Consider the following 57,671-nt stretch of genomic DNA (forward strand, 5'->3'; position numbering starts at 1 on the left):
TGAAAACCAATAGCATAAATTGTCTAGCACTAATTTTCCCTTTTTCTAGCACATTTACCCTCCTTTTTCTTTCGTTACGTTACCTGTTCACAAATAGCTTTCTAATAGATTCCTTAACGGATGAGCGAATGGTTCATATATCCATTTCACTGCCTCCGTTGGATTAGGAAGCGAAACGTCAAAGAGGTAAAGAAGCGTAAGCGATAAAGCAATAACCGAAAAAACAAGGTGAATCATGGTATCTTTCATGGAGGTTGTATCTTTTTTTACCTGGGACCTATCCCATTTAAAAATCAAACCAGCTAATATAACGGCAAATATTGCTTTAACCATCTTACTCCTCCTTTTGATTCATCGGATTTTGTATATCGTTAAAAAAGGATTGGTTGGTTGTCCCCGTTCCTTTAATTTGTACATCCAATTTTATGTTCACTTCCAATTGATTGGAAAAAACGTCATCCCAATTGTTTTCAACTGTTTTCCAGTAGGTAAAATGATTTTTTTTAAATTCTTCGCCAAAGCCAAAGATATCGGTCCCCATTTCCTGTATTCCCTTGACACTTTCTTCCATTAGTTTGCCAAGATCCTTTTCCACCTTTTTTTGCAACCTGGTGATTTCCGTGGAGTCGGTGAGGTCTAAGACACAGGATACATCAGCTATATTGGTTTGTTTCGTTATGGTCACGTCGATGGTTGGGGTATTTCCTTTTACTTTCGCTTTTTTCTCTGTGTTGGAATTCAATACTTCTAGACTCAAGTTCCCCTTTTCTCCACAAGGAATCGTAATGACGGTACTTTTAACCTTATTAGCGATATTGTTTAGCATTCTTGTTTGATTTTCATTTAGCCAACCCACGAATTTATCATCTTGAAAAGCACCTTCATGATAGGCCCCAATCATGGTGAACGGTACGATATTTTCTACGTTAGGGAGTTTCGAACCAGCTTCTGGATCACCTATAATTTGAAGTCCTGTAATACTAGCCTCTTTCCCTTTGGATGTAACAGCAGAAATTAACTCATCAATTTCTACAGAAGCAACCCCTGACCAAACTTCCTCGGATGTTTGAATCATTCCCCATAGTTTATTGGCTGGTATTTTTTCAAGTGGGGTCAAAATTTCCAGGACGTTTTTCGCACTGTCATCCTTCACTACTGCAAAAAGGAAATCGGTTCGCATCTCATGATCTCTCGAAAGTAAATCTAATATCCCTGCAATCCCGTCCCTTGCAAATTCCTCCCCTAATATAATGATGCGTAAATGACTAAAATACATTCTTCGAGGAACCGTAGTCGTTAATCTTCGAAGCGCCTCCATTAATGTATCTCCAGTTTCTGTATACGAATTAACAGGAGACCTTGTTGTTAATGTATCCCCAGCAAGTTCACTTGGATTTAATATTTGAACGGTTACTTTATATTTATCTTCTTCTTTATCAATTCCTAGTGCTGTGACAATGGATAGATCAGCTAATTCCTCCGAATCCCAACAACCAGACAGAAGGCTTGTCATAAATAGGATGAGGCTAATCATCATCATTCGCTTCAAGGTCACTCACCATCACTTTCTATTTGGCGAAGGTTTATCCGTGTTTTCCCGAACTATGTTCTTTTGGTTCATTAATCGTGGTCTTGTGCTAATTCTCCATAATGGCATACGGATTAAGGCATCTTTTTGATCTTGGATAATCATGGGTCCCATCGGAGATAAGTATGGAATGCCAAAAGAGCGCAAACTCGCTAAATGTAACACCATGAAAATCACTCCAATAATGATGCCAAGTAATCCAAACGATGCTGCTAATGTCATAAAAGGATATCGCAATATTCGAATGGAACTGGACAAATCTGGACTGGGTATAAGGAAACTACTAATCGCTGTTAAGGATACTACGATAACCATCGCGGCCGATACAAAACCTGCTTGTACCGCTGCTTGTCCCACAACTAATGCTCCAACAATGGAAATAGCAGAACCAATTGCTCTGGGCATTCGTGTACCAGCTTCACGTAAAATATCAAACACAAACTCCATGATTAAGGCCTCAACGAATGCAGGAAATGGGACCCCTTCCCGTTGTGCCGCTAGACTAATTAATAGTTGGGTAGGAATCATTTCTTGATGAAACGTAGTTAAAGCGATATACATAGACGGTGTTAACAGTGCTAAGAAAAATCCTAAATAGCGCAAAAGTCGTAACATGGTACCAATATCTACTCTTTGATAGTAATCCTCACTCGATTGAAAAAAGTCAATGATTAAGGTGGGAACCAGTAATACAAACGGAGTCCCATCTACAATAATCGCTACTTTTCCCTCTAGTAACCCTGCACAAATCGTATCTGGCCTTTCTGTATTGTAGACCGTTGGAAATGGAGAGTAAGGGCTATCCTGAATATATTCTTCAATATAGCCACTTTCAAGGATGGCATCTGTATCGATAGCATTTATCCGCTTTTTTACTTCTTTCACGATTTTTTCATTCACAATGCCGTTTATATAGCAAATCGAAACATCTGTGTGTGTTTTTTTACCAATTACTTTGTTCTCAATCCATAAATTCGGATCTTTAATTCTCCTACGAATAAGGGAAGTATTGATTCTTAATGTTTCGGTAAATCCCTCTCTAGGTCCGCGAATAACCGTTGTAGAGGAAGATTCTTCTACAGCTCTCGATTCATATCCCTTGGAACCAATGGCAAAAGCCGTTTCATATCCATCCAATAAAATAACCGAATCTCCAGCAAGGATAAAACTAAACAATCCCTTGTAATCCTTACATTCCTCCACTTCACTATTCGCTAATGTTTGCTCTTTCATGACCTTAAACAGATCTTTCTCTTGAGGCTTCGTTTTAGGCTTGATCAATGATTTCTTCTTTTTCTGTAACCCATCCTGAGGATTCGATGATTCCTTTTCAGAGCTTCCCGCACTATCTTCATCTGGTAAATCAACTAGGCGTAAATCAATCATCAATGTTTCCGTAATAAAATTTTGAACAAACATTTTACTAGCCATACCGTCCACATACAGTAAAGCAGCCTTTACTGGTTGGGTCGAACCGATTTTAAATTCCCTTACAACAAGATCCGAGCTATCCCCAAGCAACGCTTTCACATGATCAAGCGTTTGTTTGATATCTTTGTGTAAAGGAGTAGCCAAATCGGAAGGTATATTCTCTACTTCCATTGGTTCTTTCTTCTTTTTTAGCCATTTCCTCATATACCCCAAGCTCCTAATTAAGAATTTGTAAGTTTTTTCCGCGGTGATTAAACATAGTATTCGCTAATAAAAGAAAAATATGAAGGGAGCAAATAAAGAATGGAAGGTTCACTTTATAAGCCTTCTTCCTTGTATTAGACCTCCTTTACCAATTATTTACAATAAATAGATATGGAATTAATACTCCTATGTTTTAATGGGTAGTGGTGAAATGTAAGTATAATGGTGGGAAAACGGTTTAGGATTCAAAAAATTCTTATCAATGGGAGTGGATGTAATGGGGAAAGGAAATAAAAAGAAAACAGTAAGCTCTTTTCTAGCAACGTCCATGGCTGCTCATGCGCTTGTTCCAGTTCTTCCCGTCGCAGCTAGTGCAGAGGCGGTAGCGACGGATTTAATGATTTCGGAATACATAGAGGGCAGTGGTTTTAATAAGGCATTGGAGCTTTATAATGTGACGGCTCATGATATAGACTTAAGCGAGTATACATTGGAACTATATTCGAATGGGGCCACGGAAGCTAGTCAATCCGTCCAATTAGAAGGGAATCTTGCAAGTGGTGATACCTATATTTTGTATCATGGTCAGGCGGATGAATCCATCCAAACGAAGGGGAATCAAGCATCTAGCCGTGTTATTAATTTTAACGGGGATGATGCGATCGTACTTAAAAAAGCAGGGAAAGTGATTGATTCCATTGGTGAGGTTGGAAAACGTGATACGTTTGGAAAAGATACAACACTAGTACGAAACCCATCCGTTACGACAGGGGATACCACTCTGGATGATGCGTTTGAAACAAATGAATGGACATCCCATGCAAAAGATACGTTTGATCATCTTGGTACACATGTTATGGATGGTTCAGCTGGTGAGGTAGATCCAGAGAATCCTCCAGAAGAGGGGGATCCTGTACAAGCTGTAACCGCCTCTCACGCGAGTGGAACGATTCCAGTTGGGACAGAGGTAGAACTTACGACATCCACAAGTGATGCGCAGATTTACTATACAACCAATGGAGAAGATCCAAGGGAAGCAGGACAACTTTATGAAGAACCAATTGTTGTCGATAGAGATATGACCGTTAAGGCCTATGTGGCAAAAGATGGTTTGGAGGATAGTGCTGTCAACGAATTTGACTATATCGTTTATGATGTAGAAGAAGGCCTAGAAATCCATGATTTACAAGGAGAAACACATGATTCGCCATTTGATAATAAGACGGTAGAGGATATCCAAGGCGTTGTGACTTATAAATATGAATTAGGTGGAAACTACTATTTCCATTTCCAAACCCCAGATGAATTAAAAGATAATAACCCCAAAACATCAGAAGGTATGGTTGTTTTTACGGGAAATCAGGAAGTATCGGTGAATGTGGGGGATTTGGTGAGTGTTACTGGTGAAGTGGATGAATACCATATTGACGGCTATTATGACACGAAACAAGAAACCGATTTGCCTGTTACACAAATCAATGCAAGGGATGACCGTGGTGGAATGGTAACGGTTGTGGAGAAAGATGTACGCCTTCCAGAGCCTGTTGAAATTACGAGTGAAAATCTCCCAAGGGAAGTCATTGACAATGATGGTTTTACAGTATTTGACCCTGAAGAAGATGCGATTGATTTCTGGGAAAGCTTAGAAGGAATGCGGGTAGAGGTTGGAAATGTAAAAGCCATTGCACCACAGGAACATGGTGATCTCTTCACCGTTCTTGAGGAAAGGGAAACAGATACACTCCATGGTGGGGTACTTCTTACAGCGGATGACCCAAATCCTGATCGCATTTCATTTAAATTGTATGATAATGAGGAAGCGAGGGATTTCGAAGTAGCAACAGGGGATACATTTGAAGGTCCGATGGTTGGTGTCGTGAATTATGGCTTCCAAAATTATAAAATTTATGCTGATTATGAAGAATTGAAGGATGCACATGTTGTTGGTGATGCGGAGCCAGAGCAAACCACACTGGAATGGCATGAAAATAAATTAACGATTGCTTCCTATAATTTGGAGAATTTTTCTAATAACAAGTCGGAAACAAGCGATGATAAAGCAGCTAAATTAGCCAGAGCCTTTGTAAAGGATATGAAGAGTCCAGATGTTATTGGTGTCACGGAAGTACAGGACAATAATGGACAAGATGCAGGGGATTCTGCTGCTGATGAAAGTTATGAGCGTTTAATCCAAGCGATTGTTGATGCAGGTGGCCCAAGATATGAATATGCCAATATTGATCCGGAAGTCAACCAAGATGGTGGCGCACCAAATGCGAATATCCGCGTCGGATTCTTATACAACCCAGAACGAGTATCTTTAACAGATGGACTCCCGGCTGGAGATGCAACAACGGCGGTAGGCTATGAAGATGGGCAATTAACCCACAACCCAGGGCGAATTGATCCGACCAATGAAGCATTTGAGGATAGCCGTAAACCACTAGCAGCTCAATTTGAATTCCAAGGGGAAGAAGTGGTTGTCATTGTAAACCATTGGAAGTCTAAATCTGGAGATACTCCATTATTCGGTTCCACCCAACCACCAGTATATGGTAGTGAAGAACAACGGAAGGCCATAGCGGATACGGTATATGGTTTTGTAGAAGAAATCAAAGCAGATAATCCCGATGCAAACATTGTGTCTGTCGGTGACTTTAATGATTTCCAATTCTCTGATGCACTGAAAATCCATGAAGGTGACCATATGACCAATATGATAAACCATGTGGAAGAAAAGGATCGGTATACGTATCTCTATCAAGGAAATTCACAAGTACTCGATCATATTTTAGTTTCTAACAATCTAGTGGATGCAACAGAAATAGATATTCTTCATATTAATGCCGATTTCACAGACATGGCAGGCCGTGCAAGTGATCATGATCCAGTGATGGTGCAAGTAGATTTGAAAGATACTGGTGATGCCGACGTATTAGATGATGCCGTTTTAAAAGCACAAGAAGCTATCCACTATTTTGACAGGGCCTCTTATTTCTGGTCAGCAGATGAAGAAAGACAAACCAAGCTAGATGAAGCAAGGTCAGCAGTAGAAGCCGTACGTGCGATAGATCCAGCATATGATACCAGTGCATGGGAGCAAATCCTGGATGATGCCCAACAAGTCATCGAGGAAACAATAGCATTGGAACAACAAGCGGAAAAAGTGAACGAAGCATTGAGAAATCTATCCTATGATGATCCTTTTGGCGAATATATTTTGACGGACGAGGCTCTAGAAGCAGCAAAAGCAGAATATAACGATGTCAAAGGATTGTATGATGAAGCAGTAGAAGCTGGCGCTACAATGTACATGTTTGATCTGGAGGGTCTCAATGCGTTGGAGTATCAAAAGAGAAAAATAGATACCTACCCTCATACCGTGGAAAACGTAACAGCAGCAGTACAAGCAGTAGAAAATGCTTCTTTCCATGATTTAGGAATCGAGGAAGATACAGATGAAGCGAAATTAGCAGCAGTGCAAGAAGTAGCGGACTTGGCAATCGATGAAGAACTGGAAGATCGAATGACTCGTAACACCGTCGAAACCGTAGTTACGTATAATGAAGATACGAATCAGTACGATATTGTAGTAAAAAGTAGAGACTGGGGATTATCACGTACAGTAAGTGTGGCCGCAACATTCGCTGGTGAACAGGAAGAAATTATTCCGGAAAACGTATACCAATACAACAACTTAAAGCGCGGAAAACTTGTCATCAACGAGCCAAGCGTATCCGTGACATTGAACGGTAAAACGGATATTAAAAATGGTGTTGATTTCAGAGGAAATTACGGAGTATTCGATGGGGAAGGGTTCGAGCGTGCAACAGTAAGCCTTAACCCGAAGTCAGGTGAAGCTATCATTGATTTTAACGGAACAATCGTAGAAAAAGTGATCATTCGTGATAAATTCGGGGGAAGTGTCAAGGAAATTAGAGGGGCAGAAAATATTAAAAGCCTTGAATTTACAAATGGGGTAGACGAAAATGCGATTCAAATCACAGATTCTAATGGAAAGCTGATAGAGGGAGAGGTTTCAGCATAAGTTGTGGTGTTAATAATTTGGATCAGACTGCAAACCTATATTTGCAAATTACTAGATTGTTTTGAGTCAAGAGGCTGGAATAGAGCGAAAGTGTATTTTCTCCGCTTAGCAGTTGGTGTGAAACACTTTGGCTATATCCCAGTCCTCTTTTTCCTTCTTAACAGTAAACCTAGTATCTAGGACAGACGTTTCGGTTTTCGTTGTTTTTATTCATCTTTCATTCTTTCTATAAATGAAACGGGTAGATACGTTTTTCCTGGTATGAGAAGGGCAGGAGCTAGTTCGAAATAGCGAAGGGCGTTGTTGTAACGATATGCCCTTTCACCACGTGTGATGGTGTAGGAATGGGATCCTTTAGATAGGGTGGCTCCTTTTTCTGTTGCATTCACCTTATAACCAAGCGCTTCAGCAAGGATCCGAAGCGGTACCATCTTTGTGCCGTCCACTTCATAGAAATCGTTGGCTATAATGTCTTCTACAACAGGATTTGGTGGGTTTTCCTGATGGGGTTCCTGTTCATCCAATACGACTATCTTATATGGTGATGTTTGTGCAGGAATGCTTCTTGTCGTGCGGGTATAAAATACGAGTAAATTCTCATCCGTCAAATCTGCCATTTCTACCTTTTTTCCTGATAAGCTAGATAGTTCAGTTTCCTTGCTTACCTTTAATTGTAATAACAAATTAGCATCGACTAAGTTTTGATTAAATGTTCCTACTACCGCAGTCCCCCTTGCTTCTGTTTCAACAACGACTACCTCTGGACTGTACTGAGGAGGATAGATAAATATGCGTGGTTTATCTGCGTACGTGTGGGCTGTTACCTTGTCTCCTTTTTCCAGCTCTACCTTTTTTCCTGTATTATCCAATACTAGCGTATCCGGTGTAACAACTAATACAAATTCATTATTCCCTTCTTTTATCGTATAGTAGTTAGCATGTTCACGTACATCGACACTTTCCACTGTTCCTGTATTTTTTATAAAGACGGGCTGTACTTCCTCCTGTTTCATGGGTTGTTCGGTTGTTGGCCGTGCTGTTGTTACGGCGGGGATGCTGCCTACGAATACTGCTGTCACAGCAATTGGTATAATCTTGGCCCATTTCATAAAATCACCCCCTTTTTTGAATTTTTCAGTATATTAGTCGATGGTAAAAAGAAAAGGTTACAGTGGGGGGGGATGGATCCTTTGGGGTTATTTTCCAACCCAGTTCCTTTTTTCGATCAAACGTTTGTTTTATACGGGATTTTTTTGGATGGATAAGGGGGAAGATGGGGATTTTGGGGCAAAAGCATGTTGTTGGCGTGAAATAGGTAACGAACAGGTGTCTCAAGAATTGTCATGATTTGTCCCATCACGTTGTGTAAACAGCTTTAGAAATGGAAATACTATAAGAAAATCGATGGTTGGATTGGAGGTTTTTTATTGGGTATCGCACAAATTGGTATTCCTGGTTTGATTCTTATCATTCTTCTAGCATTAATTATTTTTGGACCGAAAAGGCTACCGGAAATAGGAAAGGCGGCAGGACAAACATTAAAGGAATTTAAGAGTACAACCAATGATTTAATAAGTGATGACGACGATAAAAATGATAAGAATACGAATAACACCAACCAATGATAGGGCTACTATTTTAGGTGATAAAATATGTGATAGGAGAAGAAGTTTTGTAGAGGGTATCTGCAAGGCTTCTTTTTTGTGTTTGTACGGAAATCTACAACTTCCATTTTATAGGAGGTGACGACCTTCAGATGGAAGATTTCCTTTATGCGTGAGATGGCGCTATTGGTACCAATGCTACGAATCTTTCATGTTGCCATTAGCTAGAACCTGCTCCTCTGACCTCGACTTTTTTCGACTGTATAATGAAAAAATTCTTGATTTTTGGAATAGTATATTTTATACTTTGAACAACTATTATATAACAGGGGGATTAAACGATGGGGAATGAATTATTTAATAGATTAGATGAAATTTATCCAGAACTAGTGGAATTTAGACGAGATTTACATATGTACCCGGAACTGTCCCATACCGAGGTGAATACACCTAGAAAGGTTGCGGACTATTTATCTGCTTTAGGAATCGAAGTACGAACAGGTGTCGGCGGGCGTGGAGTTGTCGGTACATTAAAAGGGGACAAGCCTGGTAAGACCGTGGCATTAAGGGCAGACTTTGATGCGCTGCCAATCCAGGAAGAAAATGATGTTGCCTATAAATCACAAATCCCCGGCGTCATGCATGCTTGTGGCCATGATTTACATACAGCCGCCTTGCTCGGTGTTGCAAAAGTGCTTAGTGAAAATAAAGATAAGGTTGCGGGCACGGTAGTCTTTATTCACCAATTTGCGGAGGAGGTTATTCCTGGCGGTGCAAAAGCCATGATTGAAGACGGATGCCTGGACGGGGTTGATGTCGTATACGGTGCCCACGTTAGCTCGACGGATCCACTCGGTGTCATCGGACTGAAAGAGGGGGATGTGATGGCATGTGGCGATACCTTTGAGATCGACATTTCTGGAAAGGGTGGACATGCAGCATCTCCACATTTAACGGTTGATCCACTTGTTGCTGGTGCTCAGGTGCTGTTAAATTTACAACAAATTGTTAGCAGGCAAGTGGATCCAGTAAAACCAGCTGTTGTCACGGTGGCAACCTTCGAAGGCGGTGATAGCTTTAACGTCATCCCTGATACCGCTCGAATTAAAGGGACGGTCCGTACCTTTGATGAAGATGTCCGTGACAGGATTGAAGCCTCCATTGAAAAAATCGCTATTTCGACATGTGAAGCCGTTGGAGCGACTGCTGAATTTAACTATGTTCGGGGGTATCCAGCTGTTACCAATGATCCTGCAGAAACAAAGCGAGTGGAGAGAATTGCCAAGGAATTATTTGATGAAGACTTCGTGAAGCACATTCCCGCACAAATGGGGATGGAGGATTTTGCTTATTATTTGAAAGAAGTACCAGGAACATTTGTCTGGGTTGGTGGAGCCCTTGAACAGAAAGAGGATGTATTCCCACATCACCACCCAAGGTTTAATGTCGATGAACGGGCAATGATCCCTATCGGAAGACTATTTATTGCATCTGTATTGGACTATTTATCCGAGGATAAAGGGGGAGATGGAAATGCCTGAACAAGTCATGAACGTAGCTAACGGTAGTATCGTTTGGATGATTGCTCTATTCATCATTGCGGTGGTTATTTTCCAAGCACTCGTCTTTATAAAACTTGCCAAAAAGGCAGCACCTGGGGCCGGGCTCAATTCGAAAGAGGTGTCAAGGGCAGTCCGAACTGGTTTTATCAGTTCACTTGGGCCCTCATTCGGTATTGCGATTGTTATTATATCGTTAATCGCACTGCTCGGTTCACCTGTTACATTGATGCGAATCGGAATTGTCGGTTCAGCAGCAACAGAAACCGCCGCTGCTCAAATTGGTGCGAACGCTTTTGGGGTTGAATTAGGTGGTGCTGGCTATAATACGAAGGCTTTTGCTACCGTCGTTTGGACGATGTGTTTAGGTGGAATGGGTTGGCTACTTTTTGCCCTGTTTTTTACCAAATCACTAGGAAAAGCAGAAAAGTCCATCCGCAAAAAAAATCCCAAAGCAATGGCAAGTGTTTCTTTAGCTGCCATGCTCGGTGCATTTGGTTATTTAGCAACGGAACAGATGATCAATGGAATCAGCTATGCTATTGCAACTATCGTCTCCCTAACCATCATGGTAACGATGATGAGTATGGCTGAGAAGAAAAACATCAACTGGTTAAGAGAGTGGTCACTCGGTATTTCGATGGTTTGTGGAATGATAGGTGGCTCCATTATTGTCACTCTTATGTAATGATTTATTTAAATCACCTGTATAAAAGGAGGAATAACCATGAGTTTAAATCCAGAATATGTTCGCGAGGAAGCTACGAAAGTGGAAAGTGATTCGCTTCATACCATGAGTGCGTTTCATCAACAATCCCATTTCTGGGGACGTCTGACCTTATTATTCGTTATTTTTGCCTCATTATCATTGCCCATGTATTTATCATTTGTCTTAGGTGCCCATCCAGGCTGGGGGCCGATTGTAGCGGGACTAATCGGATATGCAGCTTTTATTGGAATTCTTTGGGTGGTTGAACCAATCACTTATTTTCCAGTGCTTGGGATTGCCGGAACGTATATCGCCTTTTTATCAGGAAATATTGCAAATCTATGTCTACCATGTTCATCAGCTGCTCAAAAGGCTGTCGGTGCGGAACCGGGTACAGAAAAAGCAGAAATCGCTGGTGTATTAGGAATTGCCCTTGCCTCCTTAACGAATACCGTTGTGATTCTCTTAACGGTTTTAGGTGGAACCTATGTCATTGGGTTCATTCCTGAATCGATTCAAGCATCATTTATCTTTGTTCTGCCAGCCATTTTCGGCGCTGTATTAGGACAGTTTGCCTTTAAGACACCGATGTACGGAGTAATGACACTTATTGTCGGTTTACTTGTTTTCTTCTCCCCCATTCCGTCGTTACTAAAAATCGCATCTTGTGTGGCGATATCAATCGCTATCATTTATAACTTGGAGAAAGCAAAAGACAAGAAAACCAATGCATCTTAATTGAATATTTAAATTTAAAAAATAAGCGATAGGAGATGGAATAACAATGGTGGTCAAAGAGTTAACCATTAATCAGGAACGATTACAACGACATATGGATGAGCTTTCTGAAATTGGTAAGTTTGGTGAAACAGGTGTATGTAGGTTAGCCTTATCCAAGGAATATAAGATGGGTATAGAGCTTGTGAAACAATGGATGGAAGAGGCCGGACTACAGACGAGGGTGGATCATTTTGGAAACTTAATTGGTAGACTGGAAGGGAAAAATCCCAATGCTCCGGTACTCATGATCGGTTCCCATATCGATTCCCAACCGACCGGGGGGAGATTTGACGGTCCGATTGGCGTATTAGGTGGGTTAGAGGCTGTCCAAACCATCAACGAGCAAAACATCATCCCAGACATGCCGATTGAAGTTATTTCCTTTTGTGATGAGGAAGGCTTCCGATTTAATAAAGGTTTATTCGGTTCTAGAGGGATTACAGGTCAGTTAGAAGAAGGCGAACTGGAAAAGAAAGATAGGGATGGTGTAACGAGACGGGAAGCGTTAATAGAGTTTGGTGCTAATCCAGATGAGCTCGCTTCCTCCGAGTACCCAAGAGGTTCCATTGATTCGTATATCGAAATGCATATTGAACAAGGACCTGTGCTGGAAGCCGCTGATGTCCCCGTCGGCATCGTCACAGGAATTTCCGGCCCACTTTGGCTAACCGTGGAGTTAACTGGTGCAGCAGGTCATGCTGGAACGGTTCCCATGAAGGTACGTCAAGATGCATTAGTAGGTGCAGCAAAAATAATCTCCGGTCTGAACCAAATCGTACAACAGGAGGAAGATGCTCCAACAGTTGGAACCATTGGCAACTTAACCGTCGAGCCAAATGCGAGAGCGATTATTCCCGAAAAAGTGACGTTTACCATTGATTTAAGGGATATCGATATAGACAGGCGGAATCGCTATGAAGCGCAATTAAGAAAATATATTGAAGAAACAGCCCATGAAAATGGTTTACAGTTCACGATTACAGAAGATACAACGATTATCCCTGAATCATGCAGTGAGGAAATATTACAAGTTATGCGAACGGAGAGTAAAGCGATGGGGCTTGATGTCATCCCAGAATTAACGAGTGGTGCTTTTCATGATGCACTGCCTATGGCACAAGTCAGTAACATTGCCATGATTTTCGTTCAATCAAAAGATGGAATAAGTCATGATCCCCGTGAATTTTCAACATCAGAAGATATTGCAGTCGGTACCGAGTTACTTTACCGTACGGTTGTAAAGATGGGGACGGGGGTGTAGGGGGACGCGAGGGTCGCGGGGGCAGGTTCCTCGTCCCGAAATATTCCCCTTCATAGATAATGCTCTGTGGTGTCGCAGTAATGAAGAAAGTGTACCTTTCCTTCTTTTATTGATTAATCCTACTCTTCATTAGAATCTACCAAAAACAAGTTGCTCCCTTTTTGAAGCGCATGTTGTTGAATAAAAGAATTCGCAAACGTATCTAGAACATATAAGCAAATCAAAAGAGCCAAAGGAGAACCTTTGGCTTAAAATAGTTGGAAATGGGACGAGGAACCTGACCCTATGTCCCACTATGTCCCCATTACTTTGCAATTCTTACGATAGGTTTAATTGCTCCGCCATTTTTTGAATCCTCAAAGGCTTTGTTAATATCTTCAAATTCATAGAATCTGACTAATTTATCAAATGGGAATTGGCCTGCTTTGTAGTAATCAACTAATTCTGGAATGAAGACATTTGGTACTGAGTCCCCTTCAATAACACCCATCATTGTTTTTCCTTCAGCCATTAAATCATTATGCACATCAATATTCATTTCTGGTGTAACACCAACGATTGCAGCAACACCAAGCGGGCGTAATGCTTGTAAACATTGACGAACAACGGAAGGAACCCCCGTTGTATCGACAGCGTATTTTGTACCGTCGTTTGTTACTTCTTTAATTTCCTTCACAACATCTACATTTGTTCCATTAAATGTATGTGTGGCACCAAGCTCTTTTGCTAGTTCTAGTCGTGCATCGTGTACATCAACAGCAATAATTGTTTTACATCCAACTATTTTGGCAGCCATAATCGCACTTAAACCAACGGCGCCTGCACCATAAATGGCAATAGTTGAACCAAATTCTGGCTTGATTCTATTTAAAACAGTACCTGCCCCTGTCTGAATACCACATCCTAAAGGACCTAATAAAGCTAAATCTACATCTTTATCCACTTTAACAACATTACGCTCGTGAGAAATGGCAAATGTACCAAATGAAGATTGGCCAAAGAATGTTGAAAGTGGTTGCCCATCTTTTGATAATCGATGTGTATGATCGTCATGGGTACCACCAAAGTTTAGATCATTGAAAGTATCGCAGACTGTTGGATGCCCCGTTAAACAATTATCGCATTGCCCACAATGTGCGAATGATAATACAACATGATCGCCTTTTTCAAAACGTGTAACTCCTTCACCAACTTTTTCTACAATACCCGAGCCTTCATGTCCAAGTACTGCAGGTAGAGGTGTAATTGCTTCATCACGTGCAACTGCATCCGTATGACATACACCCGTAGCAACAATTTTCACTAAAACTTCATTTGCTTTAGGTACTGCTAATTCTACTTCTTCAAAACTAAAATCTTGACCTTTTCCTTCTGTTACTGCTGCTTTAATTTTCATAATGGCCTCCTATAGATTAAACAAAAGGGACGCGGGGTCAGGTTCCTCGTCCCGTAATTATCCCTTCTGTGATAAAAAGTTATGTGGTGTCGCAGATCCTTTCTTTTCGGTAATGAAGAAAGTGTGCCTTCTCTTCATATATTGATTAATCCCTTTTTTCATTAGAATCTACCAAAGACAAGTTGCTCCCTTTTTGAAGCACGTATTGCTGAATAAAAGGAATTCGTAAACGTATCTAGAACAGGTGTGTAAACCAAAAGAACCAAAGAGATAAAATGAAGCAATGGAATCTTTGACTTAAAAAAGTTCGAAATGGGATAAGGAACCTGACCCTATGTCCCCTTAAAATCTCCTCTTATATAGTTTTACTTTTCCAATAGTTAATAGAAATTATGTACAATTATTCAATTAACCTGAATCTTTACATACAGGGGGACGCGGGGGCAGGTTTGAGGTGACCCCCAAAAGTTAAAGTTTTATATTAAGCAGATAATTGGCTGGTGTGATTGCGGTATTGAACTGGACTCATACCAGCTAATTTTTGCTTGATACGTTTATTATTATAGTAAACTATATGTTTCTCAATCTTGTTTTTTAATTCCTTAAAAGAACACAATGCTTCTCCATGATACATCTCTTGTTTGAGTAAACCGAAAAAGTTTTCCATCGGCGAATTATCTAAGCAGTTTCCTTTTCTAGACATACTTTGAAAAATCTTATTCACTTTCAGTGTTTCTACCCATTTTCTATGTTGATAGTGCCACCCTTGATCAGAATGAATAGTTGTTCTGTATTTTGATTCTTTAACGATTTCTAACGTTTCATTGAGAGGTTTCATCACTAGTTCTAAATTCGGGCGCCTGTTTATTCCAAATGAAATAATTTCGCCATTAAACATATCCATAATCGGATTTAAATATAATTTTCCGTCGGTACATTTAAATTCAGTAATATCTGTCGTTAGTTTTTGAAGTGGCACATTGGTGTAAAATCGACGATTGATGCGGTTTTTGGCAACCTTCCCAATGGTACCTTTATAGGAACGATATTTACGTGTTTTTGTCCAGAATTTCTTGCCTTTAAGTCCTAGTTTCTTCATGATACGTTGAACCTTCTTATGATTCACTTTATGTCCACGGTTTCTTAATTCAAGGTGAATACGACGGTAACCATAATTACCGTTATGTTCATTGAAAATGGATTGAATGAGCCTCTCTAAGTCCTGATCTGGATTTTCCTTCATCATTATTTTAATATGATAATGATATGAAGACTCAGGGATGCCAACTATTTGTAAGACATCTTTTAATTTGAATTCTTCTTTGAGTTCGAATGATAGTGCTGCTTGTGCTTTTCTAGATATCCCTCCGGATCTATCTGAAAAGCTCGCAACTTTTTTAAGTATTCTACCTCCAAACGAAGAAATTCGTATTCTCTTTCCAATTGTTCACGTGTCATTTCTTTTTCATTTATTTGCTTCTTTTTTGTTTGTTTATTTTCTCTATTCTTAGATGTATTAGTCATAGATGGCAGTCCTTTCGTTTCAAAAACATCAACACCCCCCTTAAGAAAGGCTTTCTTCCAGTCAGCTATAATAGTGGAATTTTTCATCCCGAAATGAAGGGCTGTTTCCGTCTCTGAATATCCTGTTCTCTCTATAAATCTTAATACATCTAGCTTAAATTGAACAGAGTAAGTATGTTTCTTCTTCACACTTTTTAAACCATCTTCACCAAATTCTTCATATACTCGTATCCATCTACCTACACTGGATTTTGATTTTATATTATGCTTCTTAGCTAAATCTCTAATTCCTAAATATCCATTTTGATAATCTTTAACTACTTTTATCTTTAAATCATCACTATATTTTTTGACCATAATAGAACACCCCAAAAATTAGTTTTTTCACTCTAACTTTTGGGGTGCACTACAGTTCCTCGTCCCGCAATTTTCCCCTTCATAGATAAAAGCTCTGTGGTAGCATAGAGGCTTAGTTTTCGGTAATGAAGAAAGTGTGCCTTTCCTTCTTTTATTGATTAATCCTTCCTTTCATTAGAATCTACCAAAAACAAGTTGCTCTATTTTTGAAGCGCATGCTGTTGAATAAAAGAATTCGCAAACGTATCTAGAACAAGTGAGCAAATCAAAAAAGCCAAAGGAGAACCTTTGGCTTTGGCTTAAAATAGTTGGAAATGGGACGAGGAACCTGACCCTATGTCCCACTTAGTTTAATTTCTGTGCTGTTCCTGTACGTGAAGATGTTTCAATTGCGTCGAGAAGTTGATNTTCTTTTATTGATTAATCCTACTCTTCATTAGAATCTACCAAAAACAAGTTGCTCCCTTTTTGAAGCGCATGTTGTTGAATAAAAGAATTCGCAAACGTATCTAGAACATATAAGCAAATCAAAAGAGCCAAAGGAGAACCTTTGGCTTAAAATAGTTGGAAATGGGACGAGGAACCTGACCCTATGTCCCACTATGTCCCCATTACTTTGCAATTCTTACGATAGGTTTAATTGCTCCGCCATTTTTTGAATCCTCAAAGGCTTTGTTAATATCTTCAAATTCATAGAATCTGACTAATTTATCAAATGGGAATTGGCCTGCTTTGTAGTAATCAACTAATTCTGGAATGAAGACATTTGGTACTGAGTCCCCTTCAATAACACCCATCATTGTTTTTCCTTCAGCCATTAAATCATTATGCACATCAATATTCATTTCTGGTGTAACACCAACGATTGCAGCAACACCAAGCGGGCGTAATGCTTGTAAACATTGACGAACAACGGAAGGAACCCCCGTTGTATCGACAGCGTATTTTGTACCGTCGTTTGTTACTTCTTTAATTTCCTTCACAACATCTACATTTGTTCCATTAAATGTATGTGTGGCACCAAGCTCTTTTGCTAGTTCTAGTCGTGCATCGTGTACATCAACAGCAATAATTGTTTTACATCCAACTATTTTGGCAGCCATAATCGCACTTAAACCAACGGCGCCTGCACCATAAATGGCAATAGTTGAACCAAATTCTGGCTTGATTCTATTTAAAACAGTACCTGCCCCTGTCTGAATACCACATCCTAAAGGACCTAATAAAGCTAAATCTACATCTTTATCCACTTTAACAACATTACGCTCGTGAGAAATGGCAAATGTACCAAATGAAGATTGGCCAAAGAATGTTGAAAGTGGTTGCCCATCTTTTGATAATCGATGTGTATGATCGTCATGGGTACCACCAAAGTTTAGATCATTGAAAGTATCGCAGACTGTTGGATGCCCCGTTAAACAATTATCGCATTGCCCACAATGTGCGAATGATAATACAACATGATCGCCTTTTTCAAAACGTGTAACTCCTTCACCAACTTTTTCTACAATACCCGAGCCTTCATGTCCAAGTACTGCAGGTAGAGGTGTAATTGCTTCATCACGTGCAACTGCATCCGTATGACATACACCCGTAGCAACAATTTTCACTAAAACTTCATTTGCTTTAGGTACTGCTAATTCTACTTCTTCAAAACTAAAATCTTGACCTTTTCCTTCTGTTACTGCTGCTTTAATTTTCATAATGGCCTCCTATAGATTAAACAAAAGGGACGCGGGGTCAGGTTCCTCGTCCCGTAATTATCCCTTCTGTGATAAAAAGTTATGTGGTGTCGCAGATCCTTTCTTTTCGGTAATGAAGAAAGTGTGCCTTCTCTTCATATATTGATTAATCCCTTTTTTCATTAGAATCTACCAAAGACAAGTTGCTCCCTTTTTGAAGCACGTATTGCTGAATAAAAGGAATTCGTAAACGTATCTAGAACAGGTGTGTAAACCAAAAGAACCAAAGAGATAAAATGAAGCAATGGAATCTTTGACTTAAAAAAGTTCGAAATGGGATAAGGAACCTGACCCTATGTCCCCTTAAAATCTCCTCTTATATAGTTTTACTTTTCCAATAGTTAATAGAAATTATGTACAATTATTCAATTAACCTGAATCTTTACATACAGGGGGACGCGGGGGCAGGTTTGAGGTGACCCCCAAAAGTTAAAGTTTTATATTAAGCAGATAATTGGCTGGTGTGATTGCGGTATTGAACTGGACTCATACCAGCTAATTTTTGCTTGATACGTTTATTATTATAGTAAACTATATGTTTCTCAATCTTGTTTTTTAATTCCTTAAAAGAACACAATGCTTCTCCATGATACATCTCTTGTTTGAGTAAACCGAAAAAGTTTTCCATCGGCGAATTATCTAAGCAGTTTCCTTTTCTAGACATACTTTGAAAAATCTTATTCACTTTCAGTGTTTCTACCCATTTTCTATGTTGATAGTGCCACCCTTGATCAGAATGAATAGTTGTTCTGTATTTTGATTCTTTAACGATTTCTAACGTTTCATTGAGAGGTTTCATCACTAGTTCTAAATTCGGGCGCCTGTTTATTCCAAATGAAATAATTTCGCCATTAAACATATCCATAATCGGATTTAAATATAATTTTCCGTCGGTACATTTAAATTCAGTAATATCTGTCGTTAGTTTTTGAAGTGGCACATTGGTGTAAAATCGACGATTGATGCGGTTTTTGGCAACCTTCCCAATGGTACCTTTATAGGAACGATATTTACGTGTTTTTGTCCAGAATTTCTTGCCTTTAAGTCCTAGTTTCTTCATGATACGTTGAACCTTCTTATGATTCACTTTATGTCCACGGTTTCTTAATTCAAGGTGAATACGACGGTAACCATAATTACCGTTATGTTCATTGAAAATGGATTGAATGAGCCTCTCTAAGTCCTGATCTGGATTTTCCTTCATCATTATTTTAATATGATAATGATATGAAGACTCAGGGATGCCAACTATTTGTAAGACATCTTTTAATTTGAATTCTTCTTTGAGTTCGAATGATAGTGCTGCTTGTGCTTTTCTAGATATCCCTCCGGATCTATCTGAAAAGCTCGCAACTTTTTTAAGTATTCTACCTCCAAACGAAGAAATTCGTATTCTCTTTCCAATTGTTCACGTGTCATTTCTTTTTCATTTATTTGCTTCTTTTTTGTTTGTTTATTTTCTCTATTCTTAGATGTATTAGTCATAGATGGCAGTCCTTTCGTTTCAAAAACATCAACACCCCCCTTAAGAAAGGCTTTCTTCCAGTCAGCTATAATAGTGGAATTTTTCATCCCGAAATGAAGGGCTGTTTCCGTCTCTGAATATCCTGTTCTCTCTATAAATCTTAATACATCTAGCTTAAATTGAACAGAGTAAGTATGTTTCTTCTTCACACTTTTTAAACCATCTTCACCAAATTCTTCATATACTCGTATCCATCTACCTACACTGGATTTTGATTTTATATTATGCTTCTTAGCTAAATCTCTAATTCCTAAATATCCATTTTGATAATCTTTAACTACTTTTATCTTTAAATCATCACTATATTTTTTGACCATAATAGAACACCCCAAAAATTAGTTTTTTCACTCTAACTTTTGGGGTGCACTACAGTTCCTCGTCCCGCAATTTTCCCCTTCATAGATAAAAGCTCTGTGGTAGCATAGAGGCTTAGTTTTCGGTAATGAAGAAAGTGTGCCTTTCCTTCTTTTATTGATTAATCCTTCCTTTCATTAGAATCTACCAAAAACAAGTTGCTCTATTTTTGAAGCGCATGCTGTTGAATAAAAGAATTCGCAAACGTATCTAGAACAAGTGAGCAAATCAAAAAAGCCAAAGGAGAACCTTTGGCTTTGGCTTAAAATAGTTGGAAATGGGACGAGGAACCTGACCCTATGTCCCACTTAGTTTAATTTCTGTGCTGTTCCTGTACGTGAAGATGTTTCAATTGCGTCGAGAAGTTGATGGCGAACGAGAGCATGGGCAAAATCAGGCGTATGGTTCGTACCTTCACGAATATCCTTTGCAAATTGCGCATATAGTCTTCTCGTATTATTTGATACACCTTGCTCATATAGTTCCCCTGAATTACTTGATCCATCAACTGGTCCATCTTGAGCTAAATCATAATAAACAGAGGGAATAGTCATTTCGCTGACCACGGTATCTTCCCCGCGGCCACCTTCCAGTTTTAAATCTGTTAACTGAACTTGTCCAATTGGAGCAGTTAAAATCAAGTCCCCCTTAGTACCGTTAATTTCCCAACGCATATTCTCTCCACGAGAGCTACCACCTCGGTAAAATACAGAGATAGCTGCACCACTATTCACTGTACCTATAATAGAAGCATGATTTGGAGAAGTAACAGGAATACTCTCATTTTCCTCCATTAACAGAACTTCTGATTGGTTGGATACTAGGTTAGCTGAAACACTTGAAAAATCACCGAGCATGTAAGATAAAGCATCTAAGGCATGAAAAATTGGAATAGATAGTAGTGTCGCTCCGTTTGCTGCATCAAATAAATAGGCATGGTTACGATCGGTAACATTTCCCCAAGCCATGCCTGATCCAACTAGAATGGATCCTTGCACCTCACCAATATAACCATCTGCAATTAAATCACGCACGTAACGAATAGCTGGTTGAAAACGTGCCTGTAAGCCTACAGCAGTGCGAACACCAGCTAGCTCAGCGCGTTTAGCAAGATCTTTTGCTTCTTCTAGACCGTTACCAAGTGGCCATTCAGAAAATACCATTTTACCCGCATCCAGAGCAGCAGAGATTAGTTCATGATGGTAAGGAACCCTTACTGTTACAACAACTAAATCCACGTCAGGATGATTTACTAAATCCTTATAATGATCAAAAGCTGGCACTCCAAATTCCTTTTCAGCTGCTTCTGCTGATTCACGACGGCTCGTACTTACTGCCCGTAGTTCATACTCTTCTGGTAATGCTTTAATAGCTGGAATATGTGCGTTGACTGCCCAACTATCAGGGTTTAATGGGCTTGCACCAATAATGCCAACACCAATTTTCTTTTTACTCAATTGTTTTTCAGTTGCCATGCAACCTCTCCTTTACTCTATTTATTATTCCATTTAATTCGCTTGCAAATGAAATGATTAAGAAGGAAGGGTTTAAAAATGGTACCCTCCATCTATTTCATGAGCTTCTCAATCATAAACGCTCTTCAGGTCTAATAATTTATCTTGTTGTTAGGTCGTTCGTAGATTGTCTCTTTCAAATTAAACATTCAACCGTTAAATAAATTCTAGCTTTTCCATCTTTTTGGCGATAAACAAATCCTTTTTGTTCAAGGGCTTATTCCATGTTTGTAACAATGGAAGGTTCGCACTTTAATTTCTCACATAACTCAACTTGTGTAACTCCATCCTTTGTCCATTGTTTGTATAATAAATTATCCTGTCCAATATGAAGGTTTACATCGTGTAACAAACGGTTGCATTCTCGGCGCGTTTGAGCTGATATTCTATCAAGAAGTTCTTGGATTTCTTCCTCAGCCAAAGCTTCACCTTCCTTAAGTATAAATAAGAATTAAGGTATAAATGTATCTGGATCCGGGCCAAATCGCTGTCCATTATTTAATGCATCGATTTTTTGCATATCTTCTTCTGAAAGCTCAAAATCAAAAATATTCGCATTTTCTTCTATACGCGAAGGGGTGACGGATTTAGGAATCGCAGATACTCCATGTTGCAAATCCCACCGGAGAATAATTTGAGCTGGTGTTTTTTTATAATTTTTACTAAGCTCTACTAGTAAAGGATTGTCCAAGTTCCCTAGCATTAATGGGCTCCAGGCTTGAAGGACAATATTGTTTTCTATGCAAAAAGCGTGCAACTCTTTTTGATTTAATAGAGGATGCCGTTCTACTTGGTTGACCATAGGTTTAATTTCACTGCCTTCAATCAACACTTTCAAATGAGGGATATTGAAATTAGCTACCCCAATTGCTCGAACGATTCCGTCTCTATAAAGCTTTTCCAATGCATTCCAAGTATCCAGTAGCTCTTCATCGCTTGCTTTGCCGGGCCAGTGAATCAAAAATAAATCTAAATAATCCAGTCCTAGTTTTTTCATGCTCTCGTCAAAAGAAGTAAGCGTGAAATCGGAGCTATGCGTCTTATTCCATACCTTTGTCGTCACAAAGAGTTCTTCACGAGCCACACCCGACTCCTTAATTGCCCGACCGATGTCTGCCTCATTTCCATACGCAGAAGCTGTATCAATGCCGCGATAACCTATTTTGATGGCGTACTTAATAGCATCTATGCTTTTATTGCTTATCGTTCTTTCCATTGTGCCTAAACCTAGCCAAGGCATTTTAACTCCATTATTTAATGTTACCGAGTCCTGTAAATTGTTTACCATGTAAATTTTCCTCCATAAAATTCAATGTAGTTTTAATAGTTTCTTAGAAAGTAATTTTTATCGTAAAAGATTAGCGCAATAGGGGTTCTTCTTAATTGCTATGTTTATTCTTTCACATCGATTAACACGGGATTTATAATAAACGGTTTAGAACCATAAATCAGCAAGCATCTTCATCGACCGCTTCCTGTCTTCCGGATCGTAGGTGTATGTCACAACAATCAGTTCATCGGCCCCAGTGCGTTCCGTAAATTCTTCCAATTTCTTTCGTACTGTTTCCGGAGAACCGACCGCTTTGATGCTGAACATGGATTCGATCATTGCCCTTTCTTGTTCCGTTCCTAATTCTTCCGGGTCTACAGGTGGCTGCAGTAATCGCTGTTTTCCTGTTTGAATATCCAATAAATATTGCTGTGTCGTGGTCCACAGTCTCTCTGCCTCCTCATCGGTTGGAGCAACAAGCACATTTATCCCAGCCATGACATAAGGTTCTTCTATTTGGGCCGTTGGGGCTGTCGTTTTGAATGCCGAACGATAGATGTCAATTTTCTCTCGATAATTGTCCGGTGTGAAATGGGTGGCAATGGAATAAGGCAATCCCAGCTGACCGGCGATTGAAGCGCCATTCATACTTGAACCCAAGACCCAGATTGGTACATTTGTGCCTGTCCCGACATTCGAGGTTACAGGTACACTATGCGCCACCCCCTCGTCACTGAACCATCCCATCAGATTAAAAATCGAATTGGCAAATGATTGCGGATCACTGCCGGAACGAGTTAGGAGCTGAGCTGCCTGCGCATCGGTGCCTGGAGCCCGTCCGAGGCCCAAATCAATCCGATCAGGAAACAATTGGGCAAGTGCGCCAAAACTCTCAGCTACCTGCAGTGGAGAATGGTTTGGCAGCATGATACCGCCAGAACCAACACGAATCCTTTCCGTCATCTTTGCAGCCAGTCCAATAAGGTTGGAAGTTGCCATGGATGCCAAACTTTTCGTGTTATGGTGCTCTGCATACCAGAGTCTCTTAAAACCAAGCTTATCTAGTAGTTGAGCAGCTTCTAAAGATTGTTCGATTGCTTCTCTTATCGTTTGCCCTTCTGATATACTGACGAGATCAAGCACGTTCAATGGTATATGTTTTGTCACTTTGTTCACCTCTATATTATTTTTCCGTATCGCCTATTGCCTTCCTTTTAAACAATATTGCAATAGGATTTTTATTCTATATTCATTAGTATACTAAGTATATTCTTAAAAAAGGGGGTTAAACCCTGAGATTAAGAAATATTTTCATGCATTTGTTGCATAAGACGACGGAGCAACAAGCGTTCCTCAGGCAAGATCCCTTCCAACATCTTTTCTTGCTGCATTCTCCAAACTTCCTGAACCGGTTCCTGTAACGCTTTACCTTCAGGTGTTAAATAAACCCTGATCACTCTCCTATCTTTGCTATCACGCGTGCGATAAATTAACCCGTATTCTTCGAGCTTTTTTATCATATTTGTAGTAGTTGATGGTTCACAACCCATGCGCTTACTTAACTCAAACTGTGTCATGCCTTCTTCCATCCAAAGTTGGCGAAGTGCATGATCTTGACCAACATGAATGTTATATTGACGCAAAGATTCAGAGTAGTTACGTCGTGTTCGAGCGCATATTTTATCAAGAAGAATTCGGATTTCGTCCTCAATCATACCCTTGTCCTCCATCACTTATTTAATTAGTACCCTAATTATATGTAGTTCATTTATCTGGGTCAAACTATTGTGCTCCGCCACATTTTTTCAGCTCTAAATTCTATTTCTATCGATACAAAACCTATTTCCTTGTGATACAGTTCATCATAACTTATCTAGATGCGTTTTGTTTTTTAGTTGAAAATAATGCTGAGTTTTCATTCATTTGAACAACATCTTCATCTATTATTTTACGGTGCCTTGGAGTTGCCAGAGAAGAGAGACAGTTCCACTGTAGTCAGGTTTGCCGCACCTTTGCATCTTCTCTGCTTCAAGAACCAATAACTGAATATTCCCTTCCGTTTTTTGCTTTACATCTTTTGTGGTGTATNGGATATACTCGTATCCATCTACCTACACTGGATTTTGATTTTATATTATGCTTCTTAGCTAAATCTCTAATTCCTAAATATCCATTTTGATAATCTTTAACTACTTTTATCTTTAAATCATCACTATATTTTTTGACCATAATAGAACACCCCAAAAATTAGTTTTTTCACTCTAACTTTTGGGGTGCACTACAGTTCCTCGTCCCGCAATTTTCCCCTTCATAGATAAAAGCTCTGTGGTAGCATAGAGGCTTAGTTTTCGGTAATGAAGAAAGTGTGCCTTTCCTTCTTTTATTGATTAATCCTTCCTTTCATTAGAATCTACCAAAAACAAGTTGCTCTATTTTTGAAGCGCATGCTGTTGAATAAAAGAATTCGCAAACGTATCTAGAACAAGTGAGCAAATCAAAAAAGCCAAAGGAGAACCTTTGGCTTTGGCTTAAAATAGTTGGAAATGGGACGAGGAACCTGACCCTATGTCCCACTTAGTTTAATTTCTGTGCTGTTCCTGTACGTGAAGATGTTTCAATTGCGTCGAGAAGTTGATGGCGAACGAGAGCATGGGCAAAATCAGGCGTATGGTTCGTACCTTCACGAATATCCTTTGCAAATTGCGCATATAGTCTTCTCGTATTATTTGATACACCTTGCTCATATAGTTCCCCTGAATTACTTGATCCATCAACTGGTCCATCTTGAGCTAAATCATAATAAACAGAGGGAATAGTCATTTCGCTGACCACGGTATCTTCCCCGCGGCCACCTTCCAGTTTTAAATCTGTTAACTGAACTTGTCCAATTGGAGCAGTTAAAATCAAGTCCCCCTTAGTACCGTTAATTTCCCAACGCATATTCTCTCCACGAGAGCTACCACCTCGGTAAAATACAGAGATAGCTGCACCACTATTCACTGTACCTATAATAGAAGCATGATTTGGAGAAGTAACAGGAATACTCTCATTTTCCTCCATTAACAGAACTTCTGATTGGTTGGATACTAGGTTAGCTGAAACACTTGAAAAATCACCGAGCATGTAAGATAAAGCATCTAAGGCATGAAAAATTGGAATAGATAGTAGTGTCGCTCCGTTTGCTGCATCAAATAAATAGGCATGGTTACGATCGGTAACATTTCCCCAAGCCATGCCTGATCCAACTAGAATGGATCCTTGCACCTCACCAATATAACCATCTGCAATTAAATCACGCACGTAACGAATAGCTGGTTGAAAACGTGCCTGTAAGCCTACAGCAGTGCGAACACCAGCTAGCTCAGCGCGTTTAGCAAGATCTTTTGCTTCTTCTAGACCGTTACCAAGTGGCCATTCAGAAAATACCATTTTACCCGCATCCAGAGCAGCAGAGATTAGTTCATGATGGTAAGGAACCCTTACTGTTACAACAACTAAATCCACGTCAGGATGATTTACTAAATCCTTATAATGATCAAAAGCTGGCACTCCAAATTCCTTTTCAGCTGCTTCTGCTGATTCACGACGGCTCGTACTTACTGCCCGTAGTTCATACTCTTCTGGTAATGCTTTAATAGCTGGAATATGTGCGTTGACTGCCCAACTATCAGGGTTTAATGGGCTTGCACCAATAATGCCAACACCAATTTTCTTTTTACTCAATTGTTTTTCAGTTGCCATGCAACCTCTCCTTTACTCTATTTATTATTCCATTTAATTCGCTTGCAAATGAAATGATTAAGAAGGAAGGGTTTAAAAATGGTACCCTCCATCTATTTCATGAGCTTCTCAATCATAAACGCTCTTCAGGTCTAATAATTTATCTTGTTGTTAGGTCGTTCGTAGATTGTCTCTTTCAAATTAAACATTCAACCGTTAAATAAATTCTAGCTTTTCCATCTTTTTGGCGATAAACAAATCCTTTTTGTTCAAGGGCTTATTCCATGTTTGTAACAATGGAAGGTTCGCACTTTAATTTCTCACATAACTCAACTTGTGTAACTCCATCCTTTGTCCATTGTTTGTATAATAAATTATCCTGTCCAATATGAAGGTTTACATCGTGTAACAAACGGTTGCATTCTCGGCGCGTTTGAGCTGATATTCTATCAAGAAGTTCTTGGATTTCTTCCTCAGCCAAAGCTTCACCTTCCTTAAGTATAAATAAGAATTAAGGTATAAATGTATCTGGATCCGGGCCAAATCGCTGTCCATTATTTAATGCATCGATTTTTTGCATATCTTCTTCTGAAAGCTCAAAATCAAAAATATTCGCATTTTCTTCTATACGCGAAGGGGTGACGGATTTAGGAATCGCAGATACTCCATGTTGCAAATCCCACCGGAGAATAATTTGAGCTGGTGTTTTTTTATAATTTTTACTAAGCTCTACTAGTAAAGGATTGTCCAAGTTCCCTAGCATTAATGGGCTCCAGGCTTGAAGGACAATATTGTTTTCTATGCAAAAAGCGTGCAACTCTTTTTGATTTAATAGAGGATGCCGTTCTACTTGGTTGACCATAGGTTTAATTTCACTGCCTTCAATCAACACTTTCAAATGAGGGATATTGAAATTAGCTACCCCAATTGCTCGAACGATTCCGTCTCTATAAAGCTTTTCCAATGCATTCCAAGTATCCAGTAGCTCTTCATCGCTTGCTTTGCCGGGCCAGTGAATCAAAAATAAATCTAAATAATCCAGTCCTAGTTTTTTCATGCTCTCGTCAAAAGAAGTAAGCGTGAAATCGGAGCTATGCGTCTTATTCCATACCTTTGTCGTCACAAAGAGTTCTTCACGAGCCACACCCGACTCCTTAATTGCCCGACCGATGTCTGCCTCATTTCCATACGCAGAAGCTGTATCAATGCCGCGATAACCTATTTTGATGGCGTACTTAATAGCATCTATGCTTTTATTGCTTATCGTTCTTTCCATTGTGCCTAAACCTAGCCAAGGCATTTTAACTCCATTATTTAATGTTACCGAGTCCTGTAAATTGTTTACCATGTAAATTTTCCTCCATAAAATTCAATGTAGTTTTAATAGTTTCTTAGAAAGTAATTTTTATCGTAAAAGATTAGCGCAATAGGGGTTCTTCTTAATTGCTATGTTTATTCTTTCACATCGATTAACACGGGATTTATAATAAACGGTTTAGAACCATAAATCAGCAAGCATCTTCATCGACCGCTTCCTGTCTTCCGGATCGTAGGTGTATGTCACAACAATCAGTTCATCGGCCCCAGTGCGTTCCGTAAATTCTTCCAATTTCTTTCGTACTGTTTCCGGAGAACCGACCGCTTTGATGCTGAACATGGATTCGATCATTGCCCTTTCTTGTTCCGTTCCTAATTCTTCCGGGTCTACAGGTGGCTGCAGTAATCGCTGTTTTCCTGTTTGAATATCCAATAAATATTGCTGTGTCGTGGTCCACAGTCTCTCTGCCTCCTCATCGGTTGGAGCAACAAGCACATTTATCCCAGCCATGACATAAGGTTCTTCTATTTGGGCCGTTGGGGCTGTCGTTTTGAATGCCGAACGATAGATGTCAATTTTCTCTCGATAATTGTCCGGTGTGAAATGGGTGGCAATGGAATAAGGCAATCCCAGCTGACCGGCGATTGAAGCGCCATTCATACTTGAACCCAAGACCCAGATTGGTACATTTGTGCCTGTCCCGACATTCGAGGTTACAGGTACACTATGCGCCACCCCCTCGTCACTGAACCATCCCATCAGATTAAAAATCGAATTGGCAAATGATTGCGGATCACTGCCGGAACGAGTTAGGAGCTGAGCTGCCTGCGCATCGGTGCCTGGAGCCCGTCCGAGGCCCAAATCAATCCGATCAGGAAACAATTGGGCAAGTGCGCCAAAACTCTCAGCTACCTGCAGTGGAGAATGGTTTGGCAGCATGATACCGCCAGAACCAACACGAATCCTTTCCGTCATCTTTGCAGCCAGTCCAATAAGGTTGGAAGTTGCCATGGATGCCAAACTTTTCGTGTTATGGTGCTCTGCATACCAGAGTCTCTTAAAACCAAGCTTATCTAGTAGTTGAGCAGCTTCTAAAGATTGTTCGATTGCTTCTCTTATCGTTTGCCCTTCTGATATACTGACGAGATCAAGCACGTTCAATGGTATATGTTTTGTCACTTTGTTCACCTCTATATTATTTTTCCGTATCGCCTATTGCCTTCCTTTTAAACAATATTGCAATAGGATTTTTATTCTATATTCATTAGTATACTAAGTATATTCTTAAAAAAGGGGGTTAAACCCTGAGATTAAGAAATATTTTCATGCATTTGTTGCATAAGACGACGGAGCAACAAGCGTTCCTCAGGCAAGATCCCTTCCAACATCTTTTCTTGCTGCATTCTCCAAACTTCCTGAACCGGTTCCTGTAACGCTTTACCTTCAGGTGTTAAATAAACCCTGATCACTCTCCTATCTTTGCTATCACGCGTGCGATAAATTAACCCGNCCTCGTCCCGCAATTTTCCCCTTCATAGATAAAAGCTCTGTGGTAGCATAGAGGCTTAGTTTTCGGTAATGAAGAAAGTGTGCCTTTCCTTCTTTTATTGATTAATCCTTCCTTTCATTAGAATCTACCAAAAACAAGTTGCTCTATTTTTGAAGCGCATGCTGTTGAATAAAAGAATTCGCAAACGTATCTAGAACAAGTGAGCAAATCAAAAAAGCCAAAGGAGAACCTTTGGCTTTGGCTTAAAATAGTTGGAAATGGGACGAGGAACCTGACCCTATGTCCCACTTAGTTTAATTTCTGTGCTGTTCCTGTACGTGAAGATGTTTCAATTGCGTCGAGAAGTTGATGGCGAACGAGAGCATGGGCAAAATCAGGCGTATGGTTCGTACCTTCACGAATATCCTTTGCAAATTGCGCATATAGTCTTCTCGTATTATTTGATACACCTTGCTCATATAGTTCCCCTGAATTACTTGATCCATCAACTGGTCCATCTTGAGCTAAATCATAATAAACAGAGGGAATAGTCATTTCGCTGACCACGGTATCTTCCCCGCGGCCACCTTCCAGTTTTAAATCTGTTAACTGAACTTGTCCAATTGGAGCAGTTAAAATCAAGTCCCCCTTAGTACCGTTAATTTCCCAACGCATATTCTCTCCACGAGAGCTACCACCTCGGTAAAATACAGAGATAGCTGCACCACTATTCACTGTACCTATAATAGAAGCATGATTTGGAGAAGTAACAGGAATACTCTCATTTTCCTCCATTAACAGAACTTCTGATTGGTTGGATACTAGGTTAGCTGAAACACTTGAAAAATCACCGAGCATGTAAGATAAAGCATCTAAGGCATGAAAAATTGGAATAGATAGTAGTGTCGCTCCGTTTGCTGCATCAAATAAATAGGCATGGTTACGATCGGTAACATTTCCCCAAGCCATGCCTGATCCAACTAGAATGGATCCTTGCACCTCACCAATATAACCATCTGCAATTAAATCACGCACGTAACGAATAGCTGGTTGAAAACGTGCCTGTAAGCCTACAGCAGTGCGAACACCAGCTAGCTCAGCGCGTTTAGCAAGATCTTTTGCTTCTTCTAGACCGTTACCAAGTGGCCATTCAGAAAATACCATTTTACCCGCATCCAGAGCAGCAGAGATTAGTTCATGATGGTAAGGAACCCTTACTGTTACAACAACTAAATCCACGTCAGGATGATTTACTAAATCCTTATAATGATCAAAAGCTGGCACTCCAAATTCCTTTTCAGCTGCTTCTGCTGATTCACGACGGCTCGTACTTACTGCCCGTAGTTCATACTCTTCTGGTAATGCTTTAATAGCTGGAATATGTGCGTTGACTGCCCAACTATCAGGGTTTAATGGGCTTGCACCAATAATGCCAACACCAATTTTCTTTTTACTCAATTGTTTTTCAGTTGCCATGCAACCTCTCCTTTACTCTATTTATTATTCCATTTAATTCGCTTGCAAATGAAATGATTAAGAAGGAAGGGTTTAAAAATGGTACCCTCCATCTATTTCATGAGCTTCTCAATCATAAACGCTCTTCAGGTCTAATAATTTATCTTGTTGTTAGGTCGTTCGTAGATTGTCTCTTTCAAATTAAACATTCAACCGTTAAATAAATTCTAGCTTTTCCATCTTTTTGGCGATAAACAAATCCTTTTTGTTCAAGGGCTTATTCCATGTTTGTAACAATGGAAGGTTCGCACTTTAATTTCTCACATAACTCAACTTGTGTAACTCCATCCTTTGTCCATTGTTTGTATAATAAATTATCCTGTCCAATATGAAGGTTTACATCGTGTAACAAACGGTTGCATTCTCGGCGCGTTTGAGCTGATATTCTATCAAGAAGTTCTTGGATTTCTTCCTCAGCCAAAGCTTCACCTTCCTTAAGTATAAATAAGAATTAAGGTATAAATGTATCTGGATCCGGGCCAAATCGCTGTCCATTATTTAATGCATCGATTTTTTGCATATCTTCTTCTGAAAGCTCAAAATCAAAAATATTCGCATTTTCTTCTATACGCGAAGGGGTGACGGATTTAGGAATCGCAGATACTCCATGTTGCAAATCCCACCGGAGAATAATTTGAGCTGGTGTTTTTTTATAATTTTTACTAAGCTCTACTAGTAAAGGATTGTCCAAGTTCCCTAGCATTAATGGGCTCCAGGCTTGAAGGACAATATTGTTTTCTATGCAAAAAGCGTGCAACTCTTTTTGATTTAATAGAGGATGCCGTTCTACTTGGTTGACCATAGGTTTAATTTCACTGCCTTCAATCAACACTTTCAAATGAGGGATATTGAAATTAGCTACCCCAATTGCTCGAACGATTCCGTCTCTATAAAGCTTTTCCAATGCATTCCAAGTATCCAGTAGCTCTTCATCGCTTGCTTTGCCGGGCCAGTGAATCAAAAATAAATCTAAATAATCCAGTCCTAGTTTTTTCATGCTCTCGTCAAAAGAAGTAAGCGTGAAATCGGAGCTATGCGTCTTATTCCATACCTTTGTCGTCACAAAGAGTTCTTCACGAGCCACACCCGACTCCTTAATTGCCCGACCGATGTCTGCCTCATTTCCATACGCAGAAGCTGTATCAATGCCGCGATAACCTATTTTGATGGCGTACTTAATAGCATCTATGCTTTTATTGCTTATCGTTCTTTCCATTGTGCCTAAACCTAGCCAAGGCATTTTAACTCCATTATTTAATGTTACCGAGTCCTGTAAATTGTTTACCATGTAAATTTTCCTCCATAAAATTCAATGTAGTTTTAATAGTTTCTTAGAAAGTAATTTTTATCGTAAAAGATTAGCGCAATAGGGGTTCTTCTTAATTGCTATGTTTATTCTTTCACATCGATTAACACGGGATTTATAATAAACGGTTTAGAACCATAAATCAGCAAGCATCTTCATCGACCGCTTCCTGTCTTCCGGATCGTAGGTGTATGTCACAACAATCAGTTCATCGGCCCCAGTGCGTTCCGTAAATTCTTCCAATTTCTTTCGTACTGTTTCCGGAGAACCGACCGCTTTGATGCTGAACATGGATTCGATCATTGCCCTTTCTTGTTCCGTTCCTAATTCTTCCGGGTCTACAGGTGGCTGCAGTAATCGCTGTTTTCCTGTTTGAATATCCAATAAATATTGCTGTGTCGTGGTCCACAGTCTCTCTGCCTCCTCATCGGTTGGAGCAACAAGCACATTTATCCCAGCCATGACATAAGGTTCTTCTATTTGGGCCGTTGGGGCTGTCGTTTTGAATGCCGAACGATAGATGTCAATTTTCTCTCGATAATTGTCCGGTGTGAAATGGGTGGCAATGGAATAAGGCAATCCCAGCTGACCGGCGATTGAAGCGCCATTCATACTTGAACCCAAGACCCAGATTGGTACATTTGTGCCTGTCCCGACATTCGAGGTTACAGGTACACTATGCGCCACCCCCTCGTCACTGAACCATCCCATCAGATTAAAAATCGAATTGGCAAATGATTGCGGATCACTGCCGGAACGAGTTAGGAGCTGAGCTGCCTGCGCATCGGTGCCTGGAGCCCGTCCGAGGCCCAAATCAATCCGATCAGGAAACAATTGGGCAAGTGCGCCAAAACTCTCAGCTACCTGCAGTGGAGAATGGTTTGGCAGCATGATACCGCCAGAACCAACACGAATCCTTTCCGTCATCTTTGCAGCCAGTCCAATAAGGTTGGAAGTTGCCATGGATGCCAAACTTTTCGTGTTATGGTGCTCTGCATACCAGAGTCTCTTAAAACCAAGCTTATCTAGTAGTTGAGCAGCTTCTAAAGATTGTTCGATTGCTTCTCTTATCGTTTGCCCTTCTGATATACTGACGAGATCAAGCACGTTCAATGGTATATGTTTTGTCACTTTGTTCACCTCTATATTATTTTTCCGTATCGCCTATTGCCTTCCTTTTAAACAATATTGCAATAGGATTTTTATTCTATATTCATTAGTATACTAAGTATATTCTTAAAAAAGGGGGTTAAACCCTGAGATTAAGAAATATTTTCATGCATTTGTTGCATAAGACGACGGAGCAACAAGCGTTCCTCAGGCAAGATCCCTTCCAACATCTTTTCTTGCTGCATTCTCCAAACTTCCTGAACCGGTTCCTGTAACGCTTTACCTTCAGGTGTTAAATAAACCCTGATCACTCTCCTATCTTTGCTATCACGCGTGCGATAAATTAACCCGTATTCTTCGAGCTTTTTTATCATATTTGTAGTAGTTGATGGTTCACAACCCATGCGCTTACTTAACTCAAACTGTGTCATGCCTTCTTCCATCCAAAGTTGGCGAAGTGCATGATCTTGACCAACATGAATGTTATATTGACGCAAAGATTCAGAGTAGTTACGTCGTGTTCGAGCGCATATTTTATCAAGAAGAATTCGGATTTCGTCCTCAATCATACCCTTGTCCTCCATCACTTATTTAATTAGTACCCTAATTATATGTAGTTCATTTATCTGGGTCAAACTATTGTGCTCCGCCACATTTTTTCAGCTCTAAATTCTATTTCTATCGATACAAAACCTATTTCCTTGTGATACAGTTCATCATAACTTATCTAGATGCGTTTTGTTTTTTAGTTGAAAATAATGCTGAGTTTTCATTCATTTGAACAACATCTTCATCTATTATTTTACGGTGCCTTGGAGTTGCCAGAGAAGAGAGACAGTTCCACTGTAGTCAGGTTTGCCGCACCTTTGCATCTTCTCTGCTTCAAGAACCAATAACTGAATATTCCCTTCCGTTTTTTGCTTTACATCTTTTGTGGTGTATCCGATAAAAGAAATAGGGTAAAAGTCCTGCATAACTTTTACTGCTATGGCAGAATTTGAGATGAAGGAAGGGTTCTAACATGAAGCGTGCGAGAAGACTTTTTTGGTTTAAAAGCGTTCGGGGGAAGATTCTGTTTGGGTTTTCCATGGTTATTGTATTGTCGATTTTATTAAGCACATTTACGATTTACTCGATGAATCAGACCAATCGTGATTTAGAAATAATGATGGATAAAGAGCTTACGTTGCTTATCACAGATGAGCGGCTTGCTCTGGAAATGGCAAATCGTACTAGCTTGATTCGTGGGTACTTGTTAAGTGGGGATGAGCAATATCGAGCGGATTTTCAAGCAGGGACGGAGGAGAGTATTGCTTTAGAAAATCAGGCACTGGAGATAAGCAACTCTGAAGAATTAAGGCAGTTGATTGATCAAAAGGTTCAATGGGGAACCGCGACGGATGAGGCGTTTAAGGCTCTTGATAATGGGGACGAAGCCCAAGCACGGACGATTATGGAAACGAGCGTACAGTCTCTAGGGAAAGAATTAGTTCAGGGGTTTAGTGAAATAGCCAAAGAAAGAGAAGCAAGCATCCAAACATTGGGAGAAGCGATTCAGCAAAACGGGGAATCTACCATGTTATTTGGGATTATCATTTCTGTGCTTGTTGTGGTTCTCGGAATAGTCGTTGCACTGTTTACTGCGTCATCTATTAGTAAGCCAATCCGGACAGTTGTGGAGCGAATAAAGGCGATTGCAAGTGGTAGCTTGCATCATGAACCGCTAGATTTGAAAACGAGAGACGAGATTGGTCAGCTTGTTGTTGCAGCCAATGATATGAACCAGGATTTACGAGAAGTCATGACAAAGATTTCAAACGTTTCTTCCACCGTATATTCACACAGTGAAGAATTAACACAATCTGCCAATGAAGTACGGTCTGGTACGGAACAAATTTCTACGACAATGGAGGAATTGGCGTCTGGAACGGAATCACAGGCCAATCATTCGAGTGAGCTATCCTCCATGATGACAACCTTTGCGAAAAAGATTGGGGAAACGAGTGAGAATGGGGAAAATGTTCAGGACGAATCGAATCATGTTCTAACGATGACGGAGGAAGGAACGGAGCTGATCCATTCTTCTATGAAACAAATGGAACATATTGATCAACTGGTTCATGATGCTGTACAGAAAGTCGATAGGCTACATGTAAGATCCAAGGAAATTTCTAATTTAGTGACGGTCATTCAAGATATTGCGGATCAAACCAATCTCCTGGCATTAAACGCAGCCATTGAAGCAGCAAGAGTAGGGGAGCATGGAAAAGGTTTTGCCGTGGTAGCGGATGAAGTAAGAAAACTTGCGGAACAGGTTGGCTATTCGGTAACCAATATCTCGCATATTGTGGAAACGATACAACATGAAATCAATGTGGTCACTGGATCGTTAAATAATGGATATCAGGAAGTGGAACAAGGCACGAAGGAAATTAGACTAACACGTGATAAATTTAACAGTATTCGACATTCGATAACAGAGGTGGTACAACATATCCATGCCATCACAGAAAATATGTCCAGTTTAGCGGCGAATGGGCAAGAGATGACTGGATCCATACAGGAAATAGCGGCGGTTTCGGAACAATCCGCTGCAGGTATTGAACAAACCTCTGCCTCTTCCCAACAAACATCAAGCTCGATGGAAGAGGTGGCAGGAAGCGCAGATGAATTAGCACGATTGGCAGAAGAACTGAATGAATTGGTTCAGGGATTTCGATTGTAGGAAAAGTCGTGCAGTGGGTTGATTCTTCATGACGGTAGGGTCGATTCTTCTGACGCACAGCATGTGGTGCAAGATGAAATGACCCTGGTGGAAAAGAATCGCTCCGCTGTATCACATTTACCAAAAATTCCCTCCAAAAGCATTGACGGTTCGATGTGATGTAGTAAAATGAAAGTAGTTATTTATACTTATAGGATTACTGTAAATTAAGAAAGGTTACCTAGAAAAAATGGACTTGGGGGTTTTGATTTGAGAAAGTTTAATGGAAGAGGTAAAAAAATAGTGGCTACAGGGGCAGTTTCAGCTGCTATGTTTGCTGCAGTGGTAGCGCCAAATGCAGCGTTGGTACAAGCTGCAGATACTAGTTTCCCAGATTTAAATAAGGGGGATATGTTTTACGAGGAACTAAACTATCTTGTAAGTGAAGGGGTTATTAAAGGATTACCAGATGGTACCATTGGTTCTACAAAGGAAATTACCAGAGCTGAAGCAACCGTTATGCTAGCTAGAGTATTAGATTTGGACCATGATACAAACTATGATCCCGGTTTTTCCGATGTAGAGGAAGGAAAATGGTACTACAATTCTATTGCAGCATTACATGAGGCAGACGTCGTTCAAGGGGATGGTTCAACAGATAAGTTTAGACCAAATGATACCATTACACGTTCTGAAATGGCATCCCTCTTTACGAAAGCATTCGGTTTTGAAGAAAATGTTCGTGTAGGTGCATCCTTTGAAGATGTTTCTTCCTCCGATTGGTTTGCGGGCTATGTTGGAGCGTTAAAAGAAAATGGTGTGACGAACGGTAAATCAGACACAGAATTTGCACCAGAGGATATTATTACACGTGGAGAAGTAGCAGCCTTTATTTATCGAAGCTTAGGTGTCGATGAGGAAGCTGTTTCAGAGATTCATCATGTTACAAATTCAACGGTTGAAATCAATGGGGAAACGTACCACATTTCTGAGGAATTAACATCCATTTTAAATGCTAGTAATCAAGCAATCTTAGAGAATGCCTTGATCTCATTTGAGTCTGAAAATTCCACCATAACCAAGATTACATACTTAGAAATTACAAATGCAGGTGAAGCGGAAGCCGATGGGGACGAATTCGCTGGACATCTCGTATTAGATGGACAAAGCGGTACAATTCATGGAGATGTAAAAGTAGCGGCTGACTATGTATCGCTAAACAATCTAACTATTGAAGGTAACGTTGCAATCGGTCATCAAGTAGAAAACAGCTTCTACTCCGATGGTCTAGTTGTTGAAGGCAAAACGACAATATCGGATGAGGACGGAGAAGCGCAAGCTCAATCCTTGGCACAAATTGCAGAAGAGGATAAGACTAGAGTTGTCTTTGAAAATGCAACATTAAATGAAGTAGAAGTTAGCAAGAACAATGTTTCCGTAGAATCAAAGGGGAATACTAGTTTAACTGGCTTAGTCATCAAGTCCAATGCAAGTATTACAGCCTCAGAAGATGTCGTTATTCCCAAAGTGACATTACGTAACGGATCCGAACAAGTAGAAATCCATGCAACGGTAACCGAATTGGAAATTGACAGCACAACGGAAACAACGCTAACTGGTGAAGCTACGATTGATACTGTGAAAGTAAAAAACACGGCTAAGGTAAACCTCAAAACAACAGGAGAAATTAAAAAGCTAGAGACAGTGAATGAAGAAGCAAAAGTGAACATTGGAGAAGAAACAAAAGTAGAAGATATCACTCTACCAGAAGGCTCTGATGTAGAAGACGTTGTGGAAAACTATGACGATGTGAAAGAAAACATTGAAAAGGTCGATGGGGAAGATAACCCTGATTATAAGGATTCCTCTTCTGGTAGTAGAGGAAGTAGTGGCGGATCCGGTGGTAATGGTGGATCCAATGATGGAGGATCTACTGGTGATGATGTGAAAGAAGAATTCTTGGATGATTTGGAAGATGTAGTGCAAAATGTGAAAACTAAAAATGTAGAAAAGATTGAAATTGATAAAGACGGTACAAGGACACATATAAATACAACTCTTAGTGTACCGGCTACAATTGATAAATTAGTTAGTCAGGTTATTGAAGTAGGAGAAGGTATATTTATAAGTTCACAAGATGGAATTGAAGAAGGAAAAATCACATTCGATATAGTTGATAGGGTTGAAACAGGGACGGTTGCTTTTACTATAGATGAAACAGAAGAAGTAGGATCTATTACTTTCTCTATAAGTGATGAAGAGGGATTTATAATTTCGACAACTATTCCTTTCACTATAGATGGCAATGAAATTAACTTAAATCATACAAAAGTGTTAGATGCTGCTAATGAGTTATTAAGTGGAAATTATGATCAACTTAAAGAACTTGAAAGCGGATATTCAAAAAAAGCTATCTATGATGCAACAATAACTAAAGATGGAAAAGAAATTAATCTAAATGGAGACCTTGTTTTTACAATTGCTGAATAACCGATATGTGGGGACAGGCTCCTCGTGAAACCTTAGACAAAAGCCCTGTGATGTCACAGGGCTTTCTTTTTCGGTCATTTTATAAAGCTTGCGTTGCCTCAGACTTTGATTAACGCTCTTTTTTATTAAAATCTACCAAAAGCAATTTACTCAATTTTTTAAAATGCATGTTGTCGAATAAAAATCGAGCAATGGAACCTAAAATAGTTGGAAATGGGAAAAGAAACCTGACCCTCTGTCCCGCTCTGTCTCCTCAGAAAGGAGGAAAGGAATGAAAAAGGCTTTAAAAATACTTTTGATTAGTCTGCTTGTTGTTATCCTAGGTGGTGCTGCCTTCGTGTATTATTACTTAGAACTAAGGACGTATGATATTGCGGAGGATGAAGAATTAGAAAAGATAAAAGATAGTGAATATGAAATAATCCTACCAGATACAACTACGCAGGAGAGAACGCAGCCTGTGATGGAAAAGGAATCACCCGATGCGCAGAATCCAGAAGCTGATGATTCTTCTTCATCCCACAGTACAAATGAGAATGACCCTTCTACTTCATCGGATAAAAATCATGCTATGAATCAAGAGAATACCCAGCAAAAACAACAAGGATCAAGTCAAGAGAAGGAAAGTAGTCCACTCACCAAGGTTACCCCCGAATCTATCATAGAAAAATATAACCCTTCTTTTGAGAGCTTACAATCACAGGCAATGGGTAGGATTGATAGTCTTGTTAATCGGGCTTATTCCGAGTATAAGACGAAAAAGGCGAATGGGGAGTCTCTTTCAGCGGGCTATTTCTATCAAAAGTATAAGGCCGCTGCAGAAGGTCTGGAAAGGAACACTGATCAAGCGTTTCAGGCCATCTTAAATGCTGTACATCAAGAATTACAGGCCAACGGATATAGTACATCCCATGCCGATGTATTGGAAGAAGCATATGAAGCCCAGAAAAAACAAAGAGAGAATGAAATCATGAGTAAGGTGAAAGACGCATTATAAGGGGGAGGCGGGGTCACCTCAACCCTATGTCCCCTCTTTATTTTATCTCTTCAGCCAATGTTTTATATTCTTCCAGACATTCTGGGTTTACTAAAGAGGCTTTGTTTTTAACCTCCTGTCCGCGAACAATGGAACGAACGGCTCCTTCTACCTTTTTGCCGTTATTCGTATATGGAATTTCTTTTACAGCATAAATGTGGCGTGGAACATGGCGTGGTGATGCCTTTTTGCGTACATCACGGCGGATTTGTTCTGCTAGTTCCACATCCACTTCGCCATTCTCTGTAACAATGCACAATGCGATTTCTTCATCATTTTCAATTGGAAAGCCAAACACAATGGAGTCTTTAATTTGTGGAATTTGCTCCACTACACGATAGATTTCCGCCGTTCCAATTCGAACTCCACCTGGATTCAGTACCGTATCCGTTCGGCCATAAATAATGAATGTACCCTCTATTGTTTGTTCCACTAAATCGCCGTGTGTCCAGATGCCCTCATGCTTGGCAAAATAAGCGTTGTAATAACGATCGTCTCCACCTTCGCCCCAAAAAGTAAGTGGCATGCTTGGGAAGGGTTGCGTGCAAACTAACTCACCCTTTTTACCAATGACAGAAGCGCTTCGTTCATCTAAAATATCAACAGCCATACCGAGTGCCTTACATGTAATTTCCCCACGAATAACAGGGTGGATTGGCGTCCCCATGAAAAAGCAGCCCATAATTTCCGTGCCACCGGAAATGGATTCCAATAAGACATCTTTCTTGATTGTGTTATAAACCCAATCATATTGTTCACTAATGAGTGGCGAACCTGTCGTCATTACTACCTTTAGAGTAGACAAATTATGATTTTTACCAACTTGATACCCACATTTTTCCAATGAGGCAAGGTATTTTGGACTGGTACCAAAATGGGTAATACCAATCTCCTCGGCAATCTCCCATAGAATTCCGATGCGATCTTTCCGAATGGGTGAACCATCATAAAGTAAAATAGCGGCATCACTTGCCAGGCCAGAGACAAGCCATGGGAACATCATCCATGACGTACTTGAATACCATGATAAAACATCACCCTGCTTTACATCTGAGTGCAACTGATGCTCTTTCACATGCTGGAGCAATACGCCACCGACAGATTGTACAATGCATTTTGGCATGCCTGTTGTTCCAGATGTATATAAGATATAAAGTGGATGATGAAAGGCAACACGGGTGAAAGTTGGTACCTCTACATCATTTGCCAACAGTTCACTCCACGTTGACAACTGAGCACTAGACTCCACCGACAGCCCAGGTGTTTCCGATAAACTAACAACTGCAGACAAGCCTTTCAACTCCCTTATAACCGCTTGCACGTTGTCGCGGATATTAAAAGGTTTTCCGTTATACTGATAATCAAGGGAAGCTATTAGTACTTTTGGTTGGACTTGACCGATGCGATCGATAATTCCCTTAGCACCAAAGTCAGGTGAACACGAGCTCCAAACGGCACCAAGTGAAGTTGTCGCAAGGAGTGCAACTAGTGATTGCACGTCATTCTTCACAATCCCTGCGACACGATCTCCTTTTTTTACGCCAAGTTTACGTAAGCCTGTTTGTGCCTTTGCAACCAAGCTGCGCAAATCTTCCATCTTCACCGCCCGTTGAATGCCTTCTTCATTAGCTTCATAAACAGCAATGCGAGAACCGTTTCCACGTAATAGATTTTCTGCCAGATTTAAGCTTGCTTCTGGAAACCACTTTGCCCCCAACATACCGCCATCTTCTGCCGGAACGAAGATAGTTTCACCCTTTTCTCCTATAATGCCAGCGAAATCCCAAACCGCTGACCAAAACGCTTCTGGCTTTACGATGGACCAACGATGCAGGCGTTCATAGGGATGGACTGGAATTCCTACTTGTTCTGAAAACTTTTTTATATTTGATTTGGACACTCGCTGTTCGGAAGGTTGCCATAGTATATGGTTATCGATTTCTCTCGTCTGTTGTTCTATCATTGCATTTTCCTCCTCATTCTATTACCTTCTATTACTTATTTAGAAATAGTTAAAGATTCTTGCTGTTTGGTGGTTGCACTTTGCGTTGCCAAGCACGTAACTATCATTACAACAAACGCGGAAACAGACGCAAAGAACATGGCTAGATAAATATTTTCAATTATATTTTGGTTTGTAAAAATCACATACAGTACGGTACCAGTAATTAAGGCAGCAATGGCACCAGGAGCGTTTGCCTTCTTCCAAAAGTATCCTAATATAACCGGAGCGATAATTCCGCAGATAATTGCTGAGAAACTAAATTGAATTAAAATGGATAACGATTCCGGACGGTCTAAGGAAAGATATAATGTAGCTAAACCCGCCAGTACTAAGGACACCTTTGCTACTTTGACCGCATTCCTATCTAAAACCTTTTTAGTAATCGGCTTTTTCGATAAAATTGGTGCCAATACTTTGTAAAAATCGTTTCCAATACTTGTCGTCACCCCTAGGTAAAGACTATCCGTACTGGAGAGAATGGCTGAGATCAGTCCTACAACAATGATTGCCGCGATGATTGTTGGGAATGATTCAAGTACATAAACTGGAATCGCTGCATCCGCACTTGTTAAATACGGCGCAATCACCCGTGCTGCTAAGCCGCCAAGAACCATTAACGTTGAAATTAAAAATAAAATAACACCTGCTGATAATGTAAATGGAGCAAGCTGCTCTTCACTATCAAGTGACAATACTTTATTTAATAGATGTGGCATTAACACAAAGCTAAATAATAAAAATTGGACGGCCATGATTGCTAGTGGAGTATCGTATGGACCTCCAACGGATAGAAAACCTGTTAGACTCGGATCTACCGCCTCAAGCTTGCTTGACAACTCTCCAAATACGTTTAGGCCGCCGCCAATCGTCCAAAATAACGAAATTAAAATAAGGATAGAAGTGATGGCCATCAAAACCCCTTGAACGCCGTCTGTGATAAGTTGTGCATAGGCACCACCAAGTCCTATGTACAGAATCGTGATAAATACACCAATGATAATGCCCCAGAAATACGGGATGTTTAAGACGGATTCAAAGATAGTCGCTAGTCCTACGTTTTGACCAACAATATAATACACGTTGAATAAAATTAATATTGCCACAAGCACTTGAAGTGTTTTGCTGTTGTATCTTCTTCCAAGCCATTCCGGCAATGTGGAAACCCCACCAAACTTTTTACTGTATCTCCAGAACTTTTTAGCAAATAAAAGTAAACCAATCCACGAAACACCGAAACACCCTAATGTATACCAAAGCACTGATGTACCATATTCGTAAGCAAGCCCTGGAACACCGATAAATAAATTGGCACTTGCATACGAAGCTGCAAAACTTGCACCAACAATCACAGGATTTACTTTTCCACGAGCCGTTGCGAAGCCAGACATCGACTTACTGTGTTGATTTCCCTTTCTTCCAATCCAAACAACGACTCCAAAATACCCAATTAATAGAATAATAATCGTCCAAAATAAAGGTCCTGTTATGGTAAGCATTATTTATTAGACCCCTTTCTCTCTTTTGTTACATACGATTTTTTCCATATCAGTAAGCCAACTGCCCAGAATACGGCCAGCAGTAGAAAGTACGTTAATAGCATGATTTTCATCCTCCAGATGTAATTTTATATTTTCCCCATGGGAATAATCGGATTACTGTGTGCACTTCGTTAAAAAAACGAAGTGCACATCTTCCATATTGATTTTATTTACATGTGAATGATGTTCTACTAGCTCTTTGGAACTTCGATTAAAAGGGCCATTCCTTGACCACCGCCACCGCAAAGGGAGGCAATCCCTTTTCCACCGCCGCGACGCTTCAGTTCTTTAACAACAGTTAAAGCAAGTCGGAATCCCGTTCCACCAAGCGGATGACCTACCGCAATCGCGCCACCATTGACATTCACCCTTTCATAGTCAATGCCAAGCTCACGGCAGCTTGCAATAACGACACTTGCAAAAGCCTCATTGATTTCAAAAAGATCAATATCGTCCAATGTTAGGTTTGTTTTCTCTAAAACTGCTTTAATTGCTTTGGCAGGCTTTGTATGTAAACTCGTATCAGGGCCTGCGACTTCAACCCATCCAAGAATGCGTGCCAACGGTGTTATACCAAGCTCAAGCGCCTTCTTTTCGGATGAAACAATACCAACGCTTGCGCCATCAGTCATTTGCGAGGCATTTCCCGCTGTAATGGTACCTCCTTCTATAAATGCTGGTCTTAATTTCGCTAATTTTTCTTGCGTTGAATTAGGGCGAATACCTTCATCACCAGAAAGCGTCTTTCCATTCAGGGTAATCGGAACAATTTCTTCCTGCAGAATCCCTTTTTGAAGTGCCGCAGCAGCTCGTTCCTGCGATAATTGTGCGTATTGATCCTGTTCCTGTCTATCAATCTTAAAATCTTTATTTTTAAAATCAGTTAATACCCCCATCGAATTATCTGCTAATGAGCACCATAACCCGTCGTTACTTAATGTATCCGTCAATTGTAGCGGTCCTATCGACTGTTCCTTTCGAATCGCAGCAGTGTACGGGGCATTTGTCATGGAATCAAATCCGCCCGTAATGTATAATTCGCCTTCACCAAAATGAATACGGCGGACAGCGTCAGATACAGATGCTAATCCAGCTAAACATACATTGTTCAATGTACTTGCAGGGACAGTAAGCGATACACCAGCATCTGTCGCAACTCTCCTGGCTGGATTTTGACCTTGCCCCGCTTGAAGCACCTGTGCCAGTAAAACTCCATCTGCTTCTTTTGCCTCTGGTACTCGTTGCACTAACTCTTTAACAGCTAAAGTTCCTATTTCCTTTGCTTCTAATCCTGATAAAAATCCTTTCCACTTCCCAAAAGGTGTTCGAACTCCTTCTAATATCACCGTATTCATATTGCCTCATCCTTTCGTATAATCAAATCATTTTATTTTTAGAAAAATTAGCATTCCCTCGTGTTTTAAGGAATGGGCTAGTTTTTCTTATGATTGGGACATTTTTACTACGTGAAATCTTTTTCTTGAGCAAAATTTTATACCTTTTCCTAATGTGCATGTGCAAAGAAAAACCCTCTTTCCAAAAGAAAGAGGGTTGAAATCATAAATACATGATGTTTTCTCCCTCTTATCTTTCAGACACTTCTGCCTGTTGGAAGTAGCACCATTCCCTTAAAGGGCGGTTGCCGGGCGTCATAGGGCCAATTCCCTCAGCCAACTCGAGATAAGAGTTATCTATTAAATTTGATTTATAGTTACAAAGTATCCGTTTATTAAATTATTGAAATATTAACAGAACACAAATAGAAAGTCAAGGGGACACGGGGTCAGGTTCCTCGTCCCGTATTTTTCCCCTTCTTAGACAAAAGCCCTGTGGTGTCGCAGGCCTTTTTTTTCTTTCTTTTAGAAAGTATGCCTTCCCTTCTTATATTAGCTACCAATAATAAGTTGCTCCATTTTTGAAGCGCATGTTGACGAATAAAAGGAATTCGCAAACGTATCGAGAACAGGTGCGTAAACGAAAAGAACCACAGGAAATAAAATCAAGCAATAGAACCTTTTTGCTAAAAATAGTTGGAAATGGGACAAGGAACCTGACCCTATGTACCCCTATTGTATACAAACTACCCATTTATAAAATAATCCTATTTTTATAGAAATGAACAAACTCAATAATATCAAGGGTTAATCGGTGTTGTTCTTTATTTTTATGTAAATTTTCAAAATCTTTATTGACGGTTTGGATACAATGTGGTAATTTTTTTATAAATCTTAATTTACTAAAAAATCTTATTAATCAATTAAGATTTTAAGCTTTAACGATAATCTTGGAGGTATGAACATGGGAGAGGAAAAAGAAAGGTTACCACTAGAAGGCATTAGGGTGTTGGAATTAGGAACATTGCTTGCTGGACCATTTACTGGACGACTTTTAGGAGATTTTGGTGCAGAAATCATCAAAATTGAAGCTCCAGATAAAGCGGATCCATTGCGCGAGTGGGGACAGGAAAAGGATGGTGTTGGACTATGGTGGCCCATACAATCACGGAATAAAAAGTCAATTACGTTGAATTTGCGTTTGGAAGAAGGACAGGAAACTTTTAAGGAATTAGTGAAAAAGTCAGATATTATTATTGAAAATTTTCGTCCAGGAACAATGGAGAAGTGGAATCTCTCGTATGAAGAGCTATCTGAAATCAATCCAGGGATTATCATGACCAGAACTTCAGGATACGGACAGACCGGTCCTTATAAGGAAAGAGCTGGATTTGGTAGTGTAGGAGAAGCTATGGGAGGTATACGGTATGTAACAGGGTTCCCGGATCGTGCTCCATCAAGAATTGGAATTTCGATTGGGGATACCTTAGCTGCGCTTTTTGCAACAATCGGAACGTTAACAGCACTTAATGAACGTCATCATTCTGGCAAAGGACAGATAGTGGATACAGCAATATATGAATCCGTATTTTCTGTGATGGAAAGTTTAATTCCAGATTATCTTCTTGCAGGATATATCCGTGAACGTATGGGAAATATCTTGCCAAACGTTGCCCCTTCTAATATTTATTTTACGAAAGATGAAACGTATATCGTCATTGGTGCCAATGCAAACGGGGTGTTTAAGCGATTATGTGAGGCAATGGGGGATCCGGAATTATTTGAAAATCCGAAATTCCATACCCATTTAGCAAGAGGGGAAAATCAAACAGAACTGGATGAAATCATTGAAGGCTGGACAAAGCAACATGATTCCAAAGAAATCCTTGATTTACTGGCTAAAAAGGGCGTGCCATCAGGTCTCATCTATTCTGCAAAAGATATTGTAGAAGACCCGCATTACCAGGAAAGGGAAATGATCATCAAAAAGGAACATCCGCAAATAGGAGAGTTTCCAATGCCTGGGGTCGTACCTAAATTAAGTAGAACACCTGGTCAAGTGAAATCAGTGGGTGCGGAGTCCATTGGTAAGCATAATGAAGAGGTTTATTGTGGTCTACTAAACTATGATGTGGAAAGGTTCCATGGATTAAAAGAGAAGAATGTTATTTAATTTTTAAAATGGGAAAGCGGATTATGAATTTGGGGAGAGGAGTATGTGTATGAGGGATAAACCAGTCAAAGAGCCAATACGGAAAAAATGGATATGGATTGTTTTAGTATTCATTGTTCTTGGAAATGTACCATGGTATCTACCAGCAGGAACCTTTGAGCCTTTAATTTTAGGAATTCCTTATTGGGCCTTTATTGTTGTCTTATTTTCCATCATTTTATGTGGATATTTAAGCTGGCTTTGTATAACGGAATGGCACATTGTGGAATCAGAAGAGGAGAATGAAAAAAAGGAGGGTGATGCATGAGTGATTTAGTTTTTGCTGGTTTGGATGGGGTTATTATTCTCATTGTTTATGCGGCGATAATGTTATTAATTGGGTACTTATCGGGTCGTAAAGATAAGAATTTACATGAAAGTTTAGGAAATTACTACTTAGCTGGGAAAAATCTTGGTTTTATCGCATTATTTTTCACCCTTTATGCGACACAGTATAGTGGAAATACCATTATCGGATATGCGCCAACTGCTTATCGAACAGGGTTTGTTTGGCTTCAGTCCATTTCTTTTATGACTATTATCATTGGCGTTTATCTTCTGTTTGCTCCTAGGTTATATGTCATCTCGAAAAGAAGGAATTTTATTACCCCAACAGATTGGATTAGCTTCCGTTTTAACTCGAAACGTGTAACCATCCTAGCCATTTTACTCATGCTTTGGGGGTTGGGAAATTACCTATTAGAACAGCTCGTAGCTATTGGTCAGGCTGTTGCTGGTTTAACCGGAGGAACCATCCCATATCAATTAGCTGTGGTTGCTTTTGTTCTCGTTATGTTGACGTATGAATGGCTAGGTGGAATGAAAGCAGTAGCCTTTACCGATGTCATGCAAGGACTGGTATTAATGGTGGGAATATTTATCTTCTTGGGTGGTGCATTTTATTTAGTTGGTGGTGATATAGGAGCGGTTACACAGCAAATTGCCCAAACAGAACCTGTGAAGGTCGGTGTACCAGAACTGATGACATCCGTTAATTGGCTAAGTATGATTCTTTTAGTAGGTTTTGGTGCAGCCATTTATCCGCATGCGGTACAACGGATTTATTCGGCTGAAAGTGAGCGTACCTTAAAACGATCGTTTGCAAGAATGGCTTGGATGCCACCCATTACAACGGGATTAGTTTTTATCATTGGAATTTTTGGGCTAGCTTTAATTCCAGGGTTAAATGAAGGAGAGTCTGAACAGATTGTCGGAATGCTTGCAAATGAAATTGCGGCCATTAATGGATTCTTTTACTGGGTAATGATTATCTTTTTTGGTGCGATTGTTGCAGCGATTATATCAACAGCTGACTCTGTATTGCTTAGTTTTTCATCGTTAATCTCGAATGATGTCTATGGGAAATATATTAATCCAAATGCGAAGGAGAAGAAGAAGGTTTTAGTAGGAAAAGTCGTTGGAATCATAGCTGTCGGTGTTTTATTAATGATTGCCTGGAATCCACCTGGTACGCTCTATCAAATTTTTGTATTGAAATTTGAATTGTTGGTGCAAGTTTTCCCGGCGTTCGTTCTTGGTTTGTACTGGAAGCGAATGGCAGCAGGGCCTGTATTCTGGGGAATGTTAATCGGTGCAATGGTTTCTGGTGTGTTGACATTAACAGGGAATAGCACCTTGATGGGTATTCATGGCGGGGTTATTGGACTAGCCATTAACTTCCTTATCGCAGTAATTGGATCCTATTTAATACCGATGACAAGTGAAAAAGAAGAAGAACTTCAGAAAATAAATTTAGCTTAACCAGGAGGGAGTCCGGTGGATATTGATTTACGAGATTTAGAAACAAAACAGGCATACAAACTGATGACAGGGTCTGTTGTACCTCGACCTATTGCTTGGGTGTCGACCATGGACCAAAGCGGTAATCATAATCTAGCACCTTTTAGTTTTTTTACCGTTGCCTCTAGAAATCCACCAATGTTACTTATTTCCATTGGTCCTGGTGTCGGCGAACGGGAAGGTACTGTTAAAGATACGTTATCTAATATTCGGCAGTTGAAACAATTTGTTATCAATATTGTTCCTGCATCATTAGGAAATCCAATGCAAAAAAGCGCAGAAAACGTACAAAGGGAAACAGACGAATTTAGCTATGCAGGATTAACACCGGTTCAAAGTAAGAAGGTTCGACCACCAAGGGTAAAAGAGTCCCCCATTTCTTTTGAGTTAGAACTGAATCATATCATGGAACTAGGGAGTGATCATGTAGTTATCGGTCATATTGTTCATTATCATATCGATGACGATTATTATCTCGGAAACGATAAAGTAAACCAAGAAAAACTAAGTCCCCTTGGTCGCCTAGCAGGAACGTATAGTGAAATCAGTGATATTTTTACACTTCCAAGGAGAGAGGAGTAACGAGATGGATAAACCAAAAATCCACCTTACTGATGTAACAGGTCGTGATGGGTTTCAGATGGAGAAGGAATGGATTGAAACAGAAGATAAAATCCATATTTTAAACCGAATTATTGGATCAGGAATAAAGAGAATAGAGGCTACTTCTTTTGTTTCACCGAAAGCGATACCACAATTAAAAGATGCAAAAGAAGTTGTCCGAGAGCTTCATCGTGACCATGTGGAAGTAATGGCACTTGTCCCCAATCTTAAAGGTGCCGAGTTGGCATTGGATTCAGGTGTCGATGTAGTAAATGTCGTTCTGTCTATTAGCGAGACCCATAACAAGAAAAATGTAAACAAAACGGTTAGTGAATCGTTAGAAAATGTAACGGCTATTCATCATTTAGTAAGGGATCAATACAAGAAACTAAATGTTAGCCTTGGAACAACTTTCGGATGTCCTTTTGAAGGGCTGTACCATGTTGAAAAAGTGTCAACCATTATTTCTAAACTTCATTCGGAAGGAATCAATCAAATTACATTAGCAGATACGACAGGCATGGCAAACCCTACTCAAATTAGTAGATTTGTAGAAACCTTAACAAAGCAGTATCCGGATATTCAATTCAGTCTACATTTACACAATACAAGGGGAATGGGTCTAGTAAATCTCTATGCTGGATATCATGCAGGGATTCGGCATTTTGATGCAGCACTTGGTGGTATTGGTGGATGTCCATTCGCTCCAGGGGCAACAGGAAATGTCTGTTTAGAAGATATTGTTCATATGCTTGATTTGATGAACATTCCTAATGACCCAGATATGAATAAGTTAATCCATACCTCGAAAGAATTAGAACGTATATTAGGATACAAATTATCAGGACAAGTCATGAAAGCTGGTTTGGCTAATGAAGTAGTACCAGTATAAACGTTTTCAAGACATAGAGCTTCGAAAAGAAATTGGAGAAACTACCATTGTAAAAGGATAAACCGTTTGAAATCGAATGGGAAGAACTTGATTTTATGCGGTTTTCTTTTTATGCTTTGCATACAAGTTTTCAATCTATGGGTCTGTCTACTTATATTATGGATTGTATTCTTCTATTCGTTTACATACAATAAAAGCAGGAGGCAGTTGCAATGGATCCATTTAATTATATGAAGAATGCGATTATTACAGGGGAATATAAACCAGGTAAACGATTAACGGAAGAGGCACTAGCAAAGGAATTAAACATGAGCCGTACACCAATACGTGAAGCTATTAATCAATTAAAAAATGATGGGCTTGTAACACCACTGAAGAGGGGCGTTGTCGTTCGCGAGTTTACCAAGCATGATGTTCTTCAAATCTATGATTTACGTGCACTACTTGAGGGATATGCGGCTAGTCAAGCTGCATCTTATCGATCTCTAGATGATATAGAAAAAATGATGGTTACCAATCAAAACTATCGAGAAGTAATCCGTGATTTGAATGACGAAAATAGAAGTTCCAAAGTTCCATCTATCGTTCAGGCTAATCAAGCTTTTCATAAATCCATTCTTGAAGCATCAAACAATGATTATATTTCATTTCATTTATCTAAAGCTGTAGTCATCCCACTTGTCTTTCAGTCATTTTCCTGGTATAGCATTTCCGAAATCAATCGTTCCTTTGAAGTCCATGAAACGATTCTCTCCGCTATCGAACGCCAAGAATCGGAACGCGCTAAAATAGCTATGCAGGAGCATATTTATACAGGACGAGATCACGTATTGAAACATATTGATTGAGAGGGACGCGGGGTCAGGTTCCTCGTCCCGCAATTTTTCCTTCTTAGAGAAAAGCTCTGTGGTGTCGTAGAGCTTATTTTCTTTCATTTAGAACGTGTGCCTTCTTTTTTTTATTGATTAACCCTTCTTTTCATTAGAATCTATAGAAAAAAAGTTGCTCTATTTTGAAGCGCATGTTGCCGAATAAAAGGAATTCGCAAACGTATCGAGAACAGGTGAGCCAACGAAAAGAACCAAAGGAGATAAAATCAAGCAATGGCCCCTTTTGCTTAAAATAGTTGGAAATGGGAGAAGGAACCTGACCTATGTCCCCATCCCCCGTTCTTTTGTTCCGAATATCGATTTTTCTACTTGATTCTGTATGGCATAAATGATAATCGCGAGTAGGACACTCATGTAGAACCACGAACGACTTCTCATTTTTTGGAGTTTAAATATTCCTAGTAACTTTGAGATGTAGAAGAATGGATAGGCGTTTATCCAGTCCAGAGCTATATTAATAAGTACATATCTGGAAAAATTCCCATAGTTGAACTTGAATATCCACATGGTTCCGATAAAATAAGTGCCGAGAAGGTATGATAAATCAACAGGACCTGGGAATAGTGGATTTTTATTGATCCACCATTTTCTCTTATTTGCAATGACACTTAACGCACCGAGGAATAAACAGATGAAACTAGAAACAGGCAAAAATCTATAAAAAGTACGTTTCCCTAAACGAGGAAGTGTAAGCCACGGTAAGATTAACTGAGCTAAGGAAAAAATTATCTTTATTTTATTCATCTACTCACTCCTTCACCATATACTAACTGTATTATTAGCTGTTTTTTAAAATTAATGTATGAAGATATTTTAGGGGGACGTGGGGTGGGTTTGTCGTGCACCCCAAAAGTTAGAGTGGAAAAACTAATTTTTGAGGTGTTCTATTATGTAGATAAAAGTAGTTAAAGAGTATCAAAATGGATATTTAGGAATTAGAGACTTAGCTAAGAAGCATAATATAAAATCAATAGAGCCTTTAACGTAAAATAGTTGGAAATGGGACAAGGAACCTGACCCTATGTCCCGCTATGTCCCGCCCGAGGAGGTGATCGGTTTGATGAAGATAGAGGGAGTTTTGCCGGCCATTCGTAGTATGAAGGATTTTGAGCGTGTGCTAGAGGTGAAGCAGGATTATGTGGTGTTTTTAGAAACGAGATTGTCGCAGGTGAAGAGCCTGGTCAAATATGCACATCAGGCAAAGAAGAAGGTCATTATTCATGCGGACTTGGTTCAGGGGTTAAAAGTGGACGAGTATGGGATGGAGTATTTGATAAATGATGTGAAAGTGGATGGAATCATCTCAACTAGAGCGAATGTGATTGCAACGGCTAAGCGGCATAACATCACTGGAATTCAGCGCTTGTTTGCGATTGATAGCCATGCATTGGATCATAATTTGAAGGTTTGTAAGAAAGTACAGCCAGATTATATCGAGGTCTTACCCGGTATCATTCCACATGTTATCAAGGAAATACGAGAGGAAACAGGGATTCCCATCATCGCAGGTGGTTTAATTCGCACAAAAGAAGATGCGATGAATGTATTAAATGGTGATGCCTCTGCAATAACAACTTCCGATAAGCATCTATGGGATTTATAGGGACCGAGGGATGGGCACCTTTTCTAAAGAGCTATCGTAGGGTTACCTGGGATAAGACTTTTTTGAGTGTGTATGGTGTTTTTATTGTTGTGCGCTGTTAAGAGGAAAGGGGATAAGTTGGCCAGGAAAGCTAATATTTGAAAGTACTCAATCAATGAAGCAAAACACGGAAAGGAACTTTGCACTAAAATGGCAGAACCATGCAAGAGGCCCTGGCCTTTTTATGAGCGGTTAGGTGATGTTGCAGAAGAACCGTCCTCACCATACCCCCCACTGCAACACCGCCTCATCCCTAGGCCTCCCTCATTACTTTTTGTCGAATCTGCAAAAAAATGATTGACAGCGTTTGCAGTTGTGCGATACGATGTACGTACAAGTTAAAAAAGTGACGGAGAATGGGAGAACCACACGAATACGTACTAGCCGAGGCATAGGTTAGTATCGTTATTGGTGTGGTTTTCTTTTTTCCATCTAATAATAAAGCGGCCTACTAGAATCATAATATTTACAATAGTCTAATAACTATATACAAAGGGGAGTGTTTGGGGATGTCAGCATTTGTAGGGGAAATCATTGGTACGATGATTCTAATTGTTTTAGGTGGAGGTGTTGTTGGCGCTTCTGTTCTTAAAAGTACCAAAGCGGAAGGAACCGGTTGGGTGCTGATTACCATCGGTTGGGGTCTTGGTGTAACGATGGGTGCTTATGCGGTGGGGGGAATTTCCGGTGCGCATATGAATCCGGCTGTCACTTTAGGCTTTGCGGTTGCTGGTGAGTTTCCATGGAGTCAGGTTCCTAGTTATATCATCGCACAATTGATTGGTGCCTTTATTGGTGCGATTCTTGTATTTTTTCAATACCTACCACATTGGGGGAAAACAGCTGACCCAGCAACAAAATTAGCGGTATTTGCAACTGATCCGGCAATACGCAGCACACCTTCCAATCTAGTCAGTGAAATCATCGGTACCTTTATATTAGTATTTGGAATCATGTTTATTGGAGTAAATGAATTCACAGAAGGGTTAAATCCATTTATTGTCGGGTTGTTAATTGTTGCGATTGGGATGTCACTTGGTGCCACCACGGGTTATGCGATCAATCCAGCTCGTGACCTGGGTCCTAGAATAGCACACGCGGTTTTACCGGTTCCAGGTAAAGGTGGTTCAGACTGGCGCTATGCTTGGGTTCCAGTTGTGGGCCCTATCATCGGTGGCGTATACGGTGCTCTATTTTATAAAGCGTTTTTTGAAGGAAAGTTTTCAATTGCTTTTTGGACAGTAAGTATTATCATAGCATGTGTGTTTTTAACAGCGGCGAAAACAGAGATTAGAAAAGCGAATACTACACAGTCCGTGTAAAGAATATGGGGGAATGAAAAATGGAAAAATATATGATGGCATTAGACCAAGGTACGACAAGTTCACGAGCCATACTTTTTAATCATAAAGGAGAAATAGTGGAGTCGGTGCAACACGAGTTTGAACAGCATTTTACAAATCCGGGTTGGGTAGAGCATGATGCGAATGAAATATGGACATCCATTTTAGCTTGTATCGCAGAGGTTCTAACTAAAGCGGGAGTGAATGCCGATCAAGTAGCAGGTATCGGTATTACCAATCAACGCGAGACAGCGGTTGTTTGGGATAAACATACGGGGAATCCCATTTACAAAGCAATCGTCTGGCAATCTCGTCAAACCGAGGATATTTGCCGTGATTTACGTGAAAAAGGTTATAATGACTTATTTAATGAAAAAACAGGTTTACTATTAGATCCCTATTTCTCTGGTACAAAAGTGAAATGGATTTTAGATAATGTGGAGGGTGCTAGAGAGAAGGCGGAAAATGGTGACCTTCTATTTGGAACCATGGATACATGGTTGGTGTATAAATTATCTGGCAGAAAAGCACATGTGACAGACTACTCCAATGCTTCTCGTACCTTAATGTTTAATATTTACGATCTACAATGGGATGATGAGCTGTTGGAGATATTAACCGTACCGAAAAGCATGCTTCCGGAAGTACGCCAATCCTCGGAGGTGTATGCGACAACCGTGGATTATCACTTCTTTGGTGAGGAGGTTCCGATTGCCGGGATTGCTGGTGACCAACAAGCTGCATTATTCGGGCAGGCCTGTTTTCAGGAAGGAATGGCGAAGAATACGTATGGGACAGGCTGCTTCATGTTGATGAATACAGGAGAAAAAGGCGTAAAATCGAAACACGGCCTGTTAACGACATTAGCTTGGGGTGTGGATGGAAAAGTGGAATATGCATTAGAAGGAAGTATTTTCGTTGCTGGTTCCGCTATTCAATGGTTACGTGACGGTTTGCGCATGATTGTTAACGCACCAGAAAGTGAAGATTTTGCGAAAAAAGTGGAATCCACAGAAGGCGTTTATCTTGTTCCAGCATTTGTTGGACTTGGAACACCATACTGGGACAGTGATGCACGTGGTGCGATGTTCGGACTGACACGAGGTACAACAAAAGAACATTTTATCCGTGCCACCCTAGAATCCTTAGCATACCAGACAACGGATGTGTTAGAAGTAATGATTAAGGATGCTGGTCTAGAATTAAAATCACTACGCGTGGATGGTGGAGCGGTGAGAAGTGATTTCCTCATGCAATTCCAAAGTGATATCCTAGGCGTGCCTGTAGATCGTCCCATCGTAAATGAAACAACGGCATTAGGTGCAGCCTATTTAGCAGGACTTGCGGTTGGCTACTGGTCTGGTAAAGAAGAAATTGCGCAACAATGGCAAAAGGAAAAAACATTTACGCCAGCGTTTGAGGAAGAAAAACGGGAGAAGCTTTATCGAGGATGGAAAAAAGCGGTCACAGCAACCAGGGAATTTAAATAATTTTTGCTGTGAAGGCTGCTCAAGGGGTGGGGCACTATATCCCCTTTGGTCTACTATTGACCCACTTGATGAGAAGTGCTATACTACAATTAAGTTAATACGTTGGATGGAGATATCGAGAGACCACATATCACTCTATTGGTATAAGTATATATCAATAGGGGAGGTTTGTGGTCTCTTTTTGTTTTTCGAAGGAGAATGAGGAGAGAATAAGAAAAACATCGTTACGACATATATTTTTAGAAGAAAAGAAGGGAACGATGGTAATGAAATTTTCAAATACAAACCGAACGGAAATCAAGCAACAAATGAGGGAACAGGAGCTGGATATGCTTGTCATAGGTGGTGGTATCACGGGTGCCGGGATTGCTCTTGATGCGATTACGCGTGGGATGAAGGTTGCTGTAGTGGATATGCAGGATTTTGCAGCTGGTACGTCTAGTCGTTCTACTAAATTAGTCCATGGTGGGTTGCGTTATTTAAAACAATTGGAAGTGAAAGTGGTAGCTGAGGTTGGGAAGGAACGTGCGATTGTCTATGAAAATGGTCCACATGTTACCACACCAGAATGGATGCTGTTACCTTTTTATAAAGGTGGGACATTTGGCCCGTTCACGACCAACATCGGTTTAATGATGTACGATTTCTTAGCTGGCGTGAAGAAAGGTGAACGCAGAAAAATGTTTAAAGCCGATGTAGCCTTAAACCGTGAACCATTATTGAAAAAAGAAGGGATGAAAGGGGCCGGTTACTATGTGGAATATAAAACCGATGATGCTCGGTTAACCCTTGAAGTGATGAAAAAAGCGGTAGAAAAAGGCGCATTAGCCCTAAACTATATGAAGGTGACCGACCTTGTTTATGAAAATGGCAAAGTGGTTGGCGTGAAAACGGAAGATCTAACGGATGGCTCGGTAGAAAACTTCCATGCGAAGAAAATTGTAAGTGCTGCTGGTCCGTGGGTGGATACGTTACGTGACATCGATGGTTCGAAAAAAGGAAAAAGATTGCAGCTTACGAAAGGGATTCACCTTGTATTCGATGGGGAACGGTTCCCATTGAAGCAGGCGGTTTACTTCGATACTCCGGACGGTCGTATGGTATTTGCTATTCCGCGTGAAGGGAAAACTTACGTAGGAACAACGGATACCGTTTATACAGGCGATATTGCCCATCCGCAAATGACGGTAGAAGATAGGGATTATGTGATAAAAGCCATTAATTATATGTTCCCAAGTGTGAAAATTACCGCGGATGATGTGGAGTCAAGCTGGGCAGGATTACGACCATTAATTTATGAAGAAGGAAAATCCGCTTCTGAAATTTCCCGTAAAGATGAGATTTTCGTATCGGATACTGGCTTCATTTCCATTGCTGGTGGGAAATTAACAGGATACCGTAAAATGGCAGAAAGTATTGTGGACTTAGTTGCCACACAGCTCAAGGAAGAGGAAGGTAGAAACTTCCCAGGAACCCTTACGATTAATATTCCGATTTCTGGAGGAGATGTAGGTGGATCAGAAGGCTTCCAGAAACTTTTAATAGATAAAACCAAAGAAGGGAAAGCAATCGGATTACCAGAAGCACAAGCAAGAGATCTCGTACAACGTTATGGTTCAAATATTGATACGGTTTATAACATGTACAAAGAAAATATAGAAGTTGCAGAAGCGGAAAACATCGACCCAGTCGTATTGGCGATGTTACGCTATTCGATAGATCATGAGCTTGCATACAAGCCGGTGGACTTCTTCATCCGCCGTACTGGTGCCTTATTCTTCCACATCCATTGGGTCCATGAACACAAAGAACCTGTCATTGCCTACATGGCGAAAGTATTCGAATGGACAGAAGAACAAACCAAAGCATACACAAAAGAATTAGATCAACTATTGTATGAAGCAGTCACCCCAATTGCTGGAGAGTAAATCACAGAGGGGGAAGGGTTCGTGCTGCAAATAGTTCGTACACAAAGGTTATTCCAAATAGATCAAACGTTTGTTTAATGAATTTGGGATGGAGAGCCAGCGCTTGTGTTTTTTTAGAAGTGGATGGATAGAAGGATTTTAGCCTTTCATATCGAATACAAGATAGGATGGAACCATATCTTTAAGTGTATAGAGTGATCTAGTTTGTAAGCCTCATTTATCGTAGGTTAAGGGGCAGTAACCCCCACACTGATTGACGATTCACTTTAGGCAAACATAATGAATAGGGAAAAGGGGATTGAAAAATGGATGTAAAATACCCAATTGGGAAACTACAAGTTCCTGAAAAAGTAACATTAGAACATGTTCAAGAATGGCTAAAGGAAATAGAAACGTACACGACTCGATTAAGAGAAACAGTTGATTCATTAGGGGAAGAG

The 57,671-nt window shown here is 40.1% G+C and carries 51 protein-coding genes and 1 riboswitch (2 of these 52 cut by a window edge); of the genes, 20 read left to right on the plus strand and 31 right to left on the minus strand.

From position 1 onward, the window contains the following. The 4 genes in view from CAO17_RS20090 to CAO17_RS20105 are tightly spaced (at most 35 nt apart) and all read right to left on the minus strand, a layout consistent with a single transcriptional unit that may run on beyond the window. Positions 1-52, minus strand: the 5' portion of a protein-coding gene (locus tag CAO17_RS20090) for a GerAB/ArcD/ProY family transporter (protein WP_085994244.1). The gene continues 1,040 nt to the left of window position 1, outside the view; the window shows 52 of its 1,092 coding nt (coding positions 1-52); its start codon is at positions 50-52; the stop codon falls past the left edge of the window. A 35-nt stretch (positions 53-87) separates the two neighbouring features. Beyond that, positions 88-333, minus strand: a complete 246-nt coding sequence (locus CAO17_RS20095; RefSeq protein WP_085994245.1) for a hypothetical protein — start codon at positions 331-333, stop codon at positions 88-90. Between the two features lies 1 nt (position 334). Then, positions 335-1,540: a Ger(x)C family spore germination protein gene (locus tag CAO17_RS20100; RefSeq protein WP_218775590.1), complete on the minus strand. Its 1,206-nt coding sequence runs from the start codon at positions 1,538-1,540 to the stop codon at positions 335-337. A gap of 21 nt (positions 1,541-1,561) precedes the next feature. After that, complete coding sequence (locus tag CAO17_RS20105) at positions 1,562-3,223, minus strand: spore germination protein (RefSeq protein ID WP_085994247.1); 1,662 nt, start codon at positions 3,221-3,223, stop codon at positions 1,562-1,564. Between the two features lie 277 nt (positions 3,224-3,500). Here CAO17_RS20105 and CAO17_RS20110 point away from each other — a divergent pair, with 277 nt between their 5' ends. Next, positions 3,501-7,271 carry a chitobiase/beta-hexosaminidase C-terminal domain-containing protein gene (locus CAO17_RS20110; RefSeq protein WP_085994248.1) on the plus strand — a complete coding sequence of 1,257 codons (3,771 nt, stop codon included), beginning with the start codon at positions 3,501-3,503 and terminating at the stop codon, positions 7,269-7,271. 206 nt (positions 7,272-7,477) lie between these two features. Here the strand turns inward: CAO17_RS20110 and CAO17_RS20115 are convergent, their stop codons facing one another. Continuing rightward, positions 7,478-8,380 carry a copper amine oxidase N-terminal domain-containing protein gene (locus tag CAO17_RS20115; RefSeq protein WP_085994249.1) on the minus strand — a complete coding sequence of 301 codons (903 nt, stop codon included), beginning with the start codon at positions 8,378-8,380 and terminating at the stop codon, positions 7,478-7,480. 318 nt (positions 8,381-8,698) lie between these two features. Here CAO17_RS20115 and tatA point away from each other — a divergent pair, with 318 nt between their 5' ends. From tatA to CAO17_RS20145, 5 genes are all read left to right on the plus strand, one after another. Further along, positions 8,699-8,896, plus strand: coding sequence for a twin-arginine translocase TatA/TatE family subunit (gene tatA / locus CAO17_RS20125; protein ID WP_085994251.1), 198 nt, complete (start codon positions 8,699-8,701; stop codon positions 8,894-8,896). A gap of 320 nt (positions 8,897-9,216) precedes the next feature. After that, positions 9,217-10,416 (plus strand): amidohydrolase, encoded by a 1,200-nt coding sequence (locus CAO17_RS20130; protein WP_085994252.1) that lies wholly within the window; start codon positions 9,217-9,219, stop codon positions 10,414-10,416. Next, positions 10,409-11,122: a DUF5058 family protein gene (locus CAO17_RS20135; protein ID WP_085994253.1), complete on the plus strand. Its 714-nt coding sequence runs from the start codon at positions 10,409-10,411 to the stop codon at positions 11,120-11,122. Before CAO17_RS20130 ends, CAO17_RS20135 begins: the two co-directional genes overlap by 8 nt. 39 nt (positions 11,123-11,161) lie before the next feature. Continuing rightward, a complete protein-coding gene (locus tag CAO17_RS20140) occupies positions 11,162-11,881 on the plus strand; it encodes a small-conductance mechanosensitive channel (RefSeq protein ID WP_245831884.1) in 720 nt (239 codons plus the stop codon). 40 nt (positions 11,882-11,921) lie between these two features. Continuing rightward, a complete protein-coding gene (locus CAO17_RS20145; RefSeq protein ID WP_085994254.1) occupies positions 11,922-13,184 on the plus strand; it encodes a M20 family metallo-hydrolase in 1,263 nt (420 codons plus the stop codon). Between the two features lie 304 nt (positions 13,185-13,488). Here the strand turns inward: CAO17_RS20145 and CAO17_RS20150 are convergent, their stop codons facing one another. The 22 genes from CAO17_RS20150 to CAO17_RS20255 all read right to left on the minus strand — a co-directional run bounded on the left by CAO17_RS20150 (position 13,489) and on the right by CAO17_RS20255 (position 33,893). After that, on the minus strand, positions 13,489-14,580 hold the full coding sequence (locus tag CAO17_RS20150) for an NAD(P)-dependent alcohol dehydrogenase (RefSeq protein WP_085994255.1): 1,092 nt from the start codon (positions 14,578-14,580) through the stop codon (positions 13,489-13,491). A 481-nt stretch (positions 14,581-15,061) separates the two neighbouring features. Continuing rightward, positions 15,062-15,985, minus strand: a complete 924-nt coding sequence (locus CAO17_RS20155) for an IS3 family transposase (protein ID WP_342744230.1) — start codon at positions 15,983-15,985, stop codon at positions 15,062-15,064. Continuing rightward, a complete protein-coding gene (locus tag CAO17_RS20160) occupies positions 15,886-16,461 on the minus strand; it encodes a helix-turn-helix domain-containing protein (RefSeq protein ID WP_085992216.1) in 576 nt (191 codons plus the stop codon). The genes CAO17_RS20155 and CAO17_RS20160 overlap by 100 nt, the downstream gene beginning before the upstream one ends. Before the next feature lie 611 nt (positions 16,462-17,072). Then, entirely contained in the window at positions 17,073-18,164 is a 1,092-nt protein-coding gene (locus CAO17_RS20165; RefSeq protein ID WP_085994255.1) for an NAD(P)-dependent alcohol dehydrogenase, read from the minus strand. Positions 18,165-18,645: 481 nt separating this feature from the next. Continuing rightward, positions 18,646-19,569, minus strand: coding sequence for an IS3 family transposase (locus tag CAO17_RS20170; RefSeq protein WP_342744230.1), 924 nt, complete (start codon positions 19,567-19,569; stop codon positions 18,646-18,648). Beyond that, on the minus strand, positions 19,470-20,045 hold the full coding sequence (locus CAO17_RS20175) for a helix-turn-helix domain-containing protein (protein ID WP_085992216.1): 576 nt from the start codon (positions 20,043-20,045) through the stop codon (positions 19,470-19,472). Before CAO17_RS20175 ends, CAO17_RS20170 begins: the two co-directional genes overlap by 100 nt. A 345-nt stretch (positions 20,046-20,390) precedes the next feature. Further along, the gene (locus tag CAO17_RS20180; RefSeq protein ID WP_085992217.1) at positions 20,391-21,557 is read right to left on the minus strand and encodes a Gfo/Idh/MocA family protein; all 1,167 of its coding nucleotides are present in this window, start codon (positions 21,555-21,557) and stop codon (positions 20,391-20,393) included. A 256-nt stretch (positions 21,558-21,813) separates the two neighbouring features. After that, entirely contained in the window at positions 21,814-22,017 is a 204-nt protein-coding gene (locus tag CAO17_RS20185) for a hypothetical protein (RefSeq protein ID WP_085994256.1), read from the minus strand. A 30-nt stretch (positions 22,018-22,047) separates the two neighbouring features. Then, positions 22,048-22,884 (minus strand): aldo/keto reductase, encoded by an 837-nt coding sequence (locus CAO17_RS20190; protein ID WP_085994257.1) that lies wholly within the window; start codon positions 22,882-22,884, stop codon positions 22,048-22,050. 147 nt (positions 22,885-23,031) lie between these two features. After that, a complete protein-coding gene (locus CAO17_RS20195) occupies positions 23,032-24,033 on the minus strand; it encodes an LLM class flavin-dependent oxidoreductase (protein ID WP_085994258.1) in 1,002 nt (333 codons plus the stop codon). 131 nt (positions 24,034-24,164) lie between these two features. Then, positions 24,165-24,581, minus strand: coding sequence for a MarR family winged helix-turn-helix transcriptional regulator (locus tag CAO17_RS20200; protein ID WP_085994259.1), 417 nt, complete (start codon positions 24,579-24,581; stop codon positions 24,165-24,167). Between the two features lie 313 nt (positions 24,582-24,894). Beyond that, complete coding sequence (locus tag CAO17_RS20205) at positions 24,895-25,095, minus strand: helix-turn-helix domain-containing protein (protein ID WP_085994260.1); 201 nt, start codon at positions 25,093-25,095, stop codon at positions 24,895-24,897. A gap of 345 nt (positions 25,096-25,440) precedes the next feature. Beyond that, positions 25,441-26,607 carry a Gfo/Idh/MocA family protein gene (locus CAO17_RS20210; RefSeq protein WP_085992217.1) on the minus strand — a complete coding sequence of 389 codons (1,167 nt, stop codon included), beginning with the start codon at positions 26,605-26,607 and terminating at the stop codon, positions 25,441-25,443. Between the two features lie 256 nt (positions 26,608-26,863). Beyond that, positions 26,864-27,067 carry a hypothetical protein gene (locus CAO17_RS20215; protein ID WP_085994256.1) on the minus strand — a complete coding sequence of 68 codons (204 nt, stop codon included), beginning with the start codon at positions 27,065-27,067 and terminating at the stop codon, positions 26,864-26,866. 30 nt (positions 27,068-27,097) lie between these two features. Continuing rightward, the gene (locus tag CAO17_RS20220) at positions 27,098-27,934 is read right to left on the minus strand and encodes an aldo/keto reductase (protein WP_085994257.1); all 837 of its coding nucleotides are present in this window, start codon (positions 27,932-27,934) and stop codon (positions 27,098-27,100) included. 147 nt (positions 27,935-28,081) lie between these two features. After that, positions 28,082-29,083, minus strand: a complete 1,002-nt coding sequence (locus CAO17_RS20225) for an LLM class flavin-dependent oxidoreductase (protein WP_085994258.1) — start codon at positions 29,081-29,083, stop codon at positions 28,082-28,084. Positions 29,084-29,214: 131 nt separating this feature from the next. After that, positions 29,215-29,373: a hypothetical protein gene (locus CAO17_RS21220; RefSeq protein WP_179152006.1), complete on the minus strand. Its 159-nt coding sequence runs from the start codon at positions 29,371-29,373 to the stop codon at positions 29,215-29,217. Between the two features lie 329 nt (positions 29,374-29,702). Continuing rightward, positions 29,703-30,869 (minus strand): Gfo/Idh/MocA family protein, encoded by a 1,167-nt coding sequence (locus tag CAO17_RS20235; RefSeq protein WP_085992217.1) that lies wholly within the window; start codon positions 30,867-30,869, stop codon positions 29,703-29,705. A 256-nt stretch (positions 30,870-31,125) separates the two neighbouring features. Next, positions 31,126-31,329, minus strand: coding sequence for a hypothetical protein (locus CAO17_RS20240; RefSeq protein ID WP_085994256.1), 204 nt, complete (start codon positions 31,327-31,329; stop codon positions 31,126-31,128). Positions 31,330-31,359: 30 nt separating this feature from the next. Then, positions 31,360-32,196 carry an aldo/keto reductase gene (locus CAO17_RS20245; RefSeq protein WP_085994257.1) on the minus strand — a complete coding sequence of 279 codons (837 nt, stop codon included), beginning with the start codon at positions 32,194-32,196 and terminating at the stop codon, positions 31,360-31,362. Positions 32,197-32,343: 147 nt separating this feature from the next. Further along, positions 32,344-33,345, minus strand: a complete 1,002-nt coding sequence (locus tag CAO17_RS20250; protein WP_085994258.1) for an LLM class flavin-dependent oxidoreductase — start codon at positions 33,343-33,345, stop codon at positions 32,344-32,346. A 131-nt stretch (positions 33,346-33,476) separates the two neighbouring features. After that, a complete protein-coding gene (locus CAO17_RS20255; RefSeq protein WP_085994259.1) occupies positions 33,477-33,893 on the minus strand; it encodes a MarR family winged helix-turn-helix transcriptional regulator in 417 nt (138 codons plus the stop codon). A gap of 452 nt (positions 33,894-34,345) precedes the next feature. On the opposite strand from CAO17_RS20255, the gene CAO17_RS20260 reads away from it, so the two are divergent. The 3 genes from CAO17_RS20260 (at position 34,346) to CAO17_RS20270 (ending at position 39,515) form a co-directional block, all read left to right on the plus strand. Further along, positions 34,346-36,049 carry a methyl-accepting chemotaxis protein gene (locus CAO17_RS20260; protein ID WP_085994262.1) on the plus strand — a complete coding sequence of 568 codons (1,704 nt, stop codon included), beginning with the start codon at positions 34,346-34,348 and terminating at the stop codon, positions 36,047-36,049. 249 nt (positions 36,050-36,298) lie between these two features. After that, on the plus strand, positions 36,299-38,518 hold the full coding sequence (locus tag CAO17_RS20265; RefSeq protein WP_085994263.1) for an S-layer homology domain-containing protein: 2,220 nt from the start codon (positions 36,299-36,301) through the stop codon (positions 38,516-38,518). A gap of 271 nt (positions 38,519-38,789) precedes the next feature. Continuing rightward, positions 38,790-39,515 carry a hypothetical protein gene (locus CAO17_RS20270; RefSeq protein ID WP_085994264.1) on the plus strand — a complete coding sequence of 242 codons (726 nt, stop codon included), beginning with the start codon at positions 38,790-38,792 and terminating at the stop codon, positions 39,513-39,515. A 37-nt stretch (positions 39,516-39,552) separates the two neighbouring features. On the opposite strand, the gene CAO17_RS20275 is transcribed toward CAO17_RS20270, so the two are convergent. The 3 genes from CAO17_RS20275 to CAO17_RS20285 form a co-directional block, all read right to left on the minus strand. Beyond that, positions 39,553-41,517, minus strand: a complete 1,965-nt coding sequence (locus tag CAO17_RS20275; RefSeq protein WP_085994265.1) for an acetoacetate--CoA ligase — start codon at positions 41,515-41,517, stop codon at positions 39,553-39,555. A 35-nt stretch (positions 41,518-41,552) separates the two neighbouring features. Then, on the minus strand, positions 41,553-43,055 hold the full coding sequence (locus tag CAO17_RS20280) for a sodium:solute symporter family protein (RefSeq protein WP_085994266.1): 1,503 nt from the start codon (positions 43,053-43,055) through the stop codon (positions 41,553-41,555). 233 nt (positions 43,056-43,288) lie between these two features. Continuing rightward, positions 43,289-44,452 (minus strand): thiolase family protein, encoded by a 1,164-nt coding sequence (locus tag CAO17_RS20285; RefSeq protein ID WP_085994267.1) that lies wholly within the window; start codon positions 44,450-44,452, stop codon positions 43,289-43,291. Positions 44,453-44,678: 226 nt separating this feature from the next. Next, a riboswitch (SAM riboswitch) is annotated at positions 44,679-44,784 on the minus strand. A 611-nt stretch (positions 44,785-45,395) separates the two neighbouring features. Between CAO17_RS20285 and CAO17_RS20290 the strand changes: the two genes are divergently transcribed. The 6 genes from CAO17_RS20290 (at position 45,396) to CAO17_RS20315 (ending at position 50,786) form a co-directional block, all read left to right on the plus strand. Then, positions 45,396-46,604, plus strand: coding sequence for a CaiB/BaiF CoA transferase family protein (locus tag CAO17_RS20290; RefSeq protein WP_085994268.1), 1,209 nt, complete (start codon positions 45,396-45,398; stop codon positions 46,602-46,604). 49 nt (positions 46,605-46,653) lie between these two features. Then, positions 46,654-46,911, plus strand: coding sequence for a hypothetical protein (locus CAO17_RS20295; RefSeq protein ID WP_085994269.1), 258 nt, complete (start codon positions 46,654-46,656; stop codon positions 46,909-46,911). Continuing rightward, positions 46,908-48,404 carry a sodium:solute symporter family protein gene (locus tag CAO17_RS20300; protein ID WP_085994270.1) on the plus strand — a complete coding sequence of 499 codons (1,497 nt, stop codon included), beginning with the start codon at positions 46,908-46,910 and terminating at the stop codon, positions 48,402-48,404. Before CAO17_RS20295 ends, CAO17_RS20300 begins: the two co-directional genes overlap by 4 nt. Before the next feature lie 15 nt (positions 48,405-48,419). Further along, positions 48,420-49,025: a flavin reductase family protein gene (locus CAO17_RS20305; RefSeq protein ID WP_085994271.1), complete on the plus strand. Its 606-nt coding sequence runs from the start codon at positions 48,420-48,422 to the stop codon at positions 49,023-49,025. A gap of 4 nt (positions 49,026-49,029) precedes the next feature. Continuing rightward, positions 49,030-49,938 (plus strand): hydroxymethylglutaryl-CoA lyase, encoded by a 909-nt coding sequence (locus CAO17_RS20310; RefSeq protein ID WP_085994272.1) that lies wholly within the window; start codon positions 49,030-49,032, stop codon positions 49,936-49,938. 212 nt (positions 49,939-50,150) lie between these two features. Continuing rightward, positions 50,151-50,786, plus strand: a complete 636-nt coding sequence (locus CAO17_RS20315; protein WP_085994273.1) for a GntR family transcriptional regulator — start codon at positions 50,151-50,153, stop codon at positions 50,784-50,786. Between the two features lie 303 nt (positions 50,787-51,089). On the opposite strand, the gene CAO17_RS20320 is transcribed toward CAO17_RS20315, so the two are convergent. After that, entirely contained in the window at positions 51,090-51,572 is a 483-nt protein-coding gene (locus CAO17_RS20320; RefSeq protein WP_085994274.1) for a hypothetical protein, read from the minus strand. A 316-nt stretch (positions 51,573-51,888) separates the two neighbouring features. On the opposite strand from CAO17_RS20320, the gene CAO17_RS20325 reads away from it, so the two are divergent. From CAO17_RS20325 to CAO17_RS20345, 5 genes are all read left to right on the plus strand, one after another. After that, positions 51,889-52,431 (plus strand): glycerol-3-phosphate responsive antiterminator, encoded by a 543-nt coding sequence (locus CAO17_RS20325; protein ID WP_179152041.1) that lies wholly within the window; start codon positions 51,889-51,891, stop codon positions 52,429-52,431. Positions 52,432-52,979: 548 nt separating this feature from the next. Next, entirely contained in the window at positions 52,980-53,792 is an 813-nt protein-coding gene (locus CAO17_RS20330) for an MIP/aquaporin family protein (RefSeq protein WP_085994276.1), read from the plus strand. A 20-nt stretch (positions 53,793-53,812) separates the two neighbouring features. After that, on the plus strand, positions 53,813-55,303 hold the full coding sequence (gene glpK / locus CAO17_RS20335) for a glycerol kinase GlpK (RefSeq protein ID WP_085994277.1): 1,491 nt from the start codon (positions 53,813-53,815) through the stop codon (positions 55,301-55,303). Between the two features lie 266 nt (positions 55,304-55,569). After that, positions 55,570-57,231, plus strand: a complete 1,662-nt coding sequence (locus tag CAO17_RS20340; RefSeq protein ID WP_085994601.1) for a glycerol-3-phosphate dehydrogenase/oxidase — start codon at positions 55,570-55,572, stop codon at positions 57,229-57,231. A gap of 305 nt (positions 57,232-57,536) precedes the next feature. Then, positions 57,537-57,671 carry the 5' portion of a YfiT family bacillithiol transferase gene (locus CAO17_RS20345; protein ID WP_085994278.1) on the plus strand. 375 nt of this gene lie beyond the right edge of the window, so only the first 135 of its 510 coding nucleotides appear in the window; the start codon lies at positions 57,537-57,539; its stop codon lies off the right edge, out of view.

It is taken from the genome of Oceanobacillus senegalensis, from assembly GCF_900176885.1.
Taxonomy (GTDB): Bacteria; Bacillota; Bacilli; order Bacillales; family Amphibacillaceae; genus Oceanobacillus; species Oceanobacillus senegalensis.

Coding starts and splice junctions, on each gene's coding strand:
- CAO17_RS20095 (WP_085994245.1), bottom strand. CDS start 333: ATGGTTAAAGCAATATTTGCCGTTATATTAGCTGGTTTGATTTTTAAA.
- CAO17_RS20100 (WP_218775590.1), bottom strand. CDS start 1,540: ATGATGATGATTAGCCTCATCCTATTTATGACAAGCCTTCTGTCTGGT.
- CAO17_RS20105 (WP_085994247.1), bottom strand. CDS start 3,223: ATGAGGAAATGGCTAAAAAAGAAGAAAGAACCAATGGAAGTAGAGAAT.
- CAO17_RS20110 (WP_085994248.1), top strand. CDS start 3,501: ATGGGGAAAGGAAATAAAAAGAAAACAGTAAGCTCTTTTCTAGCAACG.
- CAO17_RS20115 (WP_085994249.1), bottom strand. CDS start 8,380: ATGAAATGGGCCAAGATTATACCAATTGCTGTGACAGCAGTATTCGTA.
- CAO17_RS20130 (WP_085994252.1), top strand. CDS start 9,217: ATGGGGAATGAATTATTTAATAGATTAGATGAAATTTATCCAGAACTA.
- CAO17_RS20135 (WP_085994253.1), top strand. CDS start 10,409: ATGCCTGAACAAGTCATGAACGTAGCTAACGGTAGTATCGTTTGGATG.
- CAO17_RS20140 (WP_245831884.1), top strand. CDS start 11,162: ATGAGTTTAAATCCAGAATATGTTCGCGAGGAAGCTACGAAAGTGGAA.
- CAO17_RS20150 (WP_085994255.1), bottom strand. CDS start 14,580: ATGAAAATTAAAGCAGCAGTAACAGAAGGAAAAGGTCAAGATTTTAGT.
- CAO17_RS20160 (WP_085992216.1), bottom strand. CDS start 16,461: ATGGTCAAAAAATATAGTGATGATTTAAAGATAAAAGTAGTTAAAGAT.
- CAO17_RS20165 (WP_085994255.1), bottom strand. CDS start 18,164: ATGAAAATTAAAGCAGCAGTAACAGAAGGAAAAGGTCAAGATTTTAGT.
- CAO17_RS20175 (WP_085992216.1), bottom strand. CDS start 20,045: ATGGTCAAAAAATATAGTGATGATTTAAAGATAAAAGTAGTTAAAGAT.
- CAO17_RS20180 (WP_085992217.1), bottom strand. CDS start 21,557: ATGGCAACTGAAAAACAATTGAGTAAAAAGAAAATTGGTGTTGGCATT.
- CAO17_RS20190 (WP_085994257.1), bottom strand. CDS start 22,884: ATGGTAAACAATTTACAGGACTCGGTAACATTAAATAATGGAGTTAAA.
- CAO17_RS20200 (WP_085994259.1), bottom strand. CDS start 24,581: ATGATTGAGGACGAAATCCGAATTCTTCTTGATAAAATATGCGCTCGA.
- CAO17_RS20210 (WP_085992217.1), bottom strand. CDS start 26,607: ATGGCAACTGAAAAACAATTGAGTAAAAAGAAAATTGGTGTTGGCATT.
- CAO17_RS20220 (WP_085994257.1), bottom strand. CDS start 27,934: ATGGTAAACAATTTACAGGACTCGGTAACATTAAATAATGGAGTTAAA.
- CAO17_RS20235 (WP_085992217.1), bottom strand. CDS start 30,869: ATGGCAACTGAAAAACAATTGAGTAAAAAGAAAATTGGTGTTGGCATT.
- CAO17_RS20245 (WP_085994257.1), bottom strand. CDS start 32,196: ATGGTAAACAATTTACAGGACTCGGTAACATTAAATAATGGAGTTAAA.
- CAO17_RS20255 (WP_085994259.1), bottom strand. CDS start 33,893: ATGATTGAGGACGAAATCCGAATTCTTCTTGATAAAATATGCGCTCGA.
- CAO17_RS20260 (WP_085994262.1), top strand. CDS start 34,346: ATGAAGCGTGCGAGAAGACTTTTTTGGTTTAAAAGCGTTCGGGGGAAG.
- CAO17_RS20270 (WP_085994264.1), top strand. CDS start 38,790: ATGAAAAAGGCTTTAAAAATACTTTTGATTAGTCTGCTTGTTGTTATC.
- CAO17_RS20275 (WP_085994265.1), bottom strand. CDS start 41,517: ATGATAGAACAACAGACGAGAGAAATCGATAACCATATACTATGGCAA.
- CAO17_RS20280 (WP_085994266.1), bottom strand. CDS start 43,055: ATGCTTACCATAACAGGACCTTTATTTTGGACGATTATTATTCTATTA.
- CAO17_RS20285 (WP_085994267.1), bottom strand. CDS start 44,452: ATGAATACGGTGATATTAGAAGGAGTTCGAACACCTTTTGGGAAGTGG.
- CAO17_RS20290 (WP_085994268.1), top strand. CDS start 45,396: ATGGGAGAGGAAAAAGAAAGGTTACCACTAGAAGGCATTAGGGTGTTG.
- CAO17_RS20295 (WP_085994269.1), top strand. CDS start 46,654: ATGAGGGATAAACCAGTCAAAGAGCCAATACGGAAAAAATGGATATGG.
- CAO17_RS20300 (WP_085994270.1), top strand. CDS start 46,908: ATGAGTGATTTAGTTTTTGCTGGTTTGGATGGGGTTATTATTCTCATT.
- CAO17_RS20310 (WP_085994272.1), top strand. CDS start 49,030: ATGGATAAACCAAAAATCCACCTTACTGATGTAACAGGTCGTGATGGG.
- CAO17_RS20315 (WP_085994273.1), top strand. CDS start 50,151: ATGGATCCATTTAATTATATGAAGAATGCGATTATTACAGGGGAATAT.
- CAO17_RS20320 (WP_085994274.1), bottom strand. CDS start 51,572: ATGAATAAAATAAAGATAATTTTTTCCTTAGCTCAGTTAATCTTACCG.
- CAO17_RS20325 (WP_179152041.1), top strand. CDS start 51,889: ATGAAGATAGAGGGAGTTTTGCCGGCCATTCGTAGTATGAAGGATTTT.
- CAO17_RS20330 (WP_085994276.1), top strand. CDS start 52,980: ATGTCAGCATTTGTAGGGGAAATCATTGGTACGATGATTCTAATTGTT.
- glpK (WP_085994277.1), top strand. CDS start 53,813: ATGGAAAAATATATGATGGCATTAGACCAAGGTACGACAAGTTCACGA.
- CAO17_RS20340 (WP_085994601.1), top strand. CDS start 55,570: ATGAAATTTTCAAATACAAACCGAACGGAAATCAAGCAACAAATGAGG.